Source organism: Bacillus sp. EB106-02-03-XG38, from assembly GCF_058792175.1.
The window spans coordinates 1-57468 of the sequence record NZ_JBYTED010000010.1; the positions used below are offsets into that span (position 1 = coordinate 1).

58 protein-coding genes, 2 tRNA genes and 3 riboswitches are annotated in these 57468 nt (G+C 35.6%); of the genes, 36 read left to right on the plus strand and 24 right to left on the minus strand.

The window, feature by feature from the left end; translation table 11 throughout:
• Window positions 1–78 precede the first annotated feature (78 nt).
• From AC3WTI_RS26925 to AC3WTI_RS26975, 11 genes are all read left to right on the plus strand, one after another.
• Window positions 79–150: transfer RNA gene (locus tag AC3WTI_RS26925), tRNA-Gly, on the plus strand.
• A gap of 10 nt (window positions 151–160) precedes the next feature.
• Window positions 161–233, plus strand: a tRNA-Ala gene (locus AC3WTI_RS26930).
• Window positions 234–348: 115 nt separating this feature from the next.
• On the plus strand, window positions 349–1494 hold the full coding sequence (locus AC3WTI_RS26935; protein ID WP_097841888.1) for a glycerate kinase: 1146 nt from the start codon (window positions 349–351) through the stop codon (window positions 1492–1494).
• Between the two features lie 209 nt (window positions 1495–1703).
• Window positions 1704–2597 (plus strand): arginase, encoded by an 894-nt coding sequence (gene rocF / locus AC3WTI_RS26940; protein WP_000711567.1) that lies wholly within the window; start codon window positions 1704–1706, stop codon window positions 2595–2597.
• A gap of 219 nt (window positions 2598–2816) precedes the next feature.
• Window positions 2817–3638: a diadenylate cyclase CdaA gene (gene cdaA, locus AC3WTI_RS26945; protein ID WP_001115691.1), complete on the plus strand. Its 822-nt coding sequence runs from the start codon at window positions 2817–2819 to the stop codon at window positions 3636–3638.
• Entirely contained in the window at window positions 3631–5112 is a 1482-nt protein-coding gene (locus AC3WTI_RS26950) for a CdaR family protein (RefSeq protein ID WP_087958365.1), read from the plus strand. Before cdaA ends, AC3WTI_RS26950 begins: the two co-directional genes overlap by 8 nt.
• The gene (gene glmM / locus AC3WTI_RS26955; RefSeq protein ID WP_000521481.1) at window positions 5105–6451 is read left to right on the plus strand and encodes a phosphoglucosamine mutase; all 1347 of its coding nucleotides are present in this window, start codon (window positions 5105–5107) and stop codon (window positions 6449–6451) included. The genes AC3WTI_RS26950 and glmM overlap by 8 nt, the downstream gene beginning before the upstream one ends.
• Window positions 6452–6737: 286 nt before the next feature.
• Entirely contained in the window at window positions 6738–6923 is a 186-nt protein-coding gene (locus tag AC3WTI_RS26960; protein WP_001208183.1) for a hypothetical protein, read from the plus strand.
• Between the two features lie 12 nt (window positions 6924–6935).
• A complete protein-coding gene (gene glmS / locus AC3WTI_RS26965; protein WP_087958364.1) occupies window positions 6936–8738 on the plus strand; it encodes a glutamine--fructose-6-phosphate transaminase (isomerizing) in 1803 nt (600 codons plus the stop codon).
• Window positions 8739–8990: 252 nt separating this feature from the next.
• Window positions 8991–10955: a S9 family peptidase gene (locus tag AC3WTI_RS26970; protein ID WP_097841887.1), complete on the plus strand. Its 1965-nt coding sequence runs from the start codon at window positions 8991–8993 to the stop codon at window positions 10953–10955.
• A gap of 103 nt (window positions 10956–11058) precedes the next feature.
• Window positions 11059–11625 carry a DUF4256 domain-containing protein gene (locus AC3WTI_RS26975; RefSeq protein WP_001980350.1) on the plus strand — a complete coding sequence of 189 codons (567 nt, stop codon included), beginning with the start codon at window positions 11059–11061 and terminating at the stop codon, window positions 11623–11625.
• Window positions 11626–11698: 73 nt separating this feature from the next.
• On the opposite strand, the gene AC3WTI_RS26980 is transcribed toward AC3WTI_RS26975, so the two are convergent.
• The 4 genes from AC3WTI_RS26980 to AC3WTI_RS26995 form a co-directional block, all read right to left on the minus strand.
• Complete coding sequence (locus AC3WTI_RS26980; protein ID WP_000236336.1) at window positions 11699–12205, minus strand: DoxX family membrane protein; 507 nt, start codon at window positions 12203–12205, stop codon at window positions 11699–11701.
• Window positions 12206–12450: 245 nt separating this feature from the next.
• A complete protein-coding gene (locus AC3WTI_RS26985) occupies window positions 12451–13362 on the minus strand; it encodes a sigma factor regulator N-terminal domain-containing protein (protein WP_097841886.1) in 912 nt (303 codons plus the stop codon).
• A complete protein-coding gene (locus tag AC3WTI_RS26990) occupies window positions 13362–13853 on the minus strand; it encodes an RNA polymerase sigma factor (RefSeq protein ID WP_000514146.1) in 492 nt (163 codons plus the stop codon). The genes AC3WTI_RS26985 and AC3WTI_RS26990 overlap by 1 nt, the downstream gene beginning before the upstream one ends.
• A gap of 140 nt (window positions 13854–13993) precedes the next feature.
• Window positions 13994–15280 carry a DUF5068 domain-containing protein gene (locus tag AC3WTI_RS26995; protein ID WP_097841885.1) on the minus strand — a complete coding sequence of 429 codons (1287 nt, stop codon included), beginning with the start codon at window positions 15278–15280 and terminating at the stop codon, window positions 13994–13996.
• Window positions 15281–15713: 433 nt separating this feature from the next.
• On the opposite strand from AC3WTI_RS26995, the gene AC3WTI_RS27000 reads away from it, so the two are divergent.
• Complete coding sequence (locus tag AC3WTI_RS27000) at window positions 15714–16490, plus strand: SDR family oxidoreductase (RefSeq protein WP_097841884.1); 777 nt, start codon at window positions 15714–15716, stop codon at window positions 16488–16490.
• A 37-nt stretch (window positions 16491–16527) separates the two neighbouring features.
• Here AC3WTI_RS27000 and AC3WTI_RS27005 read toward each other — a convergent pair whose 3' ends face one another.
• The 4 genes from AC3WTI_RS27005 to AC3WTI_RS27020 form a co-directional block, all read right to left on the minus strand.
• Complete coding sequence (locus AC3WTI_RS27005) at window positions 16528–17196, minus strand: methionine ABC transporter permease (RefSeq protein WP_000527137.1); 669 nt, start codon at window positions 17194–17196, stop codon at window positions 16528–16530.
• The gene (locus AC3WTI_RS27010; protein ID WP_087958359.1) at window positions 17171–18211 is read right to left on the minus strand and encodes a methionine ABC transporter ATP-binding protein; all 1041 of its coding nucleotides are present in this window, start codon (window positions 18209–18211) and stop codon (window positions 17171–17173) included. The genes AC3WTI_RS27005 and AC3WTI_RS27010 overlap by 26 nt, the downstream gene beginning before the upstream one ends.
• 12 nt (window positions 18212–18223) lie before the next feature.
• On the minus strand, window positions 18224–19036 hold the full coding sequence (locus AC3WTI_RS27015) for a MetQ/NlpA family ABC transporter substrate-binding protein (RefSeq protein WP_048528651.1): 813 nt from the start codon (window positions 19034–19036) through the stop codon (window positions 18224–18226).
• 85 nt (window positions 19037–19121) lie between these two features.
• Window positions 19122–19236: riboswitch (SAM riboswitch) on the minus strand.
• A gap of 80 nt (window positions 19237–19316) precedes the next feature.
• Window positions 19317–20225 (minus strand): NAD(P)-dependent alcohol dehydrogenase, encoded by a 909-nt coding sequence (locus tag AC3WTI_RS27020; RefSeq protein WP_087958357.1) that lies wholly within the window; start codon window positions 20223–20225, stop codon window positions 19317–19319.
• 145 nt (window positions 20226–20370) lie between these two features.
• Between AC3WTI_RS27020 and AC3WTI_RS27025 the strand changes: the two genes are divergently transcribed.
• From AC3WTI_RS27025 to AC3WTI_RS27050, 6 genes are all read left to right on the plus strand, one after another.
• On the plus strand, window positions 20371–21135 hold the full coding sequence (locus AC3WTI_RS27025) for a DUF6612 family protein (RefSeq protein WP_087958356.1): 765 nt from the start codon (window positions 20371–20373) through the stop codon (window positions 21133–21135).
• 112 nt (window positions 21136–21247) lie between these two features.
• A complete protein-coding gene (locus AC3WTI_RS27030; protein WP_142286567.1) occupies window positions 21248–22684 on the plus strand; it encodes an FAD-binding oxidoreductase in 1437 nt (478 codons plus the stop codon).
• Window positions 22681–23214, plus strand: coding sequence for an MFS transporter (locus tag AC3WTI_RS27035; RefSeq protein ID WP_087958355.1), 534 nt, complete (start codon window positions 22681–22683; stop codon window positions 23212–23214). Before AC3WTI_RS27030 ends, AC3WTI_RS27035 begins: the two co-directional genes overlap by 4 nt.
• 78 nt (window positions 23215–23292) lie before the next feature.
• Entirely contained in the window at window positions 23293–25011 is a 1719-nt protein-coding gene (locus AC3WTI_RS27040) for a DUF3981 domain-containing protein (RefSeq protein WP_087958354.1), read from the plus strand.
• Window positions 25012–25138: 127 nt separating this feature from the next.
• Window positions 25139–26389, plus strand: coding sequence for a multidrug effflux MFS transporter (locus tag AC3WTI_RS27045; RefSeq protein WP_087958353.1), 1251 nt, complete (start codon window positions 25139–25141; stop codon window positions 26387–26389).
• Window positions 26390–26639: 250 nt separating this feature from the next.
• A complete protein-coding gene (locus tag AC3WTI_RS27050; protein ID WP_087958352.1) occupies window positions 26640–27143 on the plus strand; it encodes a hypothetical protein in 504 nt (167 codons plus the stop codon).
• A gap of 18 nt (window positions 27144–27161) precedes the next feature.
• On the opposite strand, the gene AC3WTI_RS27055 is transcribed toward AC3WTI_RS27050, so the two are convergent.
• A complete protein-coding gene (locus AC3WTI_RS27055) occupies window positions 27162–27377 on the minus strand; it encodes a DUF3951 domain-containing protein (RefSeq protein ID WP_087958351.1) in 216 nt (71 codons plus the stop codon).
• 169 nt (window positions 27378–27546) lie between these two features.
• Window positions 27547–27652: riboswitch (SAM riboswitch) on the plus strand.
• Window positions 27653–27786: 134 nt separating this feature from the next.
• Here AC3WTI_RS27055 and AC3WTI_RS27060 point away from each other — a divergent pair.
• Genes AC3WTI_RS27060 through AC3WTI_RS27080 form a run of 5 tightly spaced genes read left to right on the plus strand, consistent with a single transcriptional unit; the run spans window position 27787 to window position 33087 of the window.
• Window positions 27787–28704 (plus strand): ABC transporter permease, encoded by a 918-nt coding sequence (locus AC3WTI_RS27060; RefSeq protein ID WP_063259866.1) that lies wholly within the window; start codon window positions 27787–27789, stop codon window positions 28702–28704.
• 17 nt (window positions 28705–28721) lie between these two features.
• Window positions 28722–29726, plus strand: a complete 1005-nt coding sequence (locus AC3WTI_RS27065; RefSeq protein ID WP_087958350.1) for an ABC transporter permease — start codon at window positions 28722–28724, stop codon at window positions 29724–29726.
• Window positions 29683–30693, plus strand: a complete 1011-nt coding sequence (locus AC3WTI_RS27070) for an ABC transporter ATP-binding protein (protein ID WP_087958349.1) — start codon at window positions 29683–29685, stop codon at window positions 30691–30693. The genes AC3WTI_RS27065 and AC3WTI_RS27070 overlap by 44 nt, the downstream gene beginning before the upstream one ends.
• Window positions 30690–31463 (plus strand): ABC transporter ATP-binding protein, encoded by a 774-nt coding sequence (locus AC3WTI_RS27075; RefSeq protein WP_087958348.1) that lies wholly within the window; start codon window positions 30690–30692, stop codon window positions 31461–31463. Before AC3WTI_RS27070 ends, AC3WTI_RS27075 begins: the two co-directional genes overlap by 4 nt.
• 13 nt (window positions 31464–31476) lie before the next feature.
• Window positions 31477–33087: a peptide ABC transporter substrate-binding protein gene (locus AC3WTI_RS27080; protein WP_097841883.1), complete on the plus strand. Its 1611-nt coding sequence runs from the start codon at window positions 31477–31479 to the stop codon at window positions 33085–33087.
• A 167-nt stretch (window positions 33088–33254) separates the two neighbouring features.
• Here the strand turns inward: AC3WTI_RS27080 and AC3WTI_RS27085 are convergent, their stop codons facing one another.
• Window positions 33255–33722, minus strand: coding sequence for a YusW family protein (locus tag AC3WTI_RS27085; protein WP_001221562.1), 468 nt, complete (start codon window positions 33720–33722; stop codon window positions 33255–33257).
• A gap of 172 nt (window positions 33723–33894) precedes the next feature.
• On the opposite strand from AC3WTI_RS27085, the gene AC3WTI_RS27090 reads away from it, so the two are divergent.
• The 3 genes from AC3WTI_RS27090 to AC3WTI_RS27100 are packed head-to-tail and all read left to right on the plus strand — an operon-like array spanning window position 33895 to window position 35348.
• Complete coding sequence (locus AC3WTI_RS27090; protein WP_087958346.1) at window positions 33895–34794, plus strand: helix-turn-helix domain-containing protein; 900 nt, start codon at window positions 33895–33897, stop codon at window positions 34792–34794.
• An 18-nt stretch (window positions 34795–34812) separates the two neighbouring features.
• A complete protein-coding gene (locus AC3WTI_RS27095) occupies window positions 34813–35004 on the plus strand; it encodes a hypothetical protein (RefSeq protein ID WP_087958345.1) in 192 nt (63 codons plus the stop codon).
• Window positions 35001–35348, plus strand: a complete 348-nt coding sequence (locus AC3WTI_RS27100; RefSeq protein WP_142286568.1) for an ABC-2 transporter permease — start codon at window positions 35001–35003, stop codon at window positions 35346–35348. The genes AC3WTI_RS27095 and AC3WTI_RS27100 overlap by 4 nt, the downstream gene beginning before the upstream one ends.
• A 41-nt stretch (window positions 35349–35389) precedes the next feature.
• On the opposite strand, the gene AC3WTI_RS27105 is transcribed toward AC3WTI_RS27100, so the two are convergent.
• From AC3WTI_RS27105 to modA, 7 genes are all read right to left on the minus strand, one after another.
• A complete protein-coding gene (locus AC3WTI_RS27105) occupies window positions 35390–37030 on the minus strand; it encodes a peptide ABC transporter substrate-binding protein (protein ID WP_087958344.1) in 1641 nt (546 codons plus the stop codon).
• Between the two features lie 439 nt (window positions 37031–37469).
• Window positions 37470–39110, minus strand: coding sequence for a peptide ABC transporter substrate-binding protein (locus AC3WTI_RS27110; protein ID WP_097841882.1), 1641 nt, complete (start codon window positions 39108–39110; stop codon window positions 37470–37472).
• A 132-nt stretch (window positions 39111–39242) separates the two neighbouring features.
• A riboswitch (SAM riboswitch) is annotated at window positions 39243–39347 on the minus strand.
• A 151-nt stretch (window positions 39348–39498) separates the two neighbouring features.
• Entirely contained in the window at window positions 39499–40332 is an 834-nt protein-coding gene (locus AC3WTI_RS27115) for an aldo/keto reductase (protein ID WP_087958342.1), read from the minus strand.
• Between the two features lies 1 nt (window position 40333).
• Window positions 40334–41137: a pyrroline-5-carboxylate reductase gene (gene proC / locus AC3WTI_RS27120; RefSeq protein ID WP_087958341.1), complete on the minus strand. Its 804-nt coding sequence runs from the start codon at window positions 41135–41137 to the stop codon at window positions 40334–40336.
• A gap of 212 nt (window positions 41138–41349) precedes the next feature.
• The gene (locus AC3WTI_RS27125; RefSeq protein ID WP_000353544.1) at window positions 41350–42201 is read right to left on the minus strand and encodes a GRP family sugar transporter; all 852 of its coding nucleotides are present in this window, start codon (window positions 42199–42201) and stop codon (window positions 41350–41352) included.
• A gap of 300 nt (window positions 42202–42501) precedes the next feature.
• On the minus strand, window positions 42502–43176 hold the full coding sequence (gene modB / locus AC3WTI_RS27130) for a molybdate ABC transporter permease subunit (RefSeq protein ID WP_087958340.1): 675 nt from the start codon (window positions 43174–43176) through the stop codon (window positions 42502–42504).
• Window positions 43177–43181: 5 nt separating this feature from the next.
• Window positions 43182–43988: a molybdate ABC transporter substrate-binding protein gene (gene modA / locus AC3WTI_RS27135; RefSeq protein ID WP_087958339.1), complete on the minus strand. Its 807-nt coding sequence runs from the start codon at window positions 43986–43988 to the stop codon at window positions 43182–43184.
• Between the two features lie 133 nt (window positions 43989–44121).
• On the opposite strand from modA, the gene AC3WTI_RS27140 reads away from it, so the two are divergent.
• Entirely contained in the window at window positions 44122–45069 is a 948-nt protein-coding gene (locus tag AC3WTI_RS27140) for a substrate-binding domain-containing protein (protein ID WP_087958338.1), read from the plus strand.
• Between the two features lie 167 nt (window positions 45070–45236).
• Here the strand turns inward: AC3WTI_RS27140 and AC3WTI_RS27145 are convergent, their stop codons facing one another.
• On the minus strand, window positions 45237–45338 hold the full coding sequence (locus AC3WTI_RS27145) for a DUF3948 family protein (protein WP_001060018.1): 102 nt from the start codon (window positions 45336–45338) through the stop codon (window positions 45237–45239).
• A 255-nt stretch (window positions 45339–45593) separates the two neighbouring features.
• Window positions 45594–46460 carry a LysR family transcriptional regulator gene (locus tag AC3WTI_RS27150; RefSeq protein WP_087958337.1) on the minus strand — a complete coding sequence of 289 codons (867 nt, stop codon included), beginning with the start codon at window positions 46458–46460 and terminating at the stop codon, window positions 45594–45596.
• 127 nt (window positions 46461–46587) lie between these two features.
• Here AC3WTI_RS27150 and AC3WTI_RS27155 point away from each other — a divergent pair, with 127 nt between their 5' ends.
• Together AC3WTI_RS27155 and AC3WTI_RS27160 are read left to right on the plus strand one after the other, a co-directional pair.
• Window positions 46588–47556: a DMT family transporter gene (locus AC3WTI_RS27155; protein WP_142286569.1), complete on the plus strand. Its 969-nt coding sequence runs from the start codon at window positions 46588–46590 to the stop codon at window positions 47554–47556.
• A gap of 21 nt (window positions 47557–47577) precedes the next feature.
• Entirely contained in the window at window positions 47578–47718 is a 141-nt protein-coding gene (locus tag AC3WTI_RS27160; RefSeq protein WP_000894069.1) for a YrzO family protein, read from the plus strand.
• A gap of 60 nt (window positions 47719–47778) precedes the next feature.
• Here the strand turns inward: AC3WTI_RS27160 and AC3WTI_RS27165 are convergent, their stop codons facing one another.
• Window positions 47779–47874, minus strand: a complete 96-nt coding sequence (locus tag AC3WTI_RS27165; RefSeq protein ID WP_087958336.1) for a DUF3948 family protein — start codon at window positions 47872–47874, stop codon at window positions 47779–47781.
• A 336-nt stretch (window positions 47875–48210) separates the two neighbouring features.
• Between AC3WTI_RS27165 and AC3WTI_RS27170 the strand changes: the two genes are divergently transcribed.
• Window positions 48211–48816 carry a lysophospholipid acyltransferase family protein gene (locus AC3WTI_RS27170; RefSeq protein WP_087958334.1) on the plus strand — a complete coding sequence of 202 codons (606 nt, stop codon included), beginning with the start codon at window positions 48211–48213 and terminating at the stop codon, window positions 48814–48816.
• Between the two features lie 72 nt (window positions 48817–48888).
• Here AC3WTI_RS27170 and AC3WTI_RS27175 read toward each other — a convergent pair whose 3' ends face one another.
• Window positions 48889–48984, minus strand: coding sequence for a DUF3948 family protein (locus AC3WTI_RS27175; protein ID WP_073530339.1), 96 nt, complete (start codon window positions 48982–48984; stop codon window positions 48889–48891).
• 305 nt (window positions 48985–49289) lie between these two features.
• Between AC3WTI_RS27175 and AC3WTI_RS27180 the strand changes: the two genes are divergently transcribed.
• The 5 genes from AC3WTI_RS27180 to AC3WTI_RS27200 all read left to right on the plus strand — a co-directional run bounded on the left by AC3WTI_RS27180 (window position 49290) and on the right by AC3WTI_RS27200 (window position 53765).
• Window positions 49290–50267: a LacI family DNA-binding transcriptional regulator gene (locus tag AC3WTI_RS27180; protein WP_087958333.1), complete on the plus strand. Its 978-nt coding sequence runs from the start codon at window positions 49290–49292 to the stop codon at window positions 50265–50267.
• Between the two features lie 149 nt (window positions 50268–50416).
• Window positions 50417–50746: a PH domain-containing protein gene (locus AC3WTI_RS27185; RefSeq protein WP_033691669.1), complete on the plus strand. Its 330-nt coding sequence runs from the start codon at window positions 50417–50419 to the stop codon at window positions 50744–50746.
• Between the two features lie 118 nt (window positions 50747–50864).
• Window positions 50865–51701, plus strand: coding sequence for a YitT family protein (locus tag AC3WTI_RS27190; protein ID WP_000248052.1), 837 nt, complete (start codon window positions 50865–50867; stop codon window positions 51699–51701).
• A 138-nt stretch (window positions 51702–51839) separates the two neighbouring features.
• Window positions 51840–52196: a YxeA family protein gene (locus AC3WTI_RS27195; RefSeq protein WP_087958332.1), complete on the plus strand. Its 357-nt coding sequence runs from the start codon at window positions 51840–51842 to the stop codon at window positions 52194–52196.
• A gap of 744 nt (window positions 52197–52940) precedes the next feature.
• Window positions 52941–53765 carry a TatD family hydrolase gene (locus AC3WTI_RS27200; RefSeq protein WP_087958331.1) on the plus strand — a complete coding sequence of 275 codons (825 nt, stop codon included), beginning with the start codon at window positions 52941–52943 and terminating at the stop codon, window positions 53763–53765.
• Window positions 53766–53846: 81 nt separating this feature from the next.
• Here AC3WTI_RS27200 and AC3WTI_RS27205 read toward each other — a convergent pair whose 3' ends face one another.
• The gene (locus tag AC3WTI_RS27205) at window positions 53847–55496 is read right to left on the minus strand and encodes a DUF2334 domain-containing protein (protein ID WP_087958330.1); all 1650 of its coding nucleotides are present in this window, start codon (window positions 55494–55496) and stop codon (window positions 53847–53849) included.
• Between the two features lie 251 nt (window positions 55497–55747).
• Between AC3WTI_RS27205 and AC3WTI_RS27210 the strand changes: the two genes are divergently transcribed.
• A complete protein-coding gene (locus AC3WTI_RS27210; RefSeq protein WP_087958369.1) occupies window positions 55748–56281 on the plus strand; it encodes a transglycosylase SLT domain-containing protein in 534 nt (177 codons plus the stop codon).
• An 11-nt stretch (window positions 56282–56292) separates the two neighbouring features.
• Here the strand turns inward: AC3WTI_RS27210 and AC3WTI_RS27215 are convergent, their stop codons facing one another.
• Window positions 56293–57087, minus strand: a complete 795-nt coding sequence (locus AC3WTI_RS27215) for a DUF4931 domain-containing protein (RefSeq protein ID WP_087958329.1) — start codon at window positions 57085–57087, stop codon at window positions 56293–56295.
• Between the two features lie 134 nt (window positions 57088–57221).
• Complete coding sequence (locus AC3WTI_RS27220; RefSeq protein ID WP_142286571.1) at window positions 57222–57344, minus strand: spore coat protein B; 123 nt, start codon at window positions 57342–57344, stop codon at window positions 57222–57224.
• Window positions 57345–57468: the final 124 nt, after the last annotated feature.

Sequence of the window (57468 nt, forward strand, 5' to 3'; positions counted from 1 at the left end):
CCATTAGCTCAGTTGGTAGAGCATCTGACTTTTAATCAGAGGGTCGAAGGTTCGAGTCCTTCATGGCTCACCATTTTCGCGGAAGTAGTTCAGTGGTAGAATACAACCTTGCCAAGGTTGGGGTCGCGGGTTCGAATCCCGTCTTCCGCTTAATTACTAAGGGGCCTTAGCTCAGCTGGGAGAGCGCCTGCCTTGCACGCAGGAGGTCAGCGGTTCGATCCCGCTAGGCTCCATCTAATAGAGAAGCTTACATCATATGATGTAAGCTTTTTTTGTGTTTGAAAAGACAACGTTCATACTTGTCGTTTAAAATGAAGAAAACGTAAAAGTAAAGGGTGGGGGATAATTGTGAAAGTTGTTATTGCATCTGATTCATATAAAGAAAGCTTAAAAGCTATAGAAGTATGTGAAGCTATAGAAAGAGGTTTTGGAGCAATTTTCCCTAAAGCAGAGTATGTAAAAATCCCGATTGGAGATGGAGGAGAAGGAACGGTGGATTCCCTTGTTGATGCTACAGGGGGGAGAATTATATCACTTCATGTGACAGGACCGCTTAGAGAGAGCGTACAAGCCTTTTATGGTATGTCTAAAGATAAAAAGACAGCGTTTATTGAAATGGCAGCAGCATCAGGATTACAACATGTTCCGGTTAAAAAACGAAACCCACTTATTACAACGACGAAAGGAACAGGAGAACTTATACTACATGCGCTAGACGAAGGAGCTGAGCACATTATTTTAGGACTTGGAGGAAGTGCTACAAATGATGGCGGAGCGGGTATGTTGACAGCTTTAGGAGTCAGGTTTATGAATCAAGAAGGGGAAGTAATAGAGCCATCTGGAGGAACGCTACATTCAATTGTTGCTATTGATTTTTCGCAAATGGATTCACGTTTAGCACATATAAAGATAGAAGCAGCATGTGATGTAGATAATCCGTTAGTTGGAATAAAAGGAGCATCTTTCATATTTGGACGGCAAAAGGGTGCGGATGCAGAGATGATGAAAGAGCTGGATGAAAATTTAAAGCATTATGCGCATATCCTAAAACAATCTTTATCTTGTGACGTATGTAAAACACCTGGTGCAGGAGCTGCAGGAGGAATGGGAGCAGCTGTTATTGCAGTGTTAAAGGGAAACTTGCGGAGAGGGATTGAAATTGTATTAGATTATACAAATTTTGATCAGCATATAGAGGGCGCAGACTTAATTATAACTGGTGAAGGGAGAATAGATGAACAAACAGCATATGGAAAGGCCCCTGTAGGTGTTGCAGAGCGTGCAAAGCACTTTCATATTCCTGTTATTGCTATTGGAGGATCTGTATCTCCAAATTATCTAGCTGTTCATGAAAAGGGAATTGATGCAGTATTTAGTATCACAGCGAGTCCGATGACGTTAGAAGAGGCTTATAAAGTAGCAGAAGAGAATGTTGAAATGACAGCAAAGAATATTGCAGCAGTGTGGAAAATTGCATCAGAAAAACACTTCTAAATGTAGGAGTGTTTTTTATTATTATCTAATAATAATGATAATAGTTGTTTCATTAAGTTAACTTTATACATAGAATAGTCTTAACATTTGAGTTTTAAAGCGAATATAAGTGAATAATTTGTATATCCATACAGAAAAATGTCGAGTTGAGTCAGACTATATAAAAGATTTAAAATATTTAGTGAAGGCACAAAAGGGGGATACTATCTATGAAAAAAGAAATCTCAGTTATTGGAGTTCCAATGGATTTAGGACAGATGCGTCGCGGTGTAGATATGGGGCCAAGCGCAATCCGTTATGCAGGCGTAATTGAAAGAATTGAAGAAATTGGATATGACGTTAAAGATATGGGAGATATATGTATAGAGAGAGAAAAAGAAGTAGATGTAAATACAAGCTTAAGAAACCTTACACAAGTTGCAACTGTATGTAACGAATTAGCAAGTAAGGTAGATCATATTATAGAAGAAGGACGTTTTCCACTTGTATTAGGTGGCGACCATAGTATTGCTATCGGTACATTAGCTGGTGTTGCGAAACATTATAAAAACTTAGGTGTTATTTGGTATGATGCACATGGTGATTTAAATACAGAAGAAACTTCACCATCTGGAAATATTCACGGTATGTCACTTGCTGCAAGTTTAGGATATGGACATCCTGCGCTTGTAGATTTATACGGGGCATATCCAAAGGTGAAAAAAGAGAACGTTGTAATTATCGGTGCACGTGCATTAGATGAAGGAGAAAAAGACTTTATTCGCAATGAAGGTATTAAAGTATTCTCAATGCACGAGATTGATCGTATGGGTATGACGGCTGTTATGGAAGAAACAATCGCGTATTTATCGCATACTGATGGTGTGCATTTATCATTAGATTTAGATGGTCTTGATCCTCATGATGCACCAGGAGTTGGCACACCTGTAATTGGTGGTTTATCTTATCGTGAAAGCCATTTAGCAATGGAAATGTTAGCGGAAGCTGATATTGTTACATCTGCTGAGTTTGTTGAGGTAAATACGATTTTAGATGAGCGAAATAGAACGGCAACAACAGCGGTTGCTTTAATGGGTTCTTTGTTCGGTGAAAAACTAAAATAAATGTAAGAAAAGCAACTGAGAAGTTGCTTTTTTTATTTGAAAATAGGCGTATAATAATGTTTGACATCTTACCAATTTAGACTAAAGGGGAGGTTTGTAATTGTTGTTTGTTTCATGTATGGTATAATTAACTAGTTGTTGGAAATACATACAGATAGAGCATAAAATAATATTTCAATATATGGATAGAATTGCTCGTAAGTAGGAGGAAGGGTTAGCATGCCTTTTGAAGATACGACCATTTTGGAATATGTTAGTACGGCATTAGATATTGCCGTTGTATGGTTTATTATATATAAGCTAATTCTCATAATCCGAGGGACGAAAGCTGTTCAACTTTTAAAAGGTATTACAGTTATTATTGTCGTTCGGATGATTAGTATTTTCCTTGGATTACGTACGCTATATTGGCTAACTGAGCAAGTATTAACGTGGGGATTTTTAGCCGTTATTATTATTTTTCAGCCAGAATTGCGAAGAGCACTTGAGCAGCTAGGACGCGGGAGTTTATTTTCACGTACTGGAACTCATGAGGATGATGAGCCTGAAATGGTTGCAACAGCGATAGCAAAAGCAACGGAATATATGGGAAAACGTAGAATAGGCGCATTAATTACCTTGTCAAAAGAGACCGGTATGGGTGATTATGTGGAAACAGGTATTCCGCTAAATGCAAACGTATCATCGGAATTACTCATTAATATTTTCATTCCTAATACACCTCTTCACGATGGAGCGGTCATTATGCAAGGAAGTACCATTAAAGCAGCAGCGTGTTATCTTCCCTTATCGGAAAGTCCGTTTATCTCTAAGGAACTAGGAACTAGGCATCGCGCCGCAATGGGAGTTAGTGAAGTTACTGATAGTATTACAGTAGTTGTGTCGGAAGAAACTGGCCAAATTTCTTTAACGAAAAATGGTAAGTTGCATCGTGATTTGAAGACAGAACAATTGAAAGATATGTTGTTAGCTGAATTTAGTGCGAACGAAAAAACGACTTCTTCGTCTTTATGGAATTGGAGGAGAAAGCGTCATGGATAAGTTAATGGAGAATCATTGGTTTCTAAAAGGGATCTCATTACTATTGGCGTGTATGCTTTTTATGTCAGCGACTTTAACTGAAAAAAATACGACATCGGGGATAATACCTTTCGCAAATGATACGAAAGAGACATTAACGAATTATGCTATTAACGTTAAGTATGATGACGAGAAATATATTGTAAGTGGTATTCCGGCAGAGGGCGTCAAGGTGAAGTTAGAGGGCCCAAAAGCAGCAGTTGCTACAGCAAAGGCGAAAAAACAATTTGATATACCAGTTGATTTGAGAGATAGCGAAAAAGGAACGTATGAAGTAGCCTTAAAAACGAACGGGCTTCCAGATGATGTAAAAGGAACAGTTCAGCCATCAACAATTAAAATTACTCTTCATGAAAAAGCGAGAAAATATGTTCATGTAGATTTAAAATTATCAAATGAGGATCAAATGCCAGCGGGTGCTACTCTTGAAAAATCAAATATTAAACCTGATACGGTTGAGGTAGTTGGGACGAAAGAAGAAATTGAAAGTATTTCATCTGCTAAAGCGTATATTGATTTAAAAGGTGTTAATAAAACTGTTACGAAAACACCTGAAGTTACATTATACAATAAAGAAGGAAAACGTTTAAATGTAAGAACGAGTCCATCTAAAATTAGTGTAACGTTAAATGTGGTGACGCAAGCTACGGCCAATAATACGGAAAAAACTGTTCCTGTAACGTATACGAAAAAGGGGAGTTTACCAGAAGGATTGGCCGTTACAAATATTAGCGTTGAGCCGCGAGAAGTAACGATAGCAGGTCCAAAAGATGTATTGGATAATATACAATCGATAGAGGGGGTCGAAGTAGATCTTAGTCAATTGACAGAGTCTACAACATTCGATACCTCTGTTTTATTGCCAAAGGGTGTAACAAGTGCAAAACCGAATCAAGTGAAGGTTTCAGTAGGCGTACAAAAAACAAAACAAACGAAAACAAGAACGATTGATGGTATATCGATTCAAAAAAATGGACTTTCTAAAGATGTTACGGCCCAGCTACTTTCGCCGCAAGATGGGAAGATAAGCGTTGATATTTCAGGAGAAACAAGTATAGTAGATAAAATAACAGCTGCTCAAATAACAGCAGCGATTAATCTGCAAAATGTATCTCCGGGAACAAAGGATGTTTCCATTCAAGTGAGCGGTCCTGGTAATATTTCAATAGAACCAAAGCAAAAAAGTGCTAAGGTCACAATTGTGAAGAAAGAAAATCCAGATAAAGAAGTACAGGGTAACGGTGAAAATCCAGATTCAAATCATAACCAAGATAATCAAACTGAAAAACCAAAAAATCCTGAACCTGAACCTAAGCCTGACCCGGAAAAGGAACAGGAACAAAATAAAGATCAAGAAAAAGAAAAAGAAACGAGTCAAGAGCCAACAGTAGATAATCAAAAAGAGCCAGAAAAAGGAGCGAATCATAATGGGTAAATATTTTGGTACAGATGGAGTACGCGGGGTTGCGAACCAGGAGTTAACACCTGAATTAGCGTTCAAAATTGGACGTTTTGGTGGTTATGTATTAACAAAAGATACAGATCGTCCAAAAGTAATTATTGGCCGTGATACACGTATATCAGGACATATGTTAGAAGGAGCTTTAGTAGCCGGTCTATTATCAACTGGAGCAGAAGTAATGCGCCTTGGTGTTATTTCTACACCAGGTGTTGCTTATTTAACGAAAGCGTTAGATGCACAAGCAGGTGTTATGATTTCTGCATCTCATAATCCAGTACAGGATAACGGAATCAAATTCTTCGGTTCAGACGGTTTTAAATTAACAGATGAGCAAGAAGCAGAAATCGAAGCTTTATTAGACAAAGAAGTTGATGAGTTACCACGTCCAACAGGTACTAACCTTGGACAAGTGAGTGATTATTTTGAAGGCGGACAAAAATATTTACAATACATTAAACAAACTGTAGAAGAAGATTTCTCTGGTTTACATATCGCTTTAGATTGTGCGCATGGTGCTACGTCTTCTTTAGCTCCATACTTATTTGCAGATTTAGAGGCTGATATTTCAACAATGGGAACTTCACCAAACGGTATGAACATTAACGATGGAGTAGGTTCTACACATCCAGAAGTATTAGCGGAATTAGTAAAAGAAAAAGGCGCTGATATCGGTCTTGCCTTTGATGGTGACGGTGACCGCTTAATCGCTGTAGATGAAAAAGGAAACATCGTTGATGGCGATCAAATTATGTTTATTTGTGCGAAGTACATGAAAGAAACTGGTCAACTGAAGCACAATACAGTTGTTTCAACGGTTATGAGTAACTTAGGTTTCTACAAAGCACTTGAAGCTAACGATATTACAAGTGATAAAACAGCAGTTGGTGATCGCTACGTAATGGAAGAGATGAAGCGTGGTGGATATAACCTGGGCGGAGAACAATCAGGTCACATTATCTTACTTGATTACATTACAACTGGTGATGGAATGTTAAGTGCACTTCAACTTGTAAACATCATGAAAATGACGAAAAAGCCATTATCTGAGCTTGCAGGTGAGATGACAAAATTCCCACAATTACTAGTAAATGTTCGTGTAACAGATAAAAAGTTAGCGTTAGAAAATGAAAAAATCAAAGAAATTATTCGTGTTGTAGAGGAAGAAATGAACGGTGATGGCCGCATTCTTGTTCGTCCATCTGGAACAGAGCCACTTATTCGTGTAATGGCAGAAGCACCAACACAAGAAGTTTGTGACGCATATGTACATCGTATTGTAGAAGTTGTGAAAGCTGAAGTTGGCGCTGAATAATTCAATAAATTTATGAAAAAGGAGCACAAGAAGTGCTCCTTTTTCATATGTTTTATAGATGATGAAAAAAATTTCATTGACGGTTTATCTATGTTTGTTATAAGATGGTCTTGTTCTTTTTCTCAAAGGAAATACTGTAAATTATAGAAGCGCCAGAACTACAAGTAGTGTAGTTGACGAGGTGGGGTTTATCGAGATTTCGGCGGATGACTCCCGGTTGTTCATCACAACCGCAAGCTTTTACTTAAATCATTAAGGTGACTTAGTGGACAAAGGTGAAAGTGTGATGAGAGAAAAGGAACGGATACAAACTAGCTGTATAAGTATATACGGACTTAAACCCAATCGAGAGGAAGGTGAAAGCCGTTACAAGCTTACAGGGCTAGCAATATGTAATCCGTTTTTTAGTATAAATAAAAATGGTATCGGACTATGTCGTTACATGTTCGCAGAGCAATGTAAGCATTTGTAACGGCGACTAAACATGTGTGGAATCGTAGGATTTATTGGAGAGCAAGATGCAAAGGAAATTTTATTAAAAGGTTTAGAAAAGCTAGAATATCGTGGATATGATTCAGCAGGTATTGCAGTACAAGCAGAGAACGGTGTTGTTGTATACAAAGAAAAAGGCCGTATTGCAAAACTTCGCGAAATCGTAGATGTGAATGTAGCAGCAAGCGTGGGAATCGGTCACACACGTTGGGCTACACATGGTGTTCCAAGCAAAGTAAACGCGCATCCGCATCAAAGTACATCAAAACGTTTTACACTAGTTCATAACGGTGTAATTGAGAACTATGAATTAGTGAAAAAGGAATATTTACAAGATGTAACGTTCGTAAGTGAAACGGATACAGAGATTATCGTACAGCTTATGGAACAACAAGTGAGCACAGGACTAAGTGTAGAAGAAGCGTTCCGTAATACGCTATCGCTTTTACATGGCTCTTATGCAATCGGATTACTTGATGCTGAAAATCCAAACATGATTTATGTTGCTAAAAACAAAAGCCCGCTATTAGTAGGTGTTGGTGACAACTTTAATGTTGTGGCGAGCGACGCTATGGCGATGTTACAAGTTACAGATCAATTTATTGAATTGATGGATAAAGAAATCGTAATTGTAACGAAAGAAAGTATTACAATTAAAAACTTACAAGGTGAAACGATTGAACGTGCACCGTTTACAGCGGAATTAGACGCAAGTGATATTGAAAAAGGAACATACCCTCATTTCATGCTTAAAGAAATTGATGAGCAACCACTTGTAATCCGTAATATAATTCAAAAGTATCAAGATGAAAATGGCGAGATTGAATTAGATCAAGACATTCGCAATGCGATTTTAGATAGCGATCGTATTTACATTATTGCATGTGGAACAAGTTATCATGCAGGTCTTGTTGGAAAACAATTTATCGAGAAGTTTGCAAAAATGCCAGTTGAAGTGCATGTAGCAAGTGAATTCTCTTATAACATGCCATTATTAACAGAAAGACCATTCTTCATTTACATTTCACAAAGTGGTGAAACAGCTGATAGTCGTGCAGTACTTGTACAAACGAATGAAATGGGTCATAAAGCATTAACGATTACAAACGTACCTGGTTCTACGCTTTCTCGTGAAGCTGATTATACACTTCCGTTATACGCGGGACCAGAAATCGCAGTTGCATCAACGAAAGCTTACACAGCACAGCTTGCAGTACTTTCAATTTTAGCTGCGGATATTGCTAAGGCGAAAGGTCAAGTTCTTAATTTCGATTTAACACACGAATTAGGACTTGTAGCAAATGCAATGATAGAACTTTGTGATCAAAAAGAAGAAATGGACGCATTAGCAAAACAATTTTTAGCAACAACACGTAACTGTTTCTTCATCGGACGTAGCGTAGACTTCTACGTAGGATTAGAAGGTGCGTTAAAGCTAAAAGAAATCTCTTACATCCAAGCAGAAGGATTTGCTGGAGGAGAATTAAAACACGGTACAATCGCCTTAATCGAAAACGGTACACCAGTTATCGCACTTGCTACACAAGAGCACGTAAACCTTGGAATTCGTGGTAACGTGAAAGAAGTAGTAGCACGCGGAGCTAACCCATGTATCATCTCAATGAAAGGTTTAGAAATGGAAGGTGACAGCTTCGTATTACCAGCTGTACACGAAGCACTAGCACCGCTAGTAGCAGTTATTCCATTACAACTTATCTCATACTACGCAGCACTTCACCGCGAGTGTGACGTTGATAAACCACGTAACTTAGCTAAGTCTGTTACGGTTGAGTAGGAGATTAGTAGGTTAATAAATATACGAATCTGTACCCCTTTAGATATGTTATCTAAAGGGGTATTTTTATGCAGAAAAAGAACATCGAAAATTGTTAAGTGGATAGAACCCTATAAATAAAAGTTTCACTTTATCAGATTTACTTTTATTTATCTGAATTTTCCGTTATCATTTTAGGTATGCGTGAACAATTTTCTATATTATGACGGGGAGAGACGATAGATTTATGGACATTACAAGGGAGCTTATTATATGAAAGTGAAAGCAAAAACATATTTAAATATAGAAGAGATTATTTCATTACCGGCCTTATCAAGTGCAAACATAAGTGATGATGGCAAAAACGTAGCGTTTGTTAAGAAGACAGCTAACTGGAAAGACAATACGTATAGAAATCATGTATGGATATATGAAAAGGATAAAGAGCAGAGTTACCCACTAACAGATGGGGATATAGATAATACACATCCATTATGGTCTCCAGATTCTAAGACTATTGCATACCTTAGCCCGGGCGGTGACGGAGCTAATACAAATCAGATCTTTGTTAAGTCAATAGACGGTGGTAGTGAGGTTCAAGTTACGGATGCGAAGGAAGGAGTTAATACATTTAAATGGGATACCACGGGTAAAGGTTTTTATTATATTGCACAGTCAAAAGAATGTGAGGAAATAAAGAAACGTAAGGAACTATATGGAGATTTCCACCATGTAGGTAAGGAACATCGGAATAATTGTTTATACTACATTGAGATAGGAAGAGCGATACAAAATGATAAAGAGGAACGTGAGATTAACGGTGTTTATCAACTAACGGATGGTAAGGAGTTTTATATACATAACTTTGATATTTCAAATGATGGGAAAAAGGTTGTATGCATGGCTACACCAAGCTTAAACGATCATATGAATGGTGATCTATACATATTAGATGTTGAAGCTGGGGAACTACAAAAAATGAATATGGCTAAGTTGTTAGGAGGGAGCGTTTGCTTTTCACCTGAGGGCAACAAAATATGTTACGCGGCAAGCATCAGAGAGAAGGATTACTATAGAAATCATATACAAGATAATACATTAGAGATATATGATATGAATACTGGAGAAGTAATTCAACCTTTAACAAATTTTGATAGTACGGTTATGCCATTACAGTGGACAGCTAAAGGGGTTTTAATTAGATGGCAGGATAAAACGAATTACCGTATTGGCTTGCTATGTGAGGATGGCAGTGTCGAAATGTTAAGCGAAACAGTAGATGGTTTTATAATGGATGCCTCTATAACAAGAGATGGCAATCATGTAACATATACTAAGGCTATAACAAATGAAACCTTTGAAATCTATTTGGACAATAAAAAAATAACGAATGAAAATAGCTTTTTCGAAGGAAGGCTTAAAAGTAATAGAGAAATCATCTCATGGAAAAGTAGTGATGGTCTTGAAATAGAAGGTGTTTTATCAACCCCAGTAGAGTTTGAGGCAAATAAAAAATATCACTTATTAGTAGTAATCCATGGTGGTCCGAATTGGGCGTCCTTTCCGATATTTTCAGACTGTTTTAATGAGAAATATCCGATTGAACAGTTTATCGAAAAAGGCTTTATCGTTTTAGAGCCAAACTATAGAGGAAGTTCTGGTTATGGTAATGAATTTTTACAAGCAAACTATAGAAAACAAGGATTTGCTGATTATGATGATATTATATCTGGAGTAGATCAACTAGTAGAAAAAGGGATGGTATACAAAGATAGAGTAGGAGTTATGGGATGGAGTAACGGAGGATATATATCTGCTTTCTGTTCTACATTTAGTGATAGATTTAAAGCTATCTCAGTTGGGGGCGGAATCAATAACTGGAGTACCCATTATGTAAATACAGATATCCCTTACTTTATTAGAATGTATTTAGGAAATACTCCATGGAATGATCCAGATATATATAAGAAAACATCACCAATGACATATATTAAATCAGCCTGTACGCCTACGTTAATTCAACATGGGGAAAAGGATATAAGAATTCCAATTACAAATGCATATGAGTTATATGAAGGTTTAAGAGATATGGAAGTTGATACAGAACTAATTATATTTAAAGGAATGGCATATAGTTCTGATCAGCCGGGAATGAATGTAGCTATTATGAAGCAGAACTTGATGTGGTTTTCACATTATATTCTTGGGGAAAGTATGGAGGGTTTTCGTACTATATAATGGATATTCGTACAGGGATTTTTCGTTGTGTAATCCGGTCAGATTGTTGTAAACTGTATGCAAACCATTATGATTATAAGGAAACGTAATTCGGAGGACGAATATGACAGAGAATAAAAATGAGTTATCTGTAGAACAACGTGAAGAACTAATAAAAGTATTACAAGCTCGTTTTGAGAAAAGTATGAACCGCCATGAAGGTCTTGAATGGGCTAAAGTTGAGGTAAAGCTGAATGCTAACCCTGAAAAGTTATGGTCACTTAACGAAATGGAAGTAACTGGCGGTGAGCCGGATGTTGTTGGATATGACAAAGAGAGGGACGAGTATATTTTCTGCGATTGTTCAAAGGAGAGTCCTAAAGGTCGTAGAAGCCTTTGTTATGATCTTGAAGCGTTAGAAGCAAGAAAAAAACATAAACCGGAAAATAACGTTATTGATGTGGCAACTGCTATGGGTATTGAACTATTAACAGAACAACAATATCGAGAGTTGCAAAAACTTGGGGATTTTGACATGAAATCATCAAGTTGGGTACAAACACCTTCAGATATTAGAGAGCTTGGTGGAGCTCTATTTTGCGATTATCGCTTCGGACACGTTTTTGTGTACCACAATGGAGCAGATTCTTATTATGCTGCTAGAGGATTTCGTGGCTCGTTAAGAGTTTAAATTTGGAGTAAGTAAGAAAAAGAGCCTATACGTAGGCTCTTTTTCTTACTTATATTTTAAAAGTAAACTGTTACTACGCAGTTTTACTTAATTTATATGTTTCATGGTTGTTTTTACGGAAAAGTTTAGGGAAAACATAGCCGTCTAATCCAATACGTCCAGCGTTATGACCTGCAACTAAAATGAACATAGTTAAAATAAGCAGGTTTGGGTTTACACTAACAGTTCCACTTAGTAAAAATGAAAGATTCATTATAATTCCAAAGAATGCAGCAGTTTTTGTTAATCCGCCTAAAATTAAACCTAGACCTACTAAAATTTCTCCCCATTGAACTAAAAAGCTAAATAGGTCTGCGTTTGGAAGAACAAAGTGTTGAAGGAAGTCTGCCCACCAACTTTGTACGGCAGGGTGGTCACCTGATGCTTGAGCGATAGCGCCCTTTAGAAAACCACTTGCATCAAAAGATTGTCCGAAAACTTTACCTATCCCAGCAGCGAGCCATGCATATCCTATGTAAAATCTTAAAAATAATAATATGAAAGCAGCACGTTTATCAGTTCTTAAAAAATTGATAACCATTGAAATCCCTCCAATATTTTATTTACATGTTTATTATATATCCATTGTGAAAAGATTCACAATGGATAAAGTGTGAACAAAAATTATGTTTTTTCATTTGTACATAAAGTATTTGGAAATGTATTGTTTGGAGGATGGATAATACATGAAGGGAGCTCTCCACTAAAATAAGTAGCTCCCGTAGTAAACAAATTCATGTACGTTCTTTTAACTAGCTACTATTAGCTTATCTTGTCTTTTCCTTATTATTTCTCTGGTTTTATATAAGGAACAACTTGTGCAGTAACCCCTACAGAAGCACCGCGAATAAAGTCTTGGTTTTCTAATGCCTTAAAGTTTTCCGTTTTCCCAGTTAGCATAACCCCTAAGATTTTCAATTGATCAAATGGTTTGCCCTTGTTTGATTTTAAAAACTTTTGGATAGTTTCGTCATGTCCGTCGTCATCGTATTGGTTAAGTGAATCAACGAACTCTTTGTACGCTTCTTCAGGGGACTTGTCTGGATTAAATCCATAAACGGGCATACCAGCAGGTCCTTTGCTTTCATCTCCAATTGGTGAGGTCATATATAACCATACAATGTTTAAGTTGTCTGGAATTTTTTCTTTAATTTCTTGTAGTGTGTAGGGCTGATTGAAAGAGATAGCAACTTCGGCGACATAGTTGTTCATTTGTGAAACTTCCCCTAATTCATTTTGCACACCATCAAAATATTCCTTAATAGCGGGATTATAAAATGTTGCAAATTTTTTCTTTGTTTGTTTATCGTACTCATAGAACTCTTTATTGGACCAATAAAAACCAGGCGTTAATTCATTGGAATCGATATTGATGCGGACCCAACCATAGGAGCTTGTTAATGTATTCCAAGGGACTACGTAACCATTAATGTTTTTAGAACGATTTGATATAATATTGCCGCCAAACATGGATGAATTACTTGTTACTTGAGAATCAATTTGTACATTCGGTTCTGCAATGTCGTTATGTAAAAAGAGTCGTTCGTGAAGCTTCGTAGAGCTTTTTGCTGCGAAGTAATTGCCAACTTTATAAAATATAGGGATAAGTATGATTACAACAATCATAGAGGTAATAATGCTTTTAAATAACTGTTTCCTTTTCGCTTTTTTTAATGCATCTTTTAAAGAAGTATCCATTAAGGTTTTCCTCCTATTTTTGAGTGAATTGCTTTACGTGCACGATGTAACTTTTGTTTGACGCTGTTTACTTGAATATCTAGTATTAGGGCGATTTCCTCATATGAAAAGTTGTAGTAGTACTTTAAAAAGAAGGCCTCTTTATATTCTAGTTTTATATCTTTTAATAGATAGAAAATCTCATCTTTATTTAAAACAGCGTCTAATTCTCGGTCTGTATATTGTAATTTTGCATAAATCTCTTCAGTTAAATAGATGTTTTGTTGCTCTTTTTTCCTTTTTAAGTCAATGTATTCGTTTAATGCGACTCTGAAAAACCATGGACGTATGTTACTCTCGGTTAGATTATCTAGCAATGTGTATACTTTATAGAAGGTATTTTGGATGATGTCTTCTGCATCTTCTTTTATAGCCCCTTTCGCTAGTAGTAGTTTGAACACTTCCTCCCCTAGATTGATAAGGTAGGAGGTCAATATATTTTCTTTTCCCATCACTTTTCCTCCCTACACTTATACAACGGATAGGTAATGATAAATGTATACACTTAAATTAAAGTTTTGTTCTTTATACAAATAAAAAAGGCATATAACAATCCTATGTTATATGCCTTTTCTATTATATATTTAGTAATCTATTTCGGTAATGCAAATTTAGCTTTTTTACCTTGTGAAATATCTTTTGCTTCTTTGTTTCTCATAGGTCCTAACTCAATCTCAAAGCTTTTGTCTTTCCAAATCTTTTCATACTGCTCTTGATCTAATATATAGACTTGTAGTAACTCTCCAGATGTTCCAGTTTTAACTGCAGCATTATAGTCGTAATTTAGTAGCATACCTTCATTAAGCGTATATTGTGTACCATCATTTACTCTTAAGGTAGAGCTTATAGGAGATAGTGAAACGTCTTGAGTATCTTTGTTATCAAGTTTGAATTTCACTGTCAATAGAACAATTCCGTTTTTGAAATTGGCAAAGCGTGGAGCTTCGACGGAATTTGGTGTAAACTGAGTAAATTGGTATCCGTCTAATGTAACATTAACAGCGCCTAATTCTTGGTTGTTATTAATGCTTGATTTCTCTTTTAACATTTTTTTATCGCCCATGTTATTAGCTGTAGCTTTATCTTGGTAGAAAGTTTTATCTGTTGCAACCTTTTCAGCACCTTGTTTGTTTAAACTTAATGAAAAGCTTCCAGGGCTTCCGATTGGAGCATCAAATTTTCCTTTATTTGCTTGTGCAGTTGGGACTGTGACTGAGACTGTTGAGAGACTTGAAATTTTCGCTAAATCATCTTTTCCGAATGGATATGCGATATAACCAGAAATAGTTTCGCCTGCTTTTACTAAGTAATCATTTGTTGGGGCAAGCTTAGTTGGTAACTGATCTTCTTTTGGGATTAAATCTTTATAATTACTATATACTTTCTGTGCACCAGTAAATGACATGTCCAATGCTGGCATATAATAAATATCTTTAGCTGAACTATTTTTTACGCTGTAGTTCACAAGAATAACTCCGCCCTCTGTTTGACGGTTAAACGGAATGTTAAAGTCCGTATGGAATCCATTTAATTCAACTAATGTATAACTATTCATTGATACTGAAACATCTTCAGCTTTATACACTTGTGGTTCCTTATTTTCAAAAAGAACTTTTGTTTTACCACCTGTTTCTTTTTCCATATAGGAAATCAGCTTAGAGAAATCGCTTGAACTAGTAGCTGTATTTTCAGGCTTTTTATCTTCAGTTTTTTTATCTTCAGATTTATTTTCTTTCGGTGTAGCCGTTTTTTCTGTTTTGCTTTCTTTTGTTGCATTTTCTTTTTGTTCTTTATTTGTCGTATCGCTTTGACCACAGCCAGTTATTACAAGAGCTGCTACGATTACTGTAGAAAATAAAGAAAGTAATTTTTTTGACATGTTTCTTCCCCCTATTTGTGTAAAACTAGACTCTCACATTAGCCCCACGTTTTATTATAAGAAAGTAAGCCAGTATTTACCAGTGTTTTTCTGAGTATTTTAATTATTTAGTTATTGTAATATATTAAAGTTAGTAGAATGCCGGCATGGAATTTCGACTTTTATTTTTTTATCATTTGAAATATTACATCATATTGGTATGATAGAAATAGAGATATATGGAAAGGGGACAAGGACTCAATATGTGGATGAACTTGTAATGATTAGGAAACTAGATAGATCAATTTTTCTCTCATAAGTGAGGGGTTATTTAGCTATCTGTAAATCATTCAAGGACTGCATATTTGGCTTGTACATCCCTTTTGTAAGGATAATGCGCAGGGAAATTCATATCTCTTATATAAAGTATGCGTCCTTTAAATTGGAGGAGTATATGATGAATCACTTAAAACATAAAATAGCGGTTGTTACAGGGGTAAGTCGTCTAGATGGTATAGGCGCAGCAATTTGTAAAGAATTAGCTGAAGCAGGATACGATATATTTTTTACGTATTGGACAGCGTACGATAAAGAGATGCCTTGGGGCGTTGAGCAAAGTGAACAAATACAATTAAAAGAAGAGTTACTAAAAAACGGTGTGAAAGTATCAAGTATGGAGTTAGATTTAACTCAGAATGATGCGCCGAAAGAGCTTATAAATAAAGTTACTGAACAACTAGGTTACCCTCATATATTAATTAATAATGCAGCGTATTCTACGAATAATGATTTCTCTAATTTGACTGCTGAAGAATTAGATAAGCACTACATGGTAAATATTCGCGCGACTACGTTGTTAAGTAGTCAATTTGCCCGAGGGTTTCATAAGAAATCTGGTGGTAGAATTGTGAATATGACATCAGGACAATTTCAAGGACCTATGGCAGGAGAACTAGCGTATGCAACAACGAAGGGAGCAATTGACGCCCTTACGAGTACGCTGTCAGCTGAGGTAGCTCACCTAGGGATAACAGTGAATGCAATTAATCCAGGTCCAACTAGTACAGGGTGGATGACTGAGGAGATAAAGCAAGGATTAAAGCCGATGTTTCCTTTTGGTAGAATTGGTGAGCCGAAGGATGCAGCAAGACTCATTAAGTTTTTAGTAAGTGAAGAGGCAGAATGGATTACGGGACAAGTTATTCATTCTGAAGGTGGATTTAAAAGGTAAAAAGAAGGTATCTCACCAGGGTGAGATACCTTCTTTTTTAATCTTTTTTCAACCTTCGTGCAACGCCGTTACCTAAAGACTGTAACCCTTGAACGAGGATAATTAAAATAAAGACGGTTGCATACATTACTTCCGGTTCGTAGCGTAAGTGTCCAAATCGATATGCTAAATCACCAAGGCCACCAGCACCTACAAGTCCAGCCATTGCTGTTGCGCCAATTAAGCCAATTGTTGCGATTGTTAACCCAAGTACAAGGGAGGGACGAGCTTCTTTCACCATAACGTGCCAGATGATTTTTATAGTAGAAACACCCATCGCTTGGTAAGCTTCAATAACACCACGATCTACTTCCAGTAAAGCTGTTTCCATTAACCTTGCAATATAAGGGGCTGTGAATACGACAAGTGGTACGATGACACCTTGCACACCAATGGATGTTCCCATTAGAAACTTTGTAAAAGGTAAAATGAAGAATAATAGAATGATAAATGGAAGAGAGCGAATGATATTAATAATTGTATTAAGAATTGGATAAATGATTTTATTTTCGTGCTGTCCACCAGGTCTCGTTAAAACAAGTGTGACGCCAAGTGGTAATGCAATAAGGATAGAGATGAATAGTGAAATAGATGTCATTTGAAATGTTTGAATGGTTGCTTCCCATATGACTTTACCCCATTCATCCAAAAAGGACTTGTTTCCCATAATCTGTTCTACCTCCTTCTATGATGATCCCTTGCTCTTGTAAAAATGATAAAGCACGGTCTACCTCAGTTTTTTCACCTTGCATATGAATGATCAGTTTCCCATATGCTTCATGTTTTAACTGTGTAATATTACCGGATAAAATATTCGGATACACTTGAAAACGTTTTGTAGCGATAGCTAACGCTGGTTCACCAGAAGAAGTTCCTATAAATGAAAGTGTTACGATTTCTCCGGTTCTTTGTAGCTCTTTCTGTACGTCTTCAGGAATCTTCGCTGCAAATGCACTATTTACGAATTTTTTCGTTGTTGCATGTTGTGGGTTTGTGAATATATCCTTCACAGTCCCGCTTTCAACTACTGCTCCATGTTCCATGACAGCAACTCGGTCACATATACGCTGGATGACATTCATTTCATGTGTAATTAATAAAATTGTGATCCCAATTTCTTCATTAATTTTTAATAATAGGTCAAGAATAGACTCCGTTGTTTCCGGATCTAAAGCGCTCGTTGCTTCGTCGCTTAATAACACTTCAGGTTCATGGGACAGTGCACGTGCAATGGCAACACGTTGTTTCTGGCCACCAGAAAGTTCACTCGGATAGGCATCTTTTCGATTGAAAAGATCCACAATGCGTAAATACTTTTCTACTCTTTTTTCGATTTCTACTTTTGGAATGCCAGCAAGGCGTAACGGTAATGCAATATTTTCATAAACGGTAACAGTTTTAAGTAAATTGAATCCTTGAAAAATCATCCCGATTTTTTGTCGCGCTTTTGCAAGTTCTTTTGCTGATAAAGTTGTTAAGTCTTGGTCGTTTACAATGATATTTCCTGTCGTTGGTTTTTCTAATAAATTTACACATCGAATTAATGTGCTTTTACCAGCGCCGCTATATCCAATGATTCCAAATACTTCGCCCTTTTTTACTTGAAGGGAAGTAGGTTTAAGAGCGGCCACATTCCCCTTTTTTGTTGTAAATACTTTGGATACATTTTTTAATTCAATCATTATCTTCAGCTCCTACCAAGACGGTAAAACAGAACCATCAAATTTTTTCTCGATAAATTCTTTTACTTCTTTAGATTGATAAGCTTTCTTTAATTTATTTACAACAGCATCATCTTTATTTTCAGTACGAACAACGACCCAGTTCACATATGGTGAATCTTTTCCTTCACGGAAGATAGAATCTTTCGCAGGGCTTAATTTTGCACCTAATGCAAAGTTGGTATTAATTGCAGCTGCTTTCACTTCACTTAGTTGTGTCGGTAATTGAGATGCCTCTAATTCAACAATCTTTAAATTTTTCGGATTTTCAATTACATCTTTCGCAGTCGCTTTTTCTGTAGCCTTTGGATCCACTTTTAAAACACCTGCTTTTTCAAATAGCTTTAAAGCTCGAAGTTCATTCGTTGGATCATTTGGTACAGCAATTGCATCGCCCTCTTTTAAGTCTTTTACATCTTTTAAGCTTTTAGAATATACACCCATAGGGAATGTTACTGTTGAAAATACTTCCGTTAATTTCATATTGCGCTCAGCTTTAAATACGTCTAAATAAGATTTCGTTTGATAACTATTTACATCGAGACTTTTTTCATCTAAGGATACGTTTGGTGCTACATAATCATTAAATACTTTTACATCGATTTCGAGTCCGTCTTTCGCTGCCACTTCTTTTACTTTTTCAAAAATTTGTTCATGTGGTCCGCCAGTTACACCGACAGTAATCTTTTTCTCATCTAACGTTTTTACTTCTTTATCTGAATTAGCACCACATGCGCCTAATAATAATACTGCTCCACTTACAATGCTCAATAATACTTTTTTCATCTATAGTTCCCCCTTCATATACGTTCCAAAATAAAAAGCACCTCTCAAAAATAAGAGAGGTGCCGAATAGACAAAATAGATTCCTCTCTTATCTGTCAAAACGAAAACTCGTTTTGCAGGAATTAGCACCTTAGCTTATACGTCATAAGCTCGGTTGCCGGGCATCATCGGGCCAGTCCCTCCGCCACTCTTGATAAGAGTTTGTGTATGTAGTTTTTTAATATGGTATTAATAGTAAATCTTACAAAAAGAATTGTCAATGTTATTTTCTGAATATATTTTATATTAAGGTAATCGAAACGTTCCCCTTCTTATGTCCCTTTTCCACATACATATGAGCTTCAGAAATTTCTTCTAATCGGTAGGTTCTATCAATAACAGGTTTTAAATGTTCTGTTTCAGTTAGTTCTTTTAGTAGAATCATATCCTCTTTACTTACCTTTGCCATCATTCCATTAACAGATACATATTTTCCATTGGGTGTTAATGTATTTGTACAAAGGGATTTTTTATACTTTCCAACTGCATCAAATATAATATCGTAGCGTTCGCCCCGCTTAGTAAAATCTTCTTTCGTATAATCAATTACTTTATCAGCTCCTAAAGATTGAACGAGTTCAAAATTTGAATTACTACAAACAGCCGTAACGGTTGCGCCGAAATATTTAGCAAGTTGTACAGCAGCTGTTCCTACCGATCCTGAGGCACCATATATGAGCACTTGTTGCCCTTTTTTTATACGGCCCTTTCTAAGGAAATGCAATGCTGAAGTTCCGCCAAAAGGAATAACTGCCGCTTCTTCATACGTCACATTGGTAGGTTTTAATGTGATTAATCCACTTTCATGTACGCATGTGTACTCGGCATAACCACCGAGGTTTAGTTCTGTTAATGCAAAAATTGGATCACCTTTTTTAAACTGAGTTACATCGGTTCCAATTTCCTCAATTTCTCCAGCTAATTCTACACCAAGTATAGGGTTTCTCGGTTTTCTGAAACCTAATATGATCCGCATAGGGATCCAAAATAAGAGGGGACTATTAAAACCGCGTATTCTACAATCTCCAGTCGATACACTTGTTGCATGAATTTTAACTAATACTTCGTTCTTTTTAGGCGTAGGTTTCTCTATATTTTGAAGTTGAAGAACGTTAGGTGGTCCATACTGTGTGCAAATAATTGCTTTCATAATGACCTCCTGAAATGAGTTGTTGTTATTTACATCATATTTAAACTCTTCATTAAACATGTCGTTATATAGCAAATATAGATTGAAAATTATATAGATTTCATAGGAAAAGAGGTGATATTATTTTGGGAAAGGGGGCGACATTATGAAAAAAATTATTTTTGTTTCAAGTTTAGTACTTGCAATCAGTCTAGGGGTAGGGTGTAGTAATGAGAAAACAGCAAAGACGGATGAACCGAAAAAAGAAGCCGTGCAAAAAGAAAAGAAATTAGCAGCGAAGGATGTTTTCAAGAAAACGAACGAAGCTTTTAAAAATGAAGAACATGTAACGATGACATATGATGTAGGGATAAAAGCTGAAGGAACAGAGATGGATATATTAAAGGCTAGGATGCAATTAGAGCCAAAGACAAAGAATTCTCGTTCTGAAATGAATATTTCTGGTACAGATGTTGTAGTGTATACTGTGGACGGTAAAGTTGCTGGTGAGGTGAAAAACCCTAATACAGGAGAAGTTATAACCGTGCCAGAGGAGCAATTAAATGCTGGTGGAATGAAGGCGACTCAAGATATTATAGATAAGTTAAAAGTACCAGAAGTAGTTTTAGATAAAATGAAGATGGAGAAAAGCGGAGATAAATATAAACTGAAATTTACATTAAAAGGGCAAGAAACAGAAAGTATGTTAACTAGCATGGATGAAACGCAGAAGAAAATGTTACAAGCGCAAAATGCGAAGATAGAAGAAGTGGATGCAGAATATATCATTACAAAAGATTTTAAATATGAATCAGCAAAGATAGACATGATTATGAGTAGTAATGGCAAGGATAAAGCACACATTATTACGAACGCAAAATATACGTCGTACGAAAAGTTTGATCCAATACAATTGCCAGCAGCAAAGTAACAGTTTTGATAAGGGGGTACCTAAAATAGGGTGCCCTCTTTTTTGTATACTTTCTTCATAGGAAAATAGGTACAATATGAAGAGGAAAAGATGTAGAAGAGGAGAGTGTCATTTGAAAAAAAGAAAGATAGCGGTGGTTATTATGGCTTATACAGTGTTGCTTGCGACATCTGTAAATACATATAAAGAGCAACTAAATCATCCGATTATGAGCGATGTAGGAAAGTTACTTCCAACGAAAATTAAACGTGTTGAAAATGCTGAGGATGAAAGTTCATTAAAACAGGTTGTGCGAGATGCAAATGTTTCTGAGGAGAAAATTTCTATTGCTGGTATGCAACATAGCCAAGGCGGACAGACATATTATCCGAACGGTACGATGCTTGATATGAAAGGGTACAATGAAATATTAGAGTTTAATCCGGCGGAGAAGAGGATTAGGGTGCAAAGCGGTGTCACATGGAATGACATTCAAAAGAAAATTAATCCGTATGGTCTTGCGGTTCAAGTGATGCAGTCTCAAAATATTTTTACTGTTGGTGGTTCATTAAGTGTAAATGTACATGGACGTGATATTCGTCATGAAGCATTGATTGATACAGTAGAGTCATTTAGATTGTTAATGGCAGATGGTACGGTGCGTAATGTAAGTAGAGAAGAAAATGCTGATTTGTTTCCGTATGTAATTGGGGGATACGGATTGTTTGGTGTGATTTTAGATGTAACACTAAAGTTAACAAATGATGAATTGTATGAAACGCATACGAAGGTACTAGATTATAAGGAATACTCTTCATATTTTAAGAATAAAGTGCGAAGGGATGAGGATATACGTATGCATTTAGCGCGTATTTCTGTTGCCCCACATTCATTTTTAAAAGAAATGTATGTGACAGATTATGTATTAGCAAAAGATCAGCAGAAGTTGAGAGAGTACAGTAAATTAAAAGAAGAAAATATTATAGCTGCGCCAAAGTTTTTACTCGGTTTATCACGCTATAGTGATTGGGGAAAAGATACGTTTTGGGATATACAAAGAAGTTATTTTGAACGTACAAATGGTAAGTACGAAACGCGAAATAATGTAATGAGATCGGATAGTGCCTTTATGGAATACGATAACCCAAACTTGACTGAGGTTTTACAGGAGTATTTCGTACCGATAGACAATTTTTCAGCATATATAGATGACTTGCGAAATGTTTTGAGTGAAGAGGAATTAAACCTTCTTAACATTACCATTCGCTATGTAGAAAAGAATGAAAATGCGGTACTATCTTATGCGAAAGATGATATGTTTGCACTGGTTCTTTTAATTAATCAAGGACGCTCAGAGGATGAAGTAAAGAAAACAAAAGTGGTCATTCAGAAGATGATTGATGTTACTTTAAAGCATAATGGTAGTTATTATTTACCGTATTATTCTTATCCAGAAAAGGAGCAACTAAAGAAAGCATATCCTCGCATAGAAGAGTTCCTTCAGAAGAAGAAGGAAGTAGATCCAGAGGAAAGGTTTGTGAATTTATTTTATAAGGAGTATAGCAAATGACATATAGAAGGTTTGTAGCGTCACAAAGCATAATTATGATGGCGGGAAGTATGGTATTTCCTTTTTACATCTTATTGCTTAGGAATGTAGGGAATAGCTTCTCGCAATTTGGCTGGGCGTATGGCTTATTTGCGTTAACGTCAGCTCTAGTATATCCGTTAGTGGGGAGAATCTCTGATCGAGTAGGTGATAGAAAGTTATTAATTATATACGCCTGGTCCATGGCTGTATTAATGCTTTGTTTCCCTATTGCCACAGAAGTATGGCATGTATACATTCTTCAAATTTTAATGGGAGTTTTAGGGGCTGTGCAGCGTAATACGGAGAAGACATCGTTAGCACGAAAAGTTGTGCAAGAAAATGCTGGTTATGAGATTGGGAAATATCATGTGTGGACATCGATTGGAGGAGCAATAGCAATTATTGCAACAGGATATTTAGTAGATTTCTTTACGATTGGTACGATTTTTTATATTGCATCTATCTTATATGTAGTAAGCGGAGTTGTATTAAGTAGTAAAAAAATATAATCATCCCCATTTTTACCTGAATACCCTTTATTTGTTATACTAAAAGGGAAAATAAAAGAAAAGGGGACATTGCCTTTGATGAAATTTTTAATTTTAGCTATTCTCACTTTGTTTTTGATTCCATGGACAAGAAGCGGTAGTAAACTTCGAGCAGTGGATAAGAAAGGAGAGGAGAAGGTTGTAAAGGGTAAGAAATCATCCATTTTAGTTATTCCTGTTTTATTTTGGATAGGTATTGCAATCTATGAATATCTTTGGCTAATTGATGATCGAGCAGATTCAATTCTTACTCATTATGCCGTTGCAGTAGCAGTTTTAATTGGGCTTGTTTTATTTTCACAAAATCAAATAGGGAAATTAGAAGGTACGTTAAAAGGGCTTCTCATGTTTGTTTTACTAGCAAGTTACGGCTATTTTGGTTATTTGCACGATATAGTAATCACGCAAAAAAAATATGATTCTGTTGTAAAGGTAGAGAAAGATATTTCAGAGCCATTTACTGAAAATGATCAGCCGTTTACAGTGCCGCCAAAGACAGCAGAAAATAAGATGAAAAAAGTATTTGGAGATATTCCGAAAGTAGCTTATTTTGAACTAGGAGAATTAACGCCACAAATGGTAAATGGCGAGGCTTTATATGTAGCACCAATTGAAGTTTCAGGATTTTTTAAAGCACGTAAAGCAGAGACAATTCCAGGATACGTAACGATGTCAGGTACGAACCCGGATGCGGAAGCGAAACTGCACCTAGGTTATAAAATGAAATATGTGCCAAGCATGTTTTTCGGGAATAATTTAGAGCGTGTTGTAAGGAAAGCAGAACCAAATCTAATCTTTAAAGGGAAACCTAAATTTGAAGTAGATGATAAAGGGAAACCTTATTATACAATGACGTATGGTGAATTTATTTCAGGAAGATCTGGATTTGAAGTAGAGGGCGTTGTAGTAGTAGACGCACAAACAGGTGAAGTGAAAAGATACGACAAAGGAAAGGCACCTAAATTTGTTGATGGCGTATTAAATCATGAGACTGCATCTACATTAAATACGTATTTCGGTAAATATATTCACGGATTTTGGAATACAAAATTCTCACAAACTGATATGAAGATCCCGACTGAATGGGGAACGAAAGAAGGAGTTACACCAATCTTCGGTAAGGATGGAACGTTATACTACTTTACTGATTTCACCTCTCCGAAAGAAGGAGTAGATTCTGCGTTAGGTTACTCGCTTATTGATGCGCGTACAGGTAAGTTATATTACTATAACGGAAAAGAAGTGAAGGGAATTATGGATGGATCAGCTGCTTCGGAAGTAGTGGATAATTCCTTTAAGAGAGAGAAATGGCATGGAACGATGCCGGTTATTTATAACGTGTACGGTAAACCTTCTTGGATTGTACCTGTTATTGATGACGGAGGATTAGTACGTGCTCATACAGTTATCTATGCTTCTAATGCAAAAATATTTGCAGCAGGTTCGACGCAAAAAGAAGCGCTTGAGAATTATAAAAATGCACTGAGCGGAAGTGGAGATTCATTTAGACCGACTTCAAGTGGTAAAGAGGCACAAAAAGAAGGCGTTGTACAACGTGTATATAAAGAAAAATCAGGTGAAAATACAATTGTGTACGTACTGTTAGAGAATGAACAAAAAGTATTTATGATACCTGTGAAAAAATTCCCATATGCTATGTTTACAGAAGTGGGCGATCCAATTCAAATCACATATTTAGATACAGGAGAGGCGATGTCTTCCGTATCGAAATTTGCAAATAGCAATTTGAAAAAGTAAAGCGATAGAAATTCTATCGCTTTTTTTTACAGTATGAAACAGGAAAATGTACTATACTTGACGTATGTTTATGTTGTAACTATAATTGTTACGATTCAGTAGTTATAGGAAAGGGTGAACGGAAAAAGTGAATGGAGTTAATCAAGAAATATATAAACCTGTAAAGACAAATAGGTTATGGATGATTCTTGTACTAGGGACACTTACGGCGATTGGGCCATTATCTATTGATATGTATTTGCCTTCTTTACCGAAATTAACAGATGACCTACAAACAGGTGCATCTCTAGCGCAGCTAACATTAACAGCTTGTTTACTTGGGCTTTCAGTAGGGCAATTATTTGTCGGTTCAATTAGTGATATTTACGGAAGGCGCAAACCTCTTATTATTGCTCTTATTATTTATGTTGCTTCTTCTTTACTTTGTGCTATTGCACCATCTATTTGGAGTTTAGTGTTATTGCGCTTCTTACAAGGAGCTTCAGGATCGGCTGGGATTGTTATATCGCGTGCAATGGTACGTGATATGTATTCAGGTTCTGAAATGACGAAGTTTTTCTCACTGCTCATGTTAGTAAACGGAGCAGCGCCTATTTTGGCACCGATTATTGGAGGACAATTGTTACAGTTTACAACATGGCGCGGTGTCTTCATCGTTCTTGGAGCAATTAGTGTATTCATGTTAATATCAGCTACTTTCGTATTACGTGAAACATTACCTCCTGAAGAGAGAGAAACGGGTGGATTGTCAGGAACATTAGCGACGTACGGAAAACTGTTAAAGGATCGTCTGTTTATGGGATATGCATTGTCACAAGGGCTAGTAACGGCGGCGATGTTTGCGTACATTTCAGGCTCACCATTTGTGTTGCAGAACATATACGGAGCGTCACCACAGCAATTTAGTTTATTCTTTGCAATCAACGGTATCGGTATTATTATTGCTAGTCAGGTAACGGGTCGTTTAGCAGGGAAAGTGAATGAGAAGACATTATTTGTTGCTGGTATTATTATCGCAGCTGTTGGTGGTCTATCTTTATTACTGACAATCGTGCTTGGAATAGGTTTAATTGGTGTTTTATGCTCATTATTCCTTGTTGTATCAAGTGTCGGGGTTGTCTCAACGACTGGGTTCTCGTTAGCGATGAGAAATCAGAAACAAGCCGCAGGAACAGCATCGGCCTTATTGGGATTATTACAGTTCATTTCAGGAGCACTTGTTGCACCGTTAGTAGGTATTGGGGGAAGCGACACCGCGTTACCGATGGGGGTTGTGATCGCCCTTTGTGAAATTGGTGCTGTATTATGTTATCTATTTATGGCCAGAAGAAGTGAAAAGCGGTTTGAAATGCAACAAAGACAAAATTTAGAGGCTTAAATTATAAAAAAGAGCTGATTCAAATACGTTTTGAATTAGCTCTTTTTTCATTTCTTTGAAATAACGCATATAGCTTCGTAAGGTGATGCAAAAGTTATTTGCATAAAGTGACGATACTGTGACAAAAATGTAGGCATGTATATTAAGGTATCGTCTTAAGTGTAAAAAGTAGGATGTTCTCGGTATAATAACAAGTGGAGATATAAGAAACTATAATAAGTAGTAGCTGTAGATAAAAGGAGAAGAAGAGATGAAGAAGGTTTTGGGTATTGCTGTAATGGGAAGTATGATCCTTCTAGCGGGATGTAATGGAAATAAAGATACGAAAGAACCGAAAGAAAAGGTAGAGCAATCTACTGAGCAAACAGAAGAGATGAAAGAATACCGTGCAGTACATGAAAAGTACGATATGAAAATGAATAAAGAAATTAATAAAGCATTACAGTTATGGGAAGTGGCAAAAGAAAAGGGCGGTAAGGAAATAACGAATGCTAAATATAAAGAAGACGTGCAGAAGGTAACAACGGGCATGTTAGAAGATATAGATCACATACGGAAAGAAATTCGTGTGCCGAAGTCGAAAGAACAAGAACATGAAATGTATGTTGGTTTCTTAAATGAAGCAGAACAAGCGATGAAAAAATTACAGAAGTTAGCTAAAGAAGAAGATTCATCTTTGATTCGTGATATAGAAATTAATTTTTCGACAGCATCGACATATTATAAACGTTTTCAAGCAGAAACGAAAAAATAACCTTGCGCACGCGCAAGGTTATTTTTTCTTCTTATCATCTCCGTCTTCATCTTCGGATACTAATGCCTTCTGTTCTTCGTGAAATTCAGAAATGGTTTGGCCGGTAATATTATCGAATGGAGTATAAAAAGAAGTGATACGTTTCTTTTTAATAAAGAGATTATGGAAGCCGATGATGACAAGTATAACGATTGTTAAGGGTAATCCTATAGTAGCAAGAAGTAAGGGATCCATCTTATAACTCCTTTAACAGTATTTCTTTTTAGTATAAGTGAAAACTGTAATTTCGATAAATAACATTAAAAACTGATTTTTCTAAATATATCCAATTTGATTGACTTTTCATTTTTTCAGAATTATAATTCGAAATATACAATTTGAACCAAATAATAATATAGCAATTTACTTATCCAGAGAGGTAGAGGGACTGGCCCTATGACACCTCAGCAGCGGGTTCTGTAGTAGGAACACCGTGCTAATTCCAGCAAGCAAGTCTTGAAAGATAAGTGATGGGCCTTCGTTTATTAAGCCTTGATCTTATTTTTTAAGATCAAGGCTTTTTGTATTTTAAGAAGCGGAAAAGTAATAAGAACAAATATGTCAATAAAACAAAGTAAATTCATTTGTTTAGGGGGTTATTGAAGTGTATGTTATTAAAAAACTATCGGTTATGGTTTTCACGCTATGGGTCATTACAACAGTAACATTTTTGATTATGCATATCATTCCTGGGGATCCATTTTCATCAGATGCGAAAATCTTTCCAGAGGAAGTAATACAAAATATGAGGGCGAAGTATCACCTCGATGAACCGTTATGGAATCAATATGTCGCTTATTTAGATGGCGTAGTTCATTTTGATTTTGGTGAATCTGTTCAATCCACAGGTCAAGGTGTATCAGAAATTATAACGACAGGATTTGGTCCGTCAGCGATTATCGGTTTACAAGCACTTATTATTTCATTATTAGTCGGAATTGCAGCAGGTACATTTGCAGCACTATATCATGGGAAAGTAATTGATTATAGTGTGAGCTTACTTGCGATTCTCGGTATATCTATTCCAAGTTTTATTTTAGCGCCATTATTTATACAAGTATTTGCTATACAGTTTGAACTGTTACCTGTAGCGTCTTGGGGTACATTCGAACATACGGTATTGCCCTCCTTTGCATTAGCGTTAGGACCAATCGCAGTTATTACAAGGTTTGTTCGCTCTAATATGATTGAAGTTTTGCAGAGTGATTATATTAAGCTAGCGAGAGCGAAAGGTATCCCAATTAAGAAAATCATTATAAGACATGCTCTTCGAAATGCAATTGTGCCAGTACTTACATTTGTTGGACCGTTAATGGCTGGACTTTTAACAGGGACTTTCGTTATTGAAAAAATATTTTCCATTCCTGGCCTAGGAAAATATTTTGTAGATAGCATTTTTAACCGAGATTATCCGGTCATTATGGGAACAACGATTTTCTATAGTGCGCTATTAATCGCATGTATTTTCATTACAGATATTATTCATCGTATTGTTGATCCGCGTATTCGTTCTATTACATAAGGAGGGGGGATATTTAAATGGGAGCTTATGAAATTAATAAACAGTTATTAACGAATGAAGAGAAAAAAGAATTAACGATAAATAAGGAGCAGCAAACAATTAGCCGAAAGAAGGAAGTGTTTCGCAAGTTTATATCAAACCCTATAGCAGTTTTAGGGGCAGTGACGTTATTACTCATTATCATTTTCTCTCTAATTGGCGAAAGTTTAACGTCATTTACGGCGAGTGAACAAGTGAAAGAAGCAACTAATTTACCTCCTAGCAGCGAGCATTGGTTCGGAACCGATGATTTAGGAAGAGACATATGGGCGCGTACTTGGGCTGGTGGAAAAATCTCACTAACAGTTGGATTGGTAGCAGCAGCGCTAGATATAGGTCTTGGTGTACTGATCGGAGGTTTTAGCGGATATGTAAGAGGGCGTAATCGTCTTGGAACGTTAATTGATGAGTGGATTATACGAGGGATTGAAGTGTTATATGGTATCCCATATTTATTAATTGTTATTTTACTATTGATCGTGATGAAACCAGGACTTTTTACAATTATCATCGCTCTGGCATTAACAGGATGGATCGGCATGGCACGTCTCATTAGAGCTCAAGTCTTGTCTTTAAAACAAAGAGAATTTGTTATCGCAGCAGAACGGTTAGGTACGTCTCATATGAAAATTATATATGGACATTTAATTCCGAACTTAACAGGGATTATTATCGTAAATTTATCATTTACAATTCCAGCAGCTATTTTCTCAGAATCATTTTTAAGCTTTATCGGACTCGGAGTGCAATCACCAGCCGCTAGCTGGGGAACGATGACGAACGATGCACTCGGGACATTGCTAAGCGGAGAGTGGTGGCAATTATTCTTCCCGGCAATCATGATTGCACTCATTATGTTTGCATTTAATGCAATTGGTGATGGTTTGCAAGATGCAATTGATCCAAAAATCGTAAAAAGGAATCGAAAGGAGAAAAAACATGGGACAGCTTTTATCTTTAGAAAACGTAACGTTAGCCGTTGAAAAAGAGAATAGTAAGCAAGCGATTGTGAAACATGTTTCCTTTTCTATTAACGAAGGTGAAATAGTTGCACTTGTAGGAGAGAGTGGTTCAGGAAAAAGTGTTACAGCACAATCTATTATCGGACTAAATCAAGAGTCTATTCACATCGATGATGGAAGTATTTCTTTTCAATCTCAAGGATTAACGAATTTACAAGAATCAGAGTGGAATCAAATTCGAGGGAAAGATATTTCTTTTATCTTTCAAGAACCTCTGTCCTCCTTAAATCCGACGATGAAGGTAGGAAGACAAATTACAGAAGTAATTTTGCAACATGAGAAAAAATCGAAAAGAGAAGCAAAAGAAATTGCAATCAACTTATTAAATGATTTAGGGATACATGAAGCAGAGAAACGTTTTGAACAGTACCCACATCAATTAAGCGGAGGTATGAGGCAACGTATTTGTTTAGCAATTGCATTTGCTTGTCATCCAAAGCTTGTTATTGCAGACGAGCCTACAACTGCATTAGATGTAACGATCCAAAAACAAATTATGGGGTTATTAAAAGAGAGAAAAGAAAAACAAAATACGAGTATTTTATTAATTACACATGATTTGGCACTCGTACGTGAAGTAGCAGATCGAGTAGTTGTGATGTACGGGGGACGTGTTGTTGAAAAAGGAACGATACAAGAAGTAATAGGTTCACCAAAGCACCCGTATACGAAAAGTTTATTGCAAGCAATTCCGAATATGGATGATGCTGAAAAGGTACTTAGAGCAATTGAGGGGACAACACCATCAATTGAAACATTGAACAGTTTTGGGTGCCCATTTGTAAATAGATGTCCAGTAGCAATACAAGAATGCATTCATCGTTTTCCAGAGAGAACAACATATTCCGCGGAACACAGTTCACATTGTTGGCAGCATGTTCTAGAGCATAACCAAGCGAAATCAAAAGAGAAGGTGAATGCCTCATGACAACAGATTTAATTACTGTAAAGCAAGTAACGAAAACGTATGGAAATAAAAAGAAAGAAATAGCAGCGCTAAAAGAAATATCACTTTCTATCCCGAAAGGAACAACACTTGGCATTATTGGAGAAAGTGGTTCAGGAAAAACGACACTTGGTAAGCTCATAGCTGGGATTGAGAGTCCAACGTCTGGTGAAATTGATTATAACGGTCAAGTTGTTCACAAGTTGAAGTCAGCTCATAAGCGAGATTTCTTGCAGAGAGTACAGTTCATTTTTCAAGATTCAACAGCTGCATTAAATCCGCGCTGGAAAGTACGCGATAGCGTAACAGAAGGCTATATTTCATTCGGTTTAGGCGATAAAGGGCTGAAAGATAAAGTCGCAGGTGATGCACTAGAACGTGTTGGACTAGATAGACGATATATTGATCGTTACCCGCACGAATTTAGCGGAGGACAACGTCAACGAATCGCTATTGCAAGGGCGTTATTATGTGAGCCCGAGGTATTAATTCTTGATGAACCAATTTCTGCGTTAGATGTCTCATTGCAAATTCAAGTTGTACATTTGCTGCAGAAAATTCAAAAGGAGCAAGGTTATACATATTTATTTATCGCGCACGATTTGCCGATGGTTCACTACTTATGTGAAAAAGTGGCCGTCTTATATAAAGGAGAACTTGTTGAATTTGGAAATACGGATGAAGTGTTCCGTAATCCACAACATTCTTATACAAAAACATTATTAGCATCAACACCAAAAATTTCAGGCTAAAGGAGAATGTAGGATGAAGAAGTTTTTATTATTTGTCATTATGACCGTATTAGCAATTACTTCTGTCGCTTGCGGTAAGAAAGAGGCGCAAAAGGCGAGTGCTGGTAAGGGAGAAGGGGATCGATTAGTAACGAATATTGGTAGCGATCCATATACACTCGATTCCGCTATTGCAACAGATAGCACATCAGGTTATGTAATTGGGCATTTATTCTCAAGCTTATATACGCAAGATAGCGATGGGAAATATCAAAATGAGTTAGCAGAAAAAGAAGAAGTAAATGCGGATGGAACTGAATATACAATCCATTTAAAGAAAGATATTAAATGGTCAGATGGTTCTCCTATTACAGTAAATGATTTTGAATTTGCATGGAAGCGATTATTAAATCCGAAAACAGGCTCTATGAATGCGACAGAAATGTATTTTATTAAAGGGGCAGAGGCATATAATACTGGAAAAGGTGAAGAAGGACAAGTGGGTATTCAAGTTGTTGATCCTCAAACATTAAAGGTAACACTTGAGCACCCAGTTGCTTCTATTAAACAAAAATTAGCGAGCTCATTATTTATTCCATTATCTAAAAAATCAATTGATGATAACAACAAATTAAAAACAGATCCAAAAGAGTTAATTACAAATGGACCATTCACGTTAAAAGAATGGAAGCATAATCAAGCAATTACAGTACAAAAAAATAAAGAATACTATGATAAAAAGGTAACGTTAAAAGAAATTGAGTTTCGTATTATTCCAGACTCTAAAACAGCGTATCAATTGTACAAATCAAAAGAATTAGATTTATTAAGTGGTTTACCACAAGAGATGATTGAGAAAGAAAAAGGGAATAAAGAATATAAACGTGTTGCGGGCTTCTCATCTTATATTTACTCATTTAACGTAGAAAAAGAGCCATTTACAAATGCGAAAGTACGTAAAGCATTTTCATTAGCAGTTGATCGTAAATTTATCGTTGAAAAACTGTATAAGAATAATGCGCAAGAAGCATATGCATTCGTACCAGAAGGAGCAAAAACACAAGGTGGTCGTGATTTTCGTAAAGAAAAAGGTGATTATGTTAAATTTGATCCAGCAGAAGCGAAAAAATTACTAGAAGAAGGTATGAAAGAACAAGGATGGTCTACATTACCTGAAGTAACATTAAAATTCACTACAGATACACAGCATAAAAAAGTAGCAGAAGCAATGCAGGAAATGTTTAAGAAAAATCTTGGTGTAGATATTAAGTTAGAAAATAAAGAGTGGAAGAGTTACATCGATACATATAAGCAAAGTGATTTCCAATTAGCTTATATGGGATGGGGCGGTTCTTTATTAGACCCAATTACTAAACTAGATTTATATGCAGGTGATGGTCCAAACAACTATGCAAAATGGCATAATAAAGAATTTGACGCTTTAGTGAAAGAAGCAGAAGTGGAACAAAATGAAGATAAGCGCTTTGACTTACTGCATAAAGCCGAAGATATTATGTTTACAGATTCACCATTAATCCCAATTATATTCCCGTCGGATTCTTATTTACAGAAACAAACGGTATCTGGACTTCAATATTATGTTGGATCTAAACCGGATTTAAGATATGCAAAAATAAAGAAGTAGGCAACCGCCTACTTCTTTATTTTATCCCGCTTTAATGGGCAGGAAGATCCCCACCTCAAAATGCAGCAAAAGCAAAGAGTTTAGGTGGGGATCGGGCTGCCCATTAAAGTCCAATTGGTTCAACTAATAATCAGTGGGGATGAAGAAAACCCCCACTGATTAAAGTTTTACTTTATTTCTCTTTTATATTCTTTTTTCGTTCCATCAGAGAAGACAACTTCTAAATCAAACTTTTGGTAGTCTTTATCAAGTTTGAACACATTTACTACTTGATCGATTACTTCTTGGTCAGGCGTATCTTTATCAAATTTTAATTCTTGTAGAAGTGGGCTTAATTTTGTAATAGCCTCATCACCTGTAAACTTTGCATTTGATTTGTGGTCTTCAAGTTTTGCTTCCATTTTCTTATCAGCTGCTACATTCTTATAATCAGCTTCGTAGTCTTTCTTCGTATCTTGATAGTCTGCATCTAAACTAAATTCATTGAAGTTAAGTTTTAAATCAGCAGGAGCTTCATTTTTTGCTTCTTCAGTAGTTTTCTTATTAGAAGTTGTATCTTCTTTTGCAGGAGCTTTACATCCTGTTAATACAGGTACTAGCATAAGCGCTAATAAAACTGATAGTAAAATTCTCATTATAAATTCCTCCTTATGTAAATTCGTTCTATACAAGTTTTTCCCAAAATCATGTAATTATGTATGAGCTGAAAATAAATTATTATCCTATAGCCACAAGGGATAATCCGCAATTTAAATCAAAAATGATTTGTATGTATATGGTAAATTGAAGTTGTGAGGAGGTACTAACATGCATGAAGAATATAAAGAGATGATAAAACAGGCAATTGAATATATAGAGGATCACCTACATGAGGAGCTTACAACAGAAAGAGTGGCATCTCACAGTGCAGTATCGATGTACCATTTTCATCGTATTTTTCAAAGGTATATTGGGATGAGTGTAACGGATTATATTCGAAAGAGAAGGTTAACTCATGCTGCGCAAGTTTTAGTGTCAACTGAGAGAGCTGTTATTGATATCGCAGTGCAATACGGTTTTTCCTCACAAGAGGCATTTACGAGAGCTTTTAAAAGAATGTTTCAATTGCCACCGAAGAAATATCGAAAGTATTTCCAGTCATTTTATATAGAAAGAGAGGGTGTTTCAATGCAAAAAGGTATACCGAAAGGATGGGTATTAAGTGGAAGTCATCCTGCTGAATATGAGATGGGGTTAGATTATGAAGTTGTTCATCAAGGAAAAGTATCTGCATACATAAAAGCAAAAGAGAATGTTACGCATGGAGGATTTTCAACATTAATGCAAATCTTCCGGGCCGATAAATATGTAGGTAAAAGATTACGTTTTACAGCATTTGTTAAGAGTGAGAACGTAAGAGATTGGGCAGGGTTATGGATGCGAGTAGACGGAAAAGATACAGAACCGCTCGCTATGGATAACATGCAAAATCGCCCAATTAAAAATACGAATAACTGGCAATCGTACTCGGTTGTATTAGATATAAAAGAAGGAGCGCTTGGTATTGCATTCGGTGTTTTATTATCAGGGGAAGGTTGTGTATGGCTAGATAGTATTCGATTTGATGAAGTAGATGAAAAAATTCCTTCAACAGATTTGGCAGAAAATTTTTATGAAACACTCTTAGAAGAGCCAGTGAATCTGCAATTTGAAGAAGTAGAAAGATAAAAAATAAGGAGAAAAGATATGCTCAAATATGTAAAACTAATAAGTGTTAGTTTAGTAATATCGTCTTGCATTATGGGGATTAATTATTTAATTAGCTATCTTTGGTCAGGACATGTACCTTCTTTGACGTGGCGAACATATTTGATGTTTATGTTTATATTTATGATGAGTTTTAGTTCGATGCAAAAAGATGGGGAAGAGGATTATTGAAAATAGTCTTCTTCTCCTTTCTTTCATTAACACAAATGTTCATAGCTGTTTTCGGAAATGCAGGTATGATCTTTAATATAATTTCACTATCGTTACAACTCGTAAATTCGGGTGTAATTGTACCGCATAAAATGCTTTCTAAAACATATCAAACAATCGGCGAATTATTTCCCGCAACATATGCAGCAAATGGCTATTATACAATAATATTTGGGGGAGTTAGTCTAGAGAAAAATATTATTTCATTATTAGTCATTATATTAGTTACGCAATTGGTAGCAGTGATTACTGTATCTATAAAAGGAATAGTAAAGGGAAGAAGCTTTGTAGTTAAAGAAGTATAAAGTAAAAAAGGTATCCTTCGATTGGATACCTTTTTACTTTATTATTTTGCAACTTCTGTCCACTTGTAGTTAAATTCACCGCCGAAGTCAGTTGTTACAAGTCCTTTAATGAAAGAGCGTTGTAAGTAAGAGCGACCTTGTTGGTATAAAGGAGCAACAGCGCCGTCTTGTAATAGGATTTTTTCAGCTTGCTTCATTGCTTCAAAGCGTGCCTTTTCATCGCCAGCTAAATCTGTTTTCACTTTATGAATGAGCTCATCGTACTCTTTGTTAGAGTATTTATCGAAGTTATAAGCACTATCTGTTGTAAATAAATCTAAGAATGTAATTGGATCAGCGAAGTCAGGGCCCCAGCCATCAATACCGATTTCATAATCACCACTTAATAGTAGTTTCAGCTGTTGTTTACGTGGTTGTGGTTTTAATGTCACTGTTAATCCATCTAGATTCTTTTCTAGTTCACCCTTTAAATATTCCCCAGTCTTTTTAGCTAAAGCATTATCACTTGTTAATAGTTCGATTGTTACTTTGTCAGTACCAAGTTCTTGTTTCGCTTTTTTCCAGTTTTCTTTCGCTGTTTTCACATCATCTTTGACTAGGTTTCCATTTTCTTTACGGAAGTCAGTGCCTTCTGGACTCTTTGCGAATTTCACAGGAACCATTCCTTCAGCTGGAACAGCACCGTTATTTAAAATTGTTTCTACGTATGCTTTTTTATTCATTGCTCCGTTAATAGCAAGGCGTGCATGTTGATTTTTTAACGTTTCATTTTTTTGATTTAGTCGTAAGAATTGAATGCCAACTTCAGCGCGGTCTTTGAAGTTTGGATCACCCTTATATTTATCAACAAACTCCGCAGTTAAAGCGACACGATCAATTTGTCCTGAATCATATAAGTTAACTTCTGTAGACTTATCTTTCACGACATTGAAGTTGATTTCTTCTAATTTTACAGTTTTAGCATCCCAATAGTTAGGGTTTTTCTTCAATTGGAAGCTTTGCTCGTGTTTCCAGTTATCTAATGTGAAAGCACCGTTGTAAATTAAATGATTTGTTTCTAAACCGTATTTATTTCCTTGAGATTTTAAGTACTCTTCGTTAATTGGTAAGAATGTTGAGAATGTCGTTAAGCTTAAGAAGTAGGGAACAGGACGGTCTAGTTGTACTTCTAACGTTTTATCATCAAGAGCTTTGACCCCTAGTTGATCAATTGGCAATTGTTTCTGGCTTATTTGTTTCGCATTCTGTATATCGAAGAATAAGAACGCATATTCAGCTGCTGTATCAGGATTTACGGCACGTTGCCAAGCGAAGACGAAGTCCTTTGCTGTAACAGGAGTACCGTTTGACCATTTTGAATCACGCAGATGGAATGTATACTTTGTTTTATCAGGACTAACATCAACTGACTCAGCAACACCTGGAATCGGTTTATTATCTTCTCCCATTGCATATAAACCTTCAAAAACATTGCGCATTACGTTCATGGATTCCCCGTCCGTCGCTTTTGCAACATCCATTGTTGGAATTTCTGAAGCAAATGATAAGTTAATTGCCTGTTTATCAGGTGCTTTATCATTTGCTTTCGCTCCACTTGCGCTATCTTTATTTCCTCCGCAAGCAGTTAGTAATAGACTTGCCCCTAAAACAGATGCAACAACAGGTACAACTTTTTTCTTCATTGTTCGTTCCTCCCTAAATGTGTTGTTCGTAACGTCATAATGTCCGTGTCTTGAAGTGTAAGTATAGAAAAAGAGAAAACCTATTATAGATATGTGCATGTAGGTGATCAGGTGCTCTATATGTATATACATGCTGAACTATAATCTATCGTTATATGTTTCAGCGTAGGAGACATTATATTTTGATGGTTAAATATTTCGTTTCTTTGATTGTTTAGAATATTAACACTAAGAAGAACTATATGTCAATAATAAAAATAGATCGTTAATTTCTTGGAATAATATATTAAAAAAGCAGATTCCCTCATGTTCGGGAACCTACTTTTCATATGTTTTTCTAAAAAAATAATTGGTATGGGGGGAGAAATTTTAAATAAAGTTGCCTTTTATTCCGCTATTTGTGGGATACCGATAAAGTCCCAATGATTAATGTTTCACTTTATTTTTCAATTTTTGCCCACTTGAAGTTTAATTGCCCTGCAAAGTCTACTTGCACAATTCCTTTCACATAAGAACGTTCTAAATAAGATTCGCCTTTTTGATAAAGAGGAGCGATAACAGAGTCTTTAAATAAGATTTTCTCGGATGCTAGTAATGCTTCCCAGCGAGCTTTTTCATCACCGGCTAAAGTTGTTTTCACTTTTGCTATTGTTTCATCGAACTCCTTATTAGAGTAATGATCTAAGTTGTAAGGGTTATTTGTTGTAAATAGTTCAAGGAATGTAATTGGATCCGCAAAGTCAGGGCTCCAGCCGTCAATTCCAATTTCGTAGTCACCTTTTAATAAAAGTGAAACTTGTTGTTTACGTGGTTGCGGTTTTATCGTCACTGTTAAGCCATCTAAATTCTTTTCTAGTTGCCCTTTTAAGAATTCACCAGTTTTCTTCTCAAGGTCACCGTCACTTGTTAATAGTTCTAACGTTATTTTTTCAGATCCAAGCTCTTGTTTCGCTTTTTTCCATAATTCTTGTGCAGATTTTGTATCAACCTTTGTTAAATCACCATTTGCAGTACGGAAGTCTGTTCCGTCAGGTCCTTTTGCAAAGTTTTTCGGAACGAGACTAGAGGTTGGTGTAGAGCCGTCATTTAATAGTGTATTTACAAAGGATTTTCGATCGATTGTTTGATCGATTGCTTGGCGTGCAGAAACGTTTTGAAGTACTTTATTTTGTTGATTCATACGTAGAAACTGTACCCCTACGTTCGGACGTTCTTTAAAGTTGGCATCTTTTTTATATTTATCAACGAAGTCAGATGTTAGTTTTATACGGTCTAATTGTTTTGATTCGAATAAATTTACTTCTGTAGATTTTTCTTTTACGACGTTAAAATTGATTTCTTCTAGTTTGACAGTATCTTTATCCCAATAGGTAGGATTTTTCTTGAATTTAAAGCTTTGCTCGTGCTTCCAATCGCTTAGTGTAAAAGCTCCGTTGTACAAGATTGTATTGTCTTCTAAAGCATACTTATCACCTTGTGCTTTAAAGAATTCCTCGTTAATTGGTAGAAATGTTGGGAACGCTGTTAAGCTAATAAAGTACGGAACAGGACGTTCTAATTCTACCTCAAACGTATGGTCATCAATTGCTTTTACACCAAGTTGATCGGCTGGAAGTTCTTTGTTGTTAATTTTTGTTGCATTTTTAATATCAAAGAATAGAAATGCATATTCAGAGGCTGTTGCTGGATCAACTGCTCTTTGCCAAGCGAAGACAAAGTCTTTCGCTGTAACGGGAGTGCCGTTTGACCATTTTGAATCTCGCAGGTGGAATGTGTATTTCGTCTTATCACCACTTACTTCATGAGATTTTGCAACACCAGGAACAGGTTTGTTACCTTCACCAAGATTATACAAACCTTCAAATACGTTTCTCATTACTTGACCAGAATCAGTATCTGTAGCCCGAGCTGTATCCATTGTTCGTATTTCAGTGGGTGAAGATAAGTTTAGAACCTGCTTACTAGGCGCCTCATCTTTTGCATTTGCTCCGCTTGCTTCGTTTTTATAACTACCGCAACCAGTTAATAAAATACTTACTCCTACAACTGATGCAATACCGGGTACAAACTTCTTTTTCATTTGATTTTCCTCCTAAATAATTAAGTTTGGATGATGATGAGGGAAATGAAAAATAAAAAATCCCTCTTTTCATATTGAGAAAGAGGGATTTTTACGTACAAGTTATGCACCCGTATATAAACGAAGTCCCTCATTCTATCTTTCAAGCATAAAGCTTGCAGGAAGTGGCACAGTATTCAAAATGAACCTGTTGCCGAGGTTTCAAAGGGCCAGTCCCTCCACCTCTCTTGATACAATGAGTAAACGAATAAACTTTATTAATTTTTGTGTTTCTTTGATAATTCAAAATCTTACACCTTGGATAATGAAGTGTCAACCAAATGAATATAGTTTAAATTTTCAGTTTTATTTAACGAAAAAACCACTGCATATGGCAGTGGTTTTTCTCTTAGAAGTTAAAGTTATCTGGATCTGGACCAACGCGACGCTCTTCGTTTAGAGTTTGAATTGCTTTCATGTCATCCGCACTTAATTCAAAATCGAATATATTTGCATTTTCAATAATGCGATGTTCTTTGATAGATTTAGGGATTGTTACAACTTCGTTTTGTAGATCCCAGCGTAAAATAATTTGTGCAGTTGATTTATTATATTTTGTCGCAATGTCTTGTAATGTTGGGTTATCTAATAGCTGACCTTGCATTAATGGTGACCAAGCTTCAAGCTGGATGTTATGTTCTTTACAGAAAGCATGTAATGCTTCTTGTGCTAAACGTGGGTGGTATTCCACTTGGTTGACCATTGGCTTAATTTCAGCAATTTCAAATACGTCTTGTAAGTGGTGAATATGAAAATTACTCACACCGATAGCACGAACACGGCCGTCTTTATAAAGCTTTTCTAACGCTTTCCATGATTCAGTATATTTCCCTTTTACAGGCCAATGTACTAAATATAAGTCTAAATATTCTAGACCTAGTTTTTCTAATGTAGTTTCAAATGCTTGAAGTGTTGTTTCATATCCTTGATCGCTATTCCATACTTTTGATGTAATAAATAATTCTTCACGTGAAACACCTGATTCACGGATAGCTTGTCCAACGCCTTCTTCGTTTTGATAGATTGCCGCAGTATCGATGCTGCGGTAGCCATTTTTAATTGCTGCTTTTACAGATTCAATTACTTCTGAACCATCTTCTACTTTAAAAACACCTAAACCGAACCAAGGCATTTTTACACCATTATGTAATGTTGTATAGTCTTTTAAACTTGTTAAATTCATATTATTTCCCCCTAGCTTTTTTGTTTGTTGCTTCTACTGCTTTTTGAATTGCCTCTGAAAAATTATATTCATATAAAGCTTTGAGACCTTCAGCTGTGGAACCACCGGGTGTTGTTACTTGTTCGCGGAGGTTAGCTGGATCTTGCGTTTGTTCAAGCATAGAAGCAGAGCCGGAAATCATTTGAATGACAAGGTGTTTTGCGGTTGCTTCATCGACTCCATAACTTTTTGTTGCTTCAATTAAGCTTTCAGCAAAGTAATAAAGGAAGGCTGGTGCACTTCCAGTAACTGCAGTAAGCTGATGAACTTCTTCCTCGGTACAAAGTTGCGAAGTTCCAATTCCTCTTAAAAGCAGTTGTAAGGTTTCCTGATGCATCTCGTTTACTGATTGTCCCATTGTATATAAGGAGATAGACTTTCCAATTTCAGCAGCTGTATTTGGCATAATCCAAGCAACAGGTGTCCCAATGGGAAGTCTTTCTTCTAAATAAGATGGGCCAATGCCAGCGGCTACCGTTACGACAAGTTGATTCGATAGTAAAGGAGATAATTCTGCTAATAATTCTTCATGTGCAGAAGGCGGCATTGCTAAAACAATCGTATCAACAGATGTAACATGCTGCTTCCAATCTGTTGTAGTAGACACATTATATCGCGCTTGTAATTGCTTTAGCTTTTCTACGTTGCTTCGGTTAGAAACGATAATTTCTTCGATGTATTCTTTGCTTGTTTTAAGTAATCCGGAAAATATAGCTTCTGCCATACGACCAGCACCAATAAATAGAATTCGATGTTTAGTTAGCATATCCTCTATTCCTTTCTAGTGGAGATATGTTATAAAAAACGATACCATTTTTAAGAGAATTTTGTAAAAAGAAAAGGCTTATTGTGAAAAGGATAAAAACGTAGGGAGGAGGGTTAATATAAATAAGGTTATAAAAATTATTATACTTAAAAAATAGTTGTAATAAAAAATCCCTGAAGCACAATTGCTTCAGGGATTAATAGATTATAAGTTTATGCTTTTGTCATACCTAACAATACAGCGCCGCCGATAATTAAAACACTACCTAGTGCAATAAAGATCAATTGGCGTTTTGTTTTCTTTTCACCTAAGAAGACAATCGCACCGAATGTTGAGATAACGATTCCAGTTTGAGATAATGGGAAGCTTGTTGCTACTCCAACACGTGGTAATGAAAGAAGTAAGAATAAGTTTCCAGTTCCCCATAGTAAACCAGATAAAGCATTACGGATTGCATATTTGTTAAATGGTTTATGTTTAGATGTCAGTACAACCGCCCCAACAAACATACCAACTGCTTGTGGTAAAATAGCAGACCAACCATCGATGTTATACCAACGAATAATAATTACATATACAAGATAGCCGAAAGTAGAAACAATTAAAGTAAGAAGTCCTTTTTTCAATTGTCCTGGTGGCTGAGCATTTTCTTTATCATCTAATGATGTGAATACAACACCAACTACGATTAATAGGATTGCAATCGTTCCCAGAATGATCGTTGTAGTAGTAGTCCACTCGCGGAAAGCGATAACCCCAAAGATAGAAGTTGCAACAAGTTGCATACCAGTAGAAATTGTTACAGTAGTTGAAACACCTAGTTTTTCAACTGTTTTTAATTGGTTTACTTGTCCTAAAGCCCAGAATAAACCTGAAATAAAACCAACAATCAAGATTGTCATTGTTAAAGCTGGTTGAGTAAATACATACATAATTGTTGCGAAGAATAGAGCACCGATTGTCATACCTACCGTTTGGCTATATGCACCACCGCCCATTTTTACGCTTACTAATAAGATGTTTCCCCATGCAATTGCAGGAAGAAGCGCTAATAAAATGTCCATTACAAGACTCCCTTCGATTTCCTATACCAATATAATTACATATCGTTCTAACGATCGGTAATGCCCCACTAATAGAGTAGAAGATTACCGATCGCTAAAACAGGATGAAGAATTTACGATATAAATGCGTTTTCATTTCTTCATTTTTTGAAACACCTCCATATAATAACAGGAAATTGCCTATTTTAGAAAGTGAATTCAAATAAAATGTATATTTTAATAAGAGGTAAAATTCAGTTATTTCCCGAGGGTATATTTTATTTCCTAAGAAATAAATAAGCAGCTTCGAAAAAAGCTGCTTTAAGAGTTGGTAATTCTTTTATTGATAAGCTGAATACATAGCAGAAATAGGAGTGACAAACTGATAGTGATAACTACAAGTGTCCAGGCGAGCTGCATATTACTTGCATCGATCGCCATGTAAATTGCAGTTGGGATAGTCTGTGTTTTACCAGGAATGTTCCCAGCAAACATGAGTGTAGCACCAAACTCACCGAGAGCACGAACAAAGCTCAAAATCATTCCGCTTAGTAAGGCAGGAAATGCAAGTGGAAGTGTGACGTGTAGAAAAACTTGATATTCACTTGCACCAAGGTCACGAGCACTGTCTTCAATTTGTACATTCGCGATAGAAAATCCTGTTTTTGCTGATTGGTACATAAGCGGAAATGCTACAACTGTAGAAGCAATGATCGCAGCAGTAGATGTGAACATAATAGACTGCTGAAACAAGGATTCTATCCACATTCCAATGGGACTATTATTCCCAAAAATGATAATGAGAAAAAAGCCAATTACAGTTGGTGGAAGTACCATTGGTAATAAGAAAATTGTTTCTAATATAACTTTATATCGCAATGAGGAGCGTGCTAGCGCTCGTCCGATAATCGTCCCTAAAATCGCAACGATAATGGTGGCGCATGCAGCTACTCGTAAAGATAGAAAGATTGGTGACAAAATAGCATCAAAGCTCATGGCAATTATGATAGGACTGTAAATCCATATTTTTTAAAGATAGATTGTGCATCTTTTGACTGCAAATATTCATAAAATGAAGTCGCCTCTTTCTTATGCTTAGATTCCTTAATAACACCTAATGGATAGTGGATAGGCTCATGAGAAGTAGCTGCCGCTGTCTCGCCAATCTTTATTTTGTTTGAAATAAGAGCATCTGTTTTGTATACAATACCAGCATCGACATTACCTGTTTCTACATATGTTAACACTTGGCGAACATCTTTTGTAAATACGATTTTATTTTGAATGTCATTCCATAGATTTTCGTGTGTGAGAGAGGCCTTTGCATATTTTCCCGCAGGCACTGATTCAGGTGTACCAAGTGCGATTTTCTTAATTTTTCCATCTTTTAAATCTTGAATTTTTGTAAGAGAACTATCTTTTGGAACGACTAGAACAAGTTCATTTCCGAGAAGATTTTTCCCTTCCTTTTCAGTAATGAATCCTTTTTTAACAAGAGTTTGGAATTTATCTTCGGCTGCTGAGAAGAATAAATCAGCAGGTGCACCTTGTTCAATTTGTTGTTGAAGTGCACCAGAAGCACCGAAGTTAAAAGAAAGTTTAATAGTAGGTTCTTTTTCTTTATATTTTGTTTCAATTTCTTTTAGTGCATCTTGTAAGCTTGCAGCAGCTGATATAGTAAGTTCTACTGTTTTTCCTTCTTTAGCAGTTGATTTCTCTTTCTTATCTCCGCTTGTACATGCAACGCTAAGTATAAGAAGAAAAGAAAGTATAAGTGCCCCGATGGATCGTAATGTAAACTTGTTCATAAAAAATCCCCTTTCGTTTCGATATAATTAATTATAACTAATTATAACTAGATATAAATAGTTATAATTGGATATAATTTGAACGATGCAGTTGCTCTTAAAATATAGGAGAAATATTCTTTTCTTTGTTACAATGAAAGAAGAAAGTGAGGAATCGTCTATGGATCATCATTCCTACACAACGGAAGAAGTAGCGAAGCGATTAAAAGTATCAAAATTAACAGTATACGATTTAATTAAAAAAGGAGAACTGCCTTCTTATAGAATTGGTAGACAGATGCGCATTGATGCAGCAGATTTAGAACAATATATTAAGAAAATGAAAACAGGTAAGATACAGGTTACTCCTGTAAAGAATGACAGTAATAGTATCTCGAATACATGTATTATTAGCGGACAAGAACTAACGTTAGATATGTTGGCAAAGCGTATAGAAAATCGCCTGCCAAGTTCAACTATATTAAGGGCATATCAAGGTAGTTTAACGAGTCTAGTAAAAATGTATCAAGGAGAAGGAAGTATCGTTAGTTTGCATTTGTTTGATGGGGAAACGGGTACATATAATGTTCCTTATGTAAAACGCATTTTAGTAGGACAGCCATGTATTATGATTAATTTATTAGCGAGGAACGTTGGGTTTTATGTGCAAAAGGGGAATCCTAAAAATATAAAAACATGGGCTGATTTATCTCAGTCATCTATACGATTTGTAAATCGAGAAAAAGGCTCTGGTATTAGGGTGTTAGTCGATGAACAATTGCGCATTCAAAATTTAAATAAAGAACATATTAGTGGATATGAATGGGAAGAATCGAATCATCTTGGTGTTGCCACGCAAGTCGCGAATGGAAAAGCTGATGTGGGAGTAGGATCAGAAAAGTTTTCGCAAATTGTAAATGTAGACTTTATTCCAATCATGAAAGAACAGTATGATTTAGTGATTTTGAAGAATAAAGAAAATGAAGAGCTGATCGAAGTTGTGAAAGACATTCTGCAGTCGGAAGAATTTCATAATGAATTAAATGCGATTGACGGATACGATATGACGAACACAGGTCAGATTATATATGAAATAAGGTGAAACTTAATCAGTGGGGGTTTTTTTCATCCCCCACCTAACTTCTTTGCTTTCGCTCAATTTTGAGGTGGGGGTCTTACTGCCCATTAAAGCGGGACAAACTAAAAAGCTGCTTGTCTATAAGACGAGCAGCTTTTTCTATATATAAAGGGGTTTGGGGAAACAAAGTGTTAAACAAGACCTTGAGCAAGTGTGTAAATGAAAGCTGTAAGAAGAGTAGCTCCACTTGCAAGTCCGATAAAGTCTGATTTGTTAAATGTAATGTTGTTCATTATAATCTCTCCTTATTTGTTTAATGTAGTTGCAACAGCTTTTGCATCGACAAGTGCGGATAGCACCATGCCCATTGTATTTAAGAATTTGTTTGACTTCATTTTGTTCATCATGCGTATCCGCTCCTTTTCGACTTGTTGTTGCCCTGCTTTATGTCTTAATTATAGGAAATATGATCGTCCGCAACTATCGAATTAGCTTACGGGAGACTTACACTTTTGTAAGAAAAAAAGACATTCATGTAAGAATGTCTTTTACAGCATATTGATATGATGATGCTCTTCAATTGTTTTTAAAAAGCTACGCATTGAATTCGTCATATAGCTATCTTTACGGCGTATGAAAACCGTCGAAATACTACCGTATTTTTTAGGGATTGCATGACAATGTACCTTACCAGCTTTAGAAAGATGGTGGACGGCAGACTGTGGTACGAGAGTAATTCCAAGGCCAAGCGCGACACTATTTAATATTGTCTCTAATATATTAAATTCCATAATTCTTTTTGGTAACAAACCTTCATCTTTTAGCCATCGTTCTAGTTTGGAACGGTATCCACATCCTTGGTTAAAAACGAGTAGAGGTGTTGTTGTAAATTCTTCTATATGGAAAGCTTTACTTTGTGTTATCAGCATTAATTTTTCTGTACTAACATCGTATTGTTCAATTAGTGGATGTTTAATAGGACCTGATATAAAGGCGCCATCTAATTGGTGATCAAGTACTTCTCTAATTAATTCTTCTGTTAGACCTGCTTGTAATGATAAATCGACATTCGGATAGTGTTTATAGTAAGAAGATAAAATGGTAGGTAATGTACTTACTGTTTCAACAGTACCGATTTTTAATATGCCAGAGGGTGTTTCGCTATCTAAAAATACTTGTTTTAGCTCATCAACATCTTGCAAAATTTTATTAACATAAACGAGCATTTTTCTTCCTTCAGCTGTTAAAGTCATGCCCCGTTTATGACGATAAAAGAGAGGTGTTTTTAGCTCGTTTTCTAGTTGTTTAATACGTGTAGTTACATTTGATTGTACGTAATTTAATTCCTTTGCTGCGCCGCTTACACTGCCTTGGTCGGCAACGCTCTGGAAGATTTGTAAGTCTCTTAATTCCATAATACGATCCTCCTTGATGTTAACTATCATTATAAATGATAGTTAACATCATTTTGAATCATTTTACGTGATATATTTTTTCTTTTACAATTCTCTTTGTGCAAATAGAAGGAAGTGAGGGATTGTAGTGAGAAAAGGTCAAATGATAATAGGGGCTTTCGCATGCTTAGTTGCAAGTATGTCATGGGGAGCGATGTTTCCAGTTGCTGATCATGCGTTAGAATACATAGATCCATTTTATTTTTCGCTTATTCGCTATGGAGCGGTGGCGATCGTACTGATTGTATTGTTGTTAATGAAAGAAGGAAAACAGGCATTTCGCTTAGAGGGAAGAGGAAAGTTACTAGTCTTTTTCGGAACGATGGCGTTTACCGTATATAATGTACTTATATTTTTAGGTCAAATGTTGATGGGGAAATCAGGCGTCATGGTAGCCTCCATTATGGAAGCACTGATGCCGATGATTTCTATTTGTATTCTATGGGGATATAAGAGTGTGAAACCGAAAAAATATATGATAACGAGCATGATTATTGCTTTTATAGGAGCTGTATTTGTTATTACAAAGGGCGATATGAGTTTCTTTTTAACGTTGAAAGATAACATGTTTTCACTAGCATGTATATTTGTAGGAGTTGTAGGTTGGGTTATTTATACGATGGGTGGTCAAACGTGTAGCGATTGGTCGACATTACGTTATTCTACGTTGACTTGTGTATTCGGTACGACTGTTACAGGAATTATAACTGTAATCATTACATCGCTTGGATATGTATCGATTCCGAGTATGGGAACGATTTCTATCGTGAAATATGATTTATTGTTTATGATGACATTACCGGGAATTGTAGCATTACTCGCGTGGAATTACGGTGTGAAGATTTTATCATCGATTAATGGGATTTTATTTATTAACTTTGTGCCTATTACGACTTTAATGATTATGATGATGCAAGGATATCAAATAACAATGTTTGATATTCTAGGAACTTTACTTGTTATTGTAGCGCTTATTCGCAATAACGTTTGTCAGAGAAAAGAAGAAAATATAAATAAGAAGGTTTTACAAGAAGAGCAATTACGCCAAGCTGTTTAATAGGCAATTGGAGGATTTCATATGTTAGAAAGTTTATTGTTTTTCTTTGCTGTCGGAGTTGCTTGTGAGCTTGCAGCAATTAACCGAAATGGTCGTAAGAAGATAAAACAACAAGCTGAAATGATACAGCTTTTAAAAGAGTTAAAAGAAAGAAACATTTAAAAAGACGACCGGGCATAGACGGTCGTCTTTTTCTATATAAAGGGGAAAGGGGACACTAATTTATACAAGCGTAGCAGCGTAAATGAAAGCAGTAAGAAGAATTGAGCCGCTAGCTAATCCTAAAAAATCTAATTTGTTAAAAGTGATATTACTCATCATGCATTCTCCTTACTTGTTTAATGTAGAAGCAACAGCTTTAGCATCGATTAGAGCGGAAAATATCATGCCCACTGTATTTAAAAAATTGTTCGTTTTCATCTTGTTCATCATATTAATCCGCTCCTTTTCGAATAAGCGTTGTTTCTTTCTGACTTAATTGTATGAAATATCGCAAGAAGTAACTATCGAATTAGCTTACAAGAGAATTACACTTTTGTAAGAATTGAAATGTAACAATTAATACTTAAAATTATTACCAACTCCTAAAACTTAGTGTTATAATTGTTGTAAGAAAATGATTATAATCCGGATGTTCAGAAAGGAACGAAACAAATGTATAAACCAATTACATTTTTGTTGAAATATATATTTAAAACAGCTGGGAAAGTAGAAGTGCAAGGAAGAGAAAAGTTACCAGAAGGTGGCCCGTATGTTGTTGCGTGTACACATACAAGTTTTATGGATGTATTAATGTTAGCTACAGGGATGTATCCGACCCAAATTCATTACATGGCAAAAAAAGAATTATTTGAAGGGAAATTCAAAAATTGGTTCTTTAAAAATGTGAATGCATTCCCTGTAGATCGTGCGAATCCAGGGCCGAGTACACTTAAAATTCCATCACGCCTATTAAAAGAAGGTAAAGTAGTAGGGATTTTCCCAAGTGGAACGAGGTCAACAGAAGACGTTTCATTAAAAGCTGGGGCTGTTACGATTGCGCTGCGTTCTAATGTTCCGTTAGTACCGGCAGCTTATATTGGCCCATCAAGTGTAAAAGAATTAATAAAAGGGAAAAAGGCGCAATTAATTTTTGGAGATCCAATTCAAATTGATGCTGAAGAACAAATAGATCGAAAAACAGCGATGAAAATGATGACAGATCAATTAAATGAGAAGTTTGAGGAGCTAAAGGAAACTTTGCAATCAAATCAAAAATAAGAAAAGACGACCGGGCATAGACGGTCGTCTTTTCTATTGCTATTTATAAATAAAGGGAAAGGGGACACAAAGTTATACAAGCGTAGCGGCGTAAATAAAAGTAGTAAGAAGAATCGAGCCACTAGCTAGTCCTAAGAAATCTAATTTGTTGAAAGTGATGTTATTCATCATACATTCTCCTTACTTGTTTAATGTAGAAGCAACAGCTTTTGCGTCGATAAGAGCGGAAAATACCATGCCCATTGTATTTAAAAAATTGTTTGATTTCATTTTGTTCATCATATAAATCCGCTCCTTTTCGAATAATTGTTGCCCTGTTTCTGACTTAATTGTATGAAAAAAAGAAGGGAGTAACTATCGAATTAGCTTACAGGAAAATTACACTTTTGTAAGAAAAACGAATGAAGGTGTAATGATGAGAAGGTTTGACATATGTTCATGGAATTTATTAATTTAAGAGTAGAGGTGAGTGTATGGCTAATATTAAAGATATTGCAAAGATGGCGGGAGTTTCAGTTACAACTGTTTCGAGAGTATTGAACGATCATCCGTATGTAAGTGAAGAAAAAAGGAAAGCGGTTATAGAGATAGTTGAGAAATTGAATTACTCACAAAACGCAAATGCCGTTCATTTATCAAAAGGGAAAACGAATATCGTTGGTGTAATTTTACCGTATATTAATCATCCATGTTTTGATGCGATGGTGGGCGGGATGATGGAGGTAGCGTTAGCTCATAATTACAGAGTACTACTTTGCCAAACGAATTATAATAAAAAAGAAGAACTGAAAAGTTTACATATGTTAAAAACAAAACAGTTAGATGGTCTTATAATTTGTTCTCGTGCAAATGATTGGGAAACGATAGAGCCGTATGCTTCCTATGGGGCAATTGTTGCTTGTGAAGATAATGATATTTCGAATATCTCAAGTGTATATACGAATCATTCGGCCGCTTTTCAATTAGGGATGGATTATTTAATCGAGAAAGGTTATAAAAAAATTGGTTATTGCACGGGAAGGAAATTAGGACCGAGTAGTCAAAAGCGTTTTGATGTGTATAAACAGCAATTGCAAGCTATAGATGAAGAAGTGAATGAAGAATGGATTTTCACAGAATGTTTTACATTAGAAGATGGTGTGAAAGTAGCTCATAAATTAAAGGGGATGCAGCATCTTCCTGAAGCATTAATAGTAGCAGGAGATGAGGTTGCAATTGGGGTTATGACAGAAGCTGAAAAATTAGGTATTCAAGTTCCTGAAGACTTAGCGATTATTGGATTTGATAACCAACCTATTTCGCAAGTGTTACAACTTACAACTATTGATCAAAATTTAAATGAAATAGGTAGAAAAGCCTTTGAAATGTTTTATAGGCAAACAAGTGATGAACGTTCTAAACAAGAAAAGGTGGAAATTCCGTATGAACTTGTGGAACGCTCTACCGTTTAGTTTTAATCCGTTATGCACATAATCGCATAACGGATTATTTTTTTGAAATATCTTTGACAGGAAACGCGTTTCATAATTTATAAAGGAGTTAAACCGGTCTGTAATAGTCCATGGATTCTTTTCAAGAATAGTATTTTGGAGGGATATGCATGAATGAACTTTTATTAAGTATGAAAAAGTATCTAGAGGATGACGAAAAGATTTTAGCCTTTGTGGTAGGGATCTTTGAGAAGGATAATTTCACATTATGTTATCAACATGGGATTTTTGTTGCCACTACTAGACGTCTCCTGTTTTACGGGAAATTTCCGTACTACCCTTCAATATTTAAAGAGTACTCATATTTGCATATAGATAGCATAGATTGTCATCCGTACTTTGAGTTTACTTGTAATCATGAAACGGTTAGAGCTAAGCATATTCAGAAAGGGAATGTGGAGCGATTTGTCCGTGCAGTGAGAACAAATATGAATAATTAATCACCCCTTTGTTTAAACATAATATCTCAAGGTTTAAGAGGTAAAATGCGGAATAAAAACAACTTCTAAACTTCTAGGAGATAGTGATACAATGTCAAATGGGGGGAGGGTATGAACTATGGTTAATCAACGTATAAAGGAAATAACACTAATTACAATTGGTTCATTATTATTCGCAATTGGTATTAATTACTTTGCAATTCCAAACCGTTTATCGGAAGGTGGAATTATTGGTTTAACGGTTGTTACGTACTACTTATTTGATTGGTCACCAGGGGTTGTGAACTTTGCTATAAATGCAGTTTTACTAGCTGTTGGTTATAAGTTTTTTGATAAAAAAACGATGGTTTATACAATTTTAGGGATTGTAGAAACATCCTTGTTTTTATATGTTACAGAACATATTGAGTATCATGTGAATAGTGATACGCTATTAGCAGCTTTATTTGCTGGTTTGTTTGTAGGTATCGGGTTAGGCTGTATGTTCAAAGCTGGAGGTACATCAGGAGGATCGGCAATTTTAGCACAGTTAGCAAATCAATATTTAGGCTGGAGTGTTGGTAAAGGCGTACTTATTATTGATATCGTTGTAATTGCTGGTTCTGTATTTATAATAGGGCAAGAAAAAGCGATGTACACACTTGTTGCAGTATTCATCGGAGCAAAAGTGATTGATTTCATTGTAGAAGGAATGGATACAAAAACGGCTGTTACAATCATTTCAAATCAACCAGACTTAATACGTGAGGCTATTACGAAAAACATGACACGCGGTGTCACTGTATTAGAAGGACGCGGCGGATATACTGGTAAAAATAAAGAAGTTTTATATGTTGTTATTAATAAACAAGAGCTTGTTAAGTTAAAGCAAGTTATTAGTCGAGTAGATGAAGATGCTTTCGTTGTTATCCATGATGTACGTGATGTACTTGGTGGTGGTTTTAAAGCGAGCTAAAAGGTGAACGAGTAAATTCGTTCACTTTTTTTAATTCTTACAAAAATGTAAGTGTAATGTAATGAGATTCAATAGTAGATTTTATTCCTTCTTTTTAAAATGGATGTATATATATCCTGCTGAGGAGGAATGTTTATTATGAAGAAAAAAATGATCACTACTCTAATAGCGATGGTAGTGATAGTAGTAATGTTACTGCCTACGAAACTTGGACCGGTTATCGATAAATATAATCCACTTTATAAGACGAAAGAATACTATACGGTTGTGAATACAATTGGTCAGCATATTGGTGATGAGTGGTATGAATATGAATTTATTGCATTTGACGAACGTGGAAGAGAACAAAAAATAAAGAAGACCGTTAAGCATATGTTAAAGAGAGATGAAGCGTTAAAGGTGTATGCAAAGGGACGTTATGGCGAGGCAATTGAAGAAATTGAAGCAGTAAATATTCCTATTAATGCAAAGAGTAAACTTTTAGCGACGAGATAGAGGATTATACCCCCACCTATTTTTTGTCGAAAATAAAAATACAAGGTAGGGGTATTTTTGAGGTTACTAAAAAAGCCTTAGTCTATAGGGACTAAGGCTCTTTTTATTATATAAAGGGGAAGGGGGTACATTATAGTAGCATGAGTGAAAGGCATAAGAAGAGTAGCTACTAGTAATGTAATTTGGTTATGTGAGTGTTCTTCTTATATGGCTTACTTGCTAACTTTATTGTACGAAATGTTAGTAAGAGAAACTATCGAATTACATTACACATAGCTTACAAACATGTAAGCATTCTGTAATGTAATTCGATAGTTAAAAGATAATGAATTTCATATAGTGTAATTAGAAAGTTCACTGTATTACTTTCTGTTTGTAATGTGAATGAAGAATGAAAAACCAACTACTTTTTAATAGCCTCATCTGTAGGTAGATGAGGCCCTTTTTATAAACCTTACAACATTGTAAGGTTTACGTAAGTTAATTCGATAGTAAATTTGTCATATTTTTTGCATAATAGATACAAATAGATAAAAATAATTAGGGATATAGTAAGAAGGGAGAAGAATGGGATGCGTAAAGAAGAAGTAGTGAAGTTTCCAATTAAAGATTTCTGTAGCTACTTTACTGTTGCCGTAGTATGTATTGGATTATTTGATATCATAACAAACTTAATTGTTAAATAACATAGATGATAAAACAAGAAGGGAGATCCTTTCTTGTTTTTTTTATGGGGGCATAAAGATGAAATGGATTGATAGTCATATACATGTTGACCAATATAAAGATGAAGAGAAAAATAGATTACTTAAAGATGTGGAAAATAGTAAAGAGATAAAGGGGCTTATTACGGTATCTATGAATTATCAATCATGTAAAGAAACTTTATCTTTAGCAAAGCAATATCCTTTTGTACATCCAGCGATAGGTTTTCATCCAGAGCAACAGATTCATAAAGAAGAATGTGAGCAAATTTATAAATTAATTGAAGATCATGTAGAGGACATAGTTGCGATTGGTGAAGTAGGCTTACCGTATTATTTAAGAAAAGAAGATGAGCACATTGCTATCAATTCGTATATATCAGTGTTACAACGGTTTGTTGAACTAGCTAGTAAATATGATTTGCCAATTATATTGCATGCAGTGTATGAAGATGCTGATATTGTATGTGATTTACTGGAGAAATATAAAGTTTCACGTGCACATTTTCATTGGTTTAAAGGAAGCGAAGCAACAATGAAACGGATGATGAGGAACGGTTATTACATTTCTATCACGCCAGATGTTTTACATAAGGAGAAAATTAGAAAAATCGTTTCGTATTATCCACTTGAATATATGATGGTAGAAACAGATGGACCGTGGGAATTTCAAGAAGATGTTATAACGCATCCGAGAGTGATTAGAGAGGTACTTAAGGAAATTAGTGTTATAAAAAACATGTCTGTTGAGAAGGTTGCGAAAACGATATATGAAAATACGATTCAATTTTATCCCGCTATTTGCCGGACAGTAAGACCCAAACCGCAAAATTTAGTGAAAGCAGAGAAGTTAGGTGAGGGCTGATAATCAAAGGGTTTATTCATAATATGCTACATTTTGATTTAAATAAAAAAACCACCAAGCATTCTGCTTGGTGGTTTTGTATTAGGATTCTAATTTTTTCGCACGTCTTAATAACAGTAGAAAGACAATGATGAAGAAACCAAGTATAAGGAAGAATCCATATTGTTTTACATAGTCCATTACGTCACTTACGCTTGTTGGTTTTTCAACGTGAATGCCGTCTTTATTAGTAGTAATATGAATATCTTGCATTTTCACTTCATTTGTTTCTTTTTGTAAATCAATCCATTCTATATTCGGAATGCTTTCTAGATCCTTTAATACTTCTTTTAATGGTTTCACACCTAAGTAAGGATGATAGAATGCACCAATAACTCCATCGGATAATTTGGCAACAGATACAGCATTTTCTTTCATTTTAGCAATAGCGTGTGGCTTATCTTCTTCAATAAAACCAACTGTTTCAGGCATTAATTTCATCCCATGTAAAAATGATGGTGTACTTCTGTATGCTGGAGAGTGCATGGATTTCCAAGTTGTATCACTTAACTGTAGTTGTCCTACATAAGTTGAAAAGTACCTTGATAATATTTCATATCCTTTTTGAGACATCGTGTAATGAGGTGCTTCAAATGCGACAGGATATAGTTTGGCATCTACAAGCTCTTGAATTCCTTTTTCAATATGATCAGTCGTATATTTTTCTTCAAATTCTTCCCCTTTTTTTACATATGTATTATAGGCTTCTATATTAGGAAAGTCATCTTTTGTTTTTGGTTTTTCATGCTTCGGTTGACGGATTGGCTGGTCTGTTTTTACGTCCCAAAATTCAAAACCTTCACCAGTTTCACTATCATAAAATTGGTGAGTATAACCATGCATAATAATTGCTGCACCATCATCTTGCATAGAACGTAAAAGATCGACTAGTTCGGGTTTATCTTTTAAATGTAGTGTTTTACCTGTATCTGGATCTGTATATACAGGAATAACAGTAATCATATAAGGAATCTTTTTCTCTTTTAGTAATGCAGCAATTTCTTTTAATTGATTTATATCTGCGGCTGGATGAACGTCCTCAAGACGTAAATAGGCCTCCACTTTATTTGTCTTTGGCTTTTGTTCAAAGTAAGAAAATAACATTTCACCGACGTAATGAGACATCCAGTCAAAGAGATGTGGCGTTGCAACGTAATAAGAATTATTTTGTTGCACAATTAATGGATAAGTATTCTTTCCTTTTAAAGCATGGGCAAGAATTATTCCATTTGTATCAAGGTGTTTAATGGATCGTTCTTCCTCTAATGTATTCTTTAGTTTACGTGTTGGATATTCAATTGTATTAGAGTTTATATCTTCATTTTTAAGTGTGATAAATGAAAAACGATTGGATAACTGTTCTATATTTTGACCTAAAACTAGTAGTGACCCTGGGAAACTTTCTAGAAATCCTTTTGTTTCAGTAGAAAGTTCTTCTTGTTTTTCACCTATGTAAATAACATGTGTATATGAAGATTTATCAGTTATTTCAGCTAACTGTTTTAAGTTTTTAATTGTTATGTCATTAGTAAAATGTCCTACTTGTGTATTCAGTATTTGGGTATCACTTGTAATTTGATCATCGTTCGAACTGTATAAAATAAGGACTTTTGGATTTTCGTTTTTTTGTGCGGAAATAGGGACGGGAATTAATAGTAGTAAACTAAATAAGAGTAGCAACCATTTTTTCATATTATTATTCTCCTAGTTTATATTTAGAATTCAGTTTACAATTATATACAAAAAAAGAGTTTCAGTCTATGAAAGTTACATTTTTACACGTATTTACCAGCTGTTTTTTCACAAAATCGGTCTAAAGCATGATGATAATATGTAAAGTTCTTTGCTATGATGTAAGGGTAAGAGAATGATAGGTTGTGGGTAATTGTAAAGGGAAGAAGGCTGAAAGGGGACAAATTTCAGCGGAGAAAGAGGTAGAGGTAGTGAAGAAATTCTTTGTAGGATTTTTAGTTGTTCTTGGGGTGTACTTATATTTCCAAGGAAAGTCTGAAGGAATGGGCAAATTAGTAAATGAGACAAGCTATGTTGATTCAGAAGAAGCAAAAAAGGTGAAACAAATTATTATAGAGGAAGCAAAGAAAGTCAATCTTCCAGAATGGATACCTCTTACAATTGCCGAACATGAAAGCCGGTTAAATCCAAGAAGTGTTGGAGATAACGGAACTTCATTCGGATTGTTTCAATTGCACCGTGGTGGTGGACTTGCACCAGATCATTTAACTGATGAAGAGTTGAAAGATCCGCGTACAAATGCACAAATTGCAATGCCGCATTTAATGAAAGGATATAAGCGCGGGGTGCAAAAAGGTTTGACTGATTTTGCGTTATTAAAATATATAGCAAATACATCTGGATGGCCAGGTAATTTGGGTCCAGAGTGGACGGATAATAATATGAAGTATAATGTCGGGTTAGAGGATGTGTACTATCGTAATAAAGGCGTAATAAAAGAGTAGGTTTTTTATACCTACTCTGTTTTTTTATGAATAAATTCATCTTTTTCTCGCATGAAATACTGCGCTAGTTGTATTTTCACCTCTTCTAGTTTTGTAGAAACTTGCGGTATTTTATATCCTACATACAACGGTGAAACGACAAACCTAGGAACAACTTTACAAATGATTTTTCCATTGAAGTAATAGAAAAATAAGTTATAACTACTACATCCTTTATGGAAATCTGTCAGTATGTAACGTACAGTTTGCTGAATGTAATTTGCCAGTTCCTCTATGCAATCAACATCTTCAATGATGATATTAAATTCAGTAAAACCGATAATAGGACGATCTGAAATATTGAGTTCAATGCGTTCGTTTTTTTGTACAATTACTCCTTGGAAGTTGTCCTGTTCTACGTTATCGAGATAGTCTACATATTTCATTCCGATAATTTGCATGTGTGCATGATGCAAACTTCCACCGGAGAATGGACCATGATTTTTGTATAAAATCACAGAGGTGAATTCTTCATTCTTCTGTAAGTCTAGCCAATGTTTAATGGAAAAACGAATTAGTGATCTCATATGTTCTTCTGTATATGTCGCAATATGGTCTTCACAATTATCTGTTTCGATTAGCACTGTTTGAAATGTATCTTGTAAGGTAGGGAATTTGTTTTTTAGCCAAATAATTGATCCCTCAGTTGCTAAAATATCCGTTAAATTTTCTCTGTCGCAAAAAGGACATGCCGCGCTTCTATTCCGAATGCTTTCTGGTTTTTGTTTGCCGATATCGTTTAAAAAGTATAGTTGTTGTGTATCCATTTGTATGTATGCCCCTTTAAAATATGTGTAAAAATCCCGCTTAATACATTCGGGAAAAGGAGAAGAAAATCCTTTAAAGGGGATAGGAAAAATAAAAGACAAGATATCCTCATTAAGATAGGGTACCTTGTCTTTTATTTTTTCTTTAATAATGTGTATGGATAATATAGGTCATTTTTAATGTGCTTCTTTTTTCTATTTTTTATTGTGTATAAGGCAATTGCTGTACTTGCGATTGCAATAATGGCTTTCTTCATATTCGTTTACCCCTTTTTTATTGTTGGTTTAATTCTTGGCTAACTGCTTTTGCATCAACTAGAGCGTGTAAAATCATTTTTACCATGTTCATCATATTCCTTCACTCCTTTTTATAGTTCGTTT

What these genes read in the sequence shown, in the direction of transcription:
- AC3WTI_RS27035 (WP_087958355.1), top strand. Translation starts at nt 22,681, where the DNA reads ATGACATATAGAAGGTTTGTAGCGTCACAAAGCATAATTATGATGGCG.
- AC3WTI_RS27010 (WP_087958359.1), bottom strand. Translation starts at nt 18,211, where the DNA reads ATGATTGAATTAAAAAATGTATCCAAAGTATTTACAACAAAAAAGGGG.
- AC3WTI_RS27145 (WP_001060018.1), bottom strand. Translation starts at nt 45,338, where the DNA reads ATGAACAACATTACATTTAACAAATCAGACTTTATCGGACTTGCAAGT.
- AC3WTI_RS27080 (WP_097841883.1), top strand. Translation starts at nt 31,477, where the DNA reads ATGAAGAAGTTTTTATTATTTGTCATTATGACCGTATTAGCAATTACT.
- AC3WTI_RS26980 (WP_000236336.1), bottom strand. Translation starts at nt 12,205, where the DNA reads ATGGTTATCAATTTTTTAAGAACTGATAAACGTGCTGCTTTCATATTA.
- AC3WTI_RS26995 (WP_097841885.1), bottom strand. Translation starts at nt 15,280, where the DNA reads ATGTCAAAAAAATTACTTTCTTTATTTTCTACAGTAATCGTAGCAGCT.
- modB (WP_087958340.1), bottom strand. Translation starts at nt 43,176, where the DNA reads ATGAGCTTTGATGCTATTTTGTCACCAATCTTTCTATCTTTACGAGTA.
- AC3WTI_RS27015 (WP_048528651.1), bottom strand. Translation starts at nt 19,036, where the DNA reads ATGAAAAAAGTATTATTGAGCATTGTAAGTGGAGCAGTATTATTATTA.
- AC3WTI_RS27205 (WP_087958330.1), bottom strand. Translation starts at nt 55,496, where the DNA reads ATGAAAAAATGGTTGCTACTCTTATTTAGTTTACTACTATTAATTCCC.
- AC3WTI_RS27170 (WP_087958334.1), top strand. Translation starts at nt 48,211, where the DNA reads ATGTATAAACCAATTACATTTTTGTTGAAATATATATTTAAAACAGCT.
- AC3WTI_RS27215 (WP_087958329.1), bottom strand. Translation starts at nt 57,087, where the DNA reads ATGGATACACAACAACTATACTTTTTAAACGATATCGGCAAACAAAAA.
- AC3WTI_RS27125 (WP_000353544.1), bottom strand. Translation starts at nt 42,201, where the DNA reads ATGGACATTTTATTAGCGCTTCTTCCTGCAATTGCATGGGGAAACATC.
- AC3WTI_RS27075 (WP_087958348.1), top strand. Translation starts at nt 30,690, where the DNA reads ATGACAACAGATTTAATTACTGTAAAGCAAGTAACGAAAACGTATGGA.
- modA (WP_087958339.1), bottom strand. Translation starts at nt 43,988, where the DNA reads ATGAACAAGTTTACATTACGATCCATCGGGGCACTTATACTTTCTTTT.
- AC3WTI_RS27050 (WP_087958352.1), top strand. Translation starts at nt 26,640, where the DNA reads ATGAAGAAGGTTTTGGGTATTGCTGTAATGGGAAGTATGATCCTTCTA.
- AC3WTI_RS27005 (WP_000527137.1), bottom strand. Translation starts at nt 17,196, where the DNA reads ATGGGAAACAAGTCCTTTTTGGATGAATGGGGTAAAGTCATATGGGAA.
- AC3WTI_RS26960 (WP_001208183.1), top strand. Translation starts at nt 6,738, where the DNA reads ATGAGAGAAAAGGAACGGATACAAACTAGCTGTATAAGTATATACGGA.
- AC3WTI_RS27090 (WP_087958346.1), top strand. Translation starts at nt 33,895, where the DNA reads ATGCATGAAGAATATAAAGAGATGATAAAACAGGCAATTGAATATATA.
- glmM (WP_000521481.1), top strand. Translation starts at nt 5,105, where the DNA reads ATGGGTAAATATTTTGGTACAGATGGAGTACGCGGGGTTGCGAACCAG.
- glmS (WP_087958364.1), top strand. Translation starts at nt 6,936, where the DNA reads ATGTGTGGAATCGTAGGATTTATTGGAGAGCAAGATGCAAAGGAAATT.
- AC3WTI_RS27105 (WP_087958344.1), bottom strand. Translation starts at nt 37,030, where the DNA reads ATGAAGAAAAAAGTTGTACCTGTTGTTGCATCTGTTTTAGGGGCAAGT.
- rocF (WP_000711567.1), top strand. Translation starts at nt 1,704, where the DNA reads ATGAAAAAAGAAATCTCAGTTATTGGAGTTCCAATGGATTTAGGACAG.
- AC3WTI_RS27180 (WP_087958333.1), top strand. Translation starts at nt 49,290, where the DNA reads ATGGCTAATATTAAAGATATTGCAAAGATGGCGGGAGTTTCAGTTACA.
- AC3WTI_RS27065 (WP_087958350.1), top strand. Translation starts at nt 28,722, where the DNA reads ATGGGAGCTTATGAAATTAATAAACAGTTATTAACGAATGAAGAGAAA.
- AC3WTI_RS27160 (WP_000894069.1), top strand. Translation starts at nt 47,578, where the DNA reads ATGTTAGAAAGTTTATTGTTTTTCTTTGCTGTCGGAGTTGCTTGTGAG.
- AC3WTI_RS27185 (WP_033691669.1), top strand. Translation starts at nt 50,417, where the DNA reads ATGAATGAACTTTTATTAAGTATGAAAAAGTATCTAGAGGATGACGAA.
- AC3WTI_RS27175 (WP_073530339.1), bottom strand. Translation starts at nt 48,984, where the DNA reads ATGAATAACATCACTTTCAACAAATTAGATTTCTTAGGACTAGCTAGT.
- AC3WTI_RS27195 (WP_087958332.1), top strand. Translation starts at nt 51,840, where the DNA reads ATGAAGAAAAAAATGATCACTACTCTAATAGCGATGGTAGTGATAGTA.
- AC3WTI_RS27020 (WP_087958357.1), bottom strand. Translation starts at nt 20,225, where the DNA reads ATGAAAGCAATTATTTGCACACAGTATGGACCACCTAACGTTCTTCAA.
- AC3WTI_RS27040 (WP_087958354.1), top strand. Translation starts at nt 23,293, where the DNA reads ATGAAATTTTTAATTTTAGCTATTCTCACTTTGTTTTTGATTCCATGG.
- AC3WTI_RS27110 (WP_097841882.1), bottom strand. Translation starts at nt 39,110, where the DNA reads ATGAAAAAGAAGTTTGTACCCGGTATTGCATCAGTTGTAGGAGTAAGT.
- AC3WTI_RS26990 (WP_000514146.1), bottom strand. Translation starts at nt 13,853, where the DNA reads ATGGGAAAAGAAAATATATTGACCTCCTACCTTATCAATCTAGGGGAG.
- AC3WTI_RS27085 (WP_001221562.1), bottom strand. Translation starts at nt 33,722, where the DNA reads ATGAGAATTTTACTATCAGTTTTATTAGCGCTTATGCTAGTACCTGTA.
- AC3WTI_RS27165 (WP_087958336.1), bottom strand. Translation starts at nt 47,874, where the DNA reads ATGAGTAATATCACTTTTAACAAATTAGATTTTTTAGGATTAGCTAGC.
- AC3WTI_RS27200 (WP_087958331.1), top strand. Translation starts at nt 52,941, where the DNA reads ATGAAATGGATTGATAGTCATATACATGTTGACCAATATAAAGATGAA.
- proC (WP_087958341.1), bottom strand. Translation starts at nt 41,137, where the DNA reads ATGCTAACTAAACATCGAATTCTATTTATTGGTGCTGGTCGTATGGCA.
- AC3WTI_RS27025 (WP_087958356.1), top strand. Translation starts at nt 20,371, where the DNA reads ATGAAAAAAATTATTTTTGTTTCAAGTTTAGTACTTGCAATCAGTCTA.
- AC3WTI_RS27220 (WP_142286571.1), bottom strand. Translation starts at nt 57,344, where the DNA reads ATGAAGAAAGCCATTATTGCAATCGCAAGTACAGCAATTGCCTTATAC.
- AC3WTI_RS27190 (WP_000248052.1), top strand. Translation starts at nt 50,865, where the DNA reads ATGGTTAATCAACGTATAAAGGAAATAACACTAATTACAATTGGTTCA.
- AC3WTI_RS27150 (WP_087958337.1), bottom strand. Translation starts at nt 46,460, where the DNA reads ATGGAATTAAGAGACTTACAAATCTTCCAGAGCGTTGCCGACCAAGGC.
- AC3WTI_RS26950 (WP_087958365.1), top strand. Translation starts at nt 3,631, where the DNA reads ATGGATAAGTTAATGGAGAATCATTGGTTTCTAAAAGGGATCTCATTA.
- AC3WTI_RS26985 (WP_097841886.1), bottom strand. Translation starts at nt 13,362, where the DNA reads ATGGATACTTCTTTAAAAGATGCATTAAAAAAAGCGAAAAGGAAACAG.
- AC3WTI_RS27095 (WP_087958345.1), top strand. Translation starts at nt 34,813, where the DNA reads ATGCTCAAATATGTAAAACTAATAAGTGTTAGTTTAGTAATATCGTCT.
- AC3WTI_RS26975 (WP_001980350.1), top strand. Translation starts at nt 11,059, where the DNA reads ATGACAGAGAATAAAAATGAGTTATCTGTAGAACAACGTGAAGAACTA.
- AC3WTI_RS27140 (WP_087958338.1), top strand. Translation starts at nt 44,122, where the DNA reads ATGAAAGAAGAAAGTGAGGAATCGTCTATGGATCATCATTCCTACACA.
- cdaA (WP_001115691.1), top strand. Translation starts at nt 2,817, where the DNA reads ATGCCTTTTGAAGATACGACCATTTTGGAATATGTTAGTACGGCATTA.
- AC3WTI_RS27115 (WP_087958342.1), bottom strand. Translation starts at nt 40,332, where the DNA reads ATGAATTTAACAAGTTTAAAAGACTATACAACATTACATAATGGTGTA.
- AC3WTI_RS27070 (WP_087958349.1), top strand. Translation starts at nt 29,683, where the DNA reads ATGGGACAGCTTTTATCTTTAGAAAACGTAACGTTAGCCGTTGAAAAA.
- AC3WTI_RS26970 (WP_097841887.1), top strand. Translation starts at nt 8,991, where the DNA reads ATGAAAGTGAAAGCAAAAACATATTTAAATATAGAAGAGATTATTTCA.
- AC3WTI_RS27000 (WP_097841884.1), top strand. Translation starts at nt 15,714, where the DNA reads ATGATGAATCACTTAAAACATAAAATAGCGGTTGTTACAGGGGTAAGT.
- AC3WTI_RS27055 (WP_087958351.1), bottom strand. Translation starts at nt 27,377, where the DNA reads ATGGATCCCTTACTTCTTGCTACTATAGGATTACCCTTAACAATCGTT.